This window comes from Caproicibacterium sp. NSD3 (assembly GCF_053613275.1).
On the sequence record NZ_CM132119.1, the window covers coordinates 916,963 to 974,633 of the forward strand.

The window sequence follows — 57,671 nt, forward strand, 5'->3', positions numbered from 1 at the left end:
GTATGCCGCTAAAACAGCAAAAGCGGCGGGGTTTTGTACCGTGGGCGTATACGACGAAGTAAGCCGTGATGACCAGCAGAAACTAGAGAGCATTTGCGATTATTACATCAGAAATTTTAGAGATTTTGATTCATTTGCAGCAAAATCTTTAAAATAATAAATAGCGGCAAACCGGGGGCACCACCTTTTGTCGCTCAATAAAATTAACGCTGAAAAGGAGAGTTATTATGAGAACAGCATTAACAATCGCCGGAAGCGATTCCAGCGGAGGCGCCGGTATTCAAGCGGATATCAAAACCATGACGCTAAATGGCGTATTTGCCATGAGCGCGATTACGGCTTTGACAGCCCAGAACACAACCGGCGTGCAGGGAATTTTTGAAGTGAGTCCTGAGTTTTTGAAAAAACAGATAGATAGCATCTTTACGGATATACGGCCTGATGCCGTAAAAATTGGTATGGTAGCTTCTTCTGCTCTGATTGAAGTGATTGTGGAGCGGCTGCAGTTTTATAAAGCTCAGAAAATTGTAGTTGATCCTGTTATGGTATCTACGAGCGGCTCAAAGCTGATTTCGGATGATGCAGTGGCTAGTTTAAAAGCAAAACTTCTGCCAATTGCAACTGTATTAACTCCGAACATACCAGAAGCAGAGACCCTGTCGGGACAAAAGATTTCCTCTCCCCAGGAGATGATAACGGCTGCAAAAATGATCAGTGAAACTTATTCATGCGCTGTGTTGTGTAAAGGCGGACATCGCTTAAATGATGCCAATGATCTTTTGTACCGAAACGGTGAATATCAGTGGTTTAAAGGGAAACGGATCAACAATCCAAACACCCACGGAACAGGTTGTACGCTCTCAAGTGCGATTGCTGCGAATCTCGCAAAAGGATATGATTTGAATGAATCGGTCAGCAAAGCGAAAGCTTATCTTTCCGGTGCACTTAGTGCGATGCTGAATCTTGGAAAGGGAAGCGGTCCAATGGATCATGCCTTCGATCTACAGTCTGCTTACCGGGAGGAGAAAGCCTGATGAAGAAGACTTCGACTTTCCAAAATGGTTTAATTTGGTTTGGTGCTGGGGTTTCCATCGCAGAAATTCTGACCGGTACCTATTTTGCACCGCTGGGCTTTTTAAAAGGACTGCTTGCGATTCTTATCGGCCATGTGATCGGCTGCAGTATGCTGTTTTTTGCGGGACTGATTGGCGGGCGAAGCAAACGAAGCGCAATGGGAACAGTTGGGCTTAGCTTTGGAAAAATCGGCGGATTGTTTTTTGCAGCTTTAAATATTCTGCAGTTGGTTGGTTGGACAGCGATTATGATCTACGATGGCGCCTTGGCGGCAAACGGAGTGGTTGATTCTGGAGCATGGGTATGGTGCGTCGTGATCGGCGGGCTGATTCTTGTGTGGATCGCTGTTGGAGTTGAAAATCTTGGTTGGATCAACAAAATTGCGATGGCAGCACTTTTTATTTTAACGATCGTTTTGTGCTTCGTAATTTTTCAGAATCAGTTTCCGTCGGCAGAATCAACGGAAACGATTACATTTGGGGCGGCCGTTGAGCTTGCTGTAGCAATGCCTATTTCATGGCTTCCACTGATTTCAGATTATACGCGCGAAGCCGAGAAACCGTTTTCGGCAACTTTGGTGAGTACGCTTACTTATGCCTTTGTGAGTTTCTGGATGTATGTCATTGGAATGGGAGCAGCAATTTTTACCGGCAAATCAGATATTGCTTCTATCATGGTGAAAGCGGGCCTTGGGATAGCTGCACTGCTTATCTTAATTTTATCTACCGTGACGACTACTTTTCTTGACGCGTGGAGCGCAGGAATATCTGCGGAAACATTGTCAAAGAAAATTAACGGAAAGTATGCCGCTATGATTGTTGCAGTGATCGGAACTATTTGTGCAATTTTATTTCCAATGGATAATATTACCGATTTTCTTTATCTGATTGGGTCCGTATTTGTCCCAATGATTGCCGTACAGATTGCAGATTACTTTATACTGAAACGGGATTGTGGAGAAAGCAGACTGGACGCGGTCAATGGGATCATATGGCTTGTTGGATTCATTTTTTATCGATTCCTTATGATGGTTGATATTCCGGTTGGGTGTACTTTGCCGGATATGCTAGTGACAATGCTTCTTTGTATCATTGTGCGTAAAATTTCCAATAAAAAAGTTGGTTAAAAATCAAAGCTGTTTATTCTGATCTGTGTTGCTGCTTTTATCAGCAATCGTTTTTGCAAAAATTCCCATTTATCCTTTTTCGTAAAAAATAGAGCTTTTGGTTATACTAATTACGATAAAGAGGTGAACCCTTATGGGAAAAGGAAAAAATAAAACAGATGATTTAAAGAGCAATGCAGAAAGTACAGAAAACCCAAATCGGTCGACTCACGTTAAAAATCAGAATGAAGAACACAATACCAAGAAAGTAGCTCTTGGACCTAATACGAAGCGTTAAGTGTTAAAAGGAAGGCAGAGTAAATAAAACTCTGCCTTCCTTTAATAATATTTTAGAAACAAATTGCATATATTCTTTATGATGTTGGGAGGGGACTTTTATGAAATCAAAAACGCTATATATTCGTTGGAAGCCTTTAGTTATTAGTTTGTTGATTAGTATTGGAACAGGGGCTGTTTCAGGCTTTTTGACCCAGAGCAATACTTTTATTTTTCAAAATATTAAAAAGCCTCCGCTCGCGCCTCCAGGCGCACTTTTTCCGGTTGTATGGACGGTGCTGTATATTTTGATGGGCATTTCATCTTACCTGATATATACTTCTGACTGTGAAGACAAGAGCCGGGCTCTCTGGATTTATGGAATACAGTTGGCAATAAACTTCTTCTGGACAATTATCTTTTTTAATCTGCGGAATTATCTGTTTGCGTTTATTTGGCTCCTTTTGCTTTGGGTATCGGTATTGTTTATGATGACAGAATTTCGTAAAATCAATAAACTTGCGGCACAGCTGCAGATTCCATATTTTATTTGGATTACTTTTGCAGCTTATTTAAGCGCCGGAATCTGGCTTTTGAATCGTTGAACGGTTAAAATCTTGGTTGGGCCATTGCTAAAAAGCAGAAAACAATAACAGGAATAAAAATCCGTGCTGACTTTTTGTCGCACGGATTTTATTTTTGATAACAGATAAAAATTCAGTTGTTTTTTGGCATAAATTGTGATAATATTACAAAATAAAAAGCAAAACGAAAAATAAACTAGGAGAATGCAACAATGATTATTAGCTTAATTCTTGCATGGATTGCTGTGATACTCACGATTATGACGGTTTTAAGGTATATTGCACGCATTAGCGGAAATAAAAAGTTGAATGTTTTTTTTCATAAAGTCCATATCCCATTTGGGACTTTGCTGATTATTGTAGGAGGGATCCATGGAATTCTCGCAGGGAATCCTGCCTCGGCTACATTAACAAATTTTCAGACGGCTTCGGTTTTGTTTACATTTAACTGGGGGACAGCGTGTTTTGTTCTTGCGCTTATTCTGTGGTTCACTTATTTGCTGCGCAAAAAGATAAAACGCAAATGGATAATAGCTCATAGAATAGCGACAGTTGTAATGGTTGTGTTTCTTGTATTACATATATATGATGTTGGAATTCAGCTTCCCAAACGCTTATTTGGGGGTAACCAACATGCAGCGGCAGTCACACAGTCGAGCAGGGTGAGCGATAACAGTGAACAAACTAGCGGACAAGCTAAAATAACATCGAGTGATACGAGTGCCAATATTGTTACATTTTCAGGGGCTCAGTTAAAAGATGGCATTTATCAAGGAACTGCCGATGGATATAAGGGGACGATCACTGTTTCTGTTACCGTGGAAAATGGTCAGGTCACAGCGATTGATGTAGTTAGCAAAAGTGATACAGATCGATATTTTGACGAAGCAAAAAGCTTGCTTGACAAAATCATAGGACAGCAGTCATTGCAAGTGGATGCTGTTTCTGGTGCGACTTTTTCATCAGCCGGCCTGATCAATGCAGTGTATCGTGCATTGCAGAATGCAGTGGTATCAGGAACATTGCAAGTAAATAATATCAAATTATCCGAAATCCATTAACAGGTTTGAAAAGGCTCAAAAAATAGAAATAAACGTAAAAAATCTCCGAAGACCACAAAAAGATGTGAGCTTCGGAGATTTTGATTGAAAAGGTAGGTCATAAAAGATACAAGATAAAAACGCCAGCGAAATAGTTTCAGTAAAAGAAAAAGCCCGGACGCGAATTGCGTCCAGACTTAGTCTGGTGGAGGCGAGGGGAGTCGGACCCCTGTCCGAAAATCGTTCCCCATAGCTTTCTACGAGCGTATCCATTCTTTTAAAATTCCCTCAGCCTTGCGCCGGACGGCAGGCTCAAAGCTTTGGTAGCCTTTACTTCATGACCGGATAAAAGACATTACCCGATTCACGTTCACCGCTAAATGATGCCCAATTCTGAACCGCGGTATTTTCAGAGAGGACAGCAGCTTATATTAATTAAGCTGCAACAGCCATGGCATAGCCATAGTTGTTGTTATTAGAAGATTTCTCAACTAAATTTAAAAGTGCTGATTTTAAAGCGGTCCCGCCTCGCTGCTCGCTTACTGTGGTTCACAATCCCCGTCGAAACCTTTACGCCCCCATGAAGAGTCTTGATGGATTATCAAGACTAAAAATATCATACCATAGATTTCTCATTTTTACATGAAAAATTCATGAACGAATATCAGTTTTTATTGCGCGTTCCATATCGCGCTTGGCAGCCTTTTTGGCAAGATCTTCCCGTTTATCATAAAGCTTTTTGCCGCGGCAGAGTCCAACCTGCACTTTGACACGGCTTCCTTTAAAATAAAGAGAAAGAGGAATTAAGGTGTATCCTTTCTGCTTCATCAGACCAAAAAGCCTTAAAATTTCTTTTTTGTGCATTAAAAGCTTGCGAACCCGCATGGGATCACGGTTAAAAATATTGCCGTGTTCATAAGGACTGATGTGCATCCCGTTGAGAAGCAGTTCTCCATCCGAAATAGAACACCATGCGTCTTTTAAATTGCATTGCGCGTTTCGTAAAGACTTTACTTCGGTGCCAAGCAGCTCAATGCCAGTTTCCATGCTTTCTTCTACGAAATAATCATGATAGGCCTTTTTGTTTCGGGCGATTGTTTTAAAATTTTCTTCCTTTTTCAACGAAAAGACCTCCTAGTTATAGATTAAAGTTCGCTTCGCCCTTCCAATGCGCGGGAAAGCGTAACTTCATCTGCGTATTCAAGATCGCCGCCTACCGGAATTCCATAGGCAAGTCTGGTTACCTTGATTCCCATAGGCTTTAAGAGCCGCGAAATATACATCGCGGTTGCTTCCCCTTCCACGGTGGGGTTGGTGGCCATGATCACTTCTTTTACCTTCGGATCTTTTACACGAGCCAAAAGTTCTTTAATACAGAGCTGCTCGGGACCGACTCCGGAGAGAGGGGAGATTGCTCCGTGCAGAACATGATACATTGCCCGAAATTCATGGGTGCGTTCCAGCGCAAGGACATCCCGCGGGTCCTCCACAACACAGATAATAGAGTGATCCCGCCCTTCTTCCCGACAAACAGGACAAAGTTCTTGATCGGTCAGGTTGCAGCAGATTTTGCAGTAATGAATTTTCTCGTGGGCTTCTAAAATGGCATTCGCAAAAGCTTTTGCTTCGTCTTCTTTCATGCCTAATACATGATATGCAAGCCGTTGAGCACTTTTGTGTCCAATTCCCGGCAGGCGTTCAAATTGTTCGATTAGTCGGGAAAGCGGCGCGACATTATAGGAAGGCATTTAAAACATCCCCGGAACATTCAGTCCGCCCGAAAGTGCTTCCATGCGCTCGTTCTTATCCTTTATGGCAGCACGCAATGCTTCATTTACAGCGGCAGTAACAAGGTCGGATAACATTTCAGCATCTTCTGGGTCGATCACTTCAGGCTTGATTTCCAAACCAGTAATTTCCAATTTCCCGGTAGCCGTTGCCTTAACAGCATCTCCGCCGGCAGTAGCAGAATATTCTTTTGCTTCGAGCTCTGTAGTTAATTCATCCATCTGTTCCTGCAGCTTTTGTGCCTGACGCGCGATTTGCTGCAGATTGCCTGCACCTTTTCCATAACCTTCCGGTAATCTTGCTTTCATAGGTAAAAACCTCCGTTTATGTAATTCGATTTTTATTCGATTTTTTATTTTTCGGTGACTTGAATTCCTGCATTTTGCGCCTTTTGGGCTAGAGCAATCAAGGGGTCTTCGGATTTGGTTTTTTCAGCATCTCCACTGAGCCGATAAGGACCCAACCGGTAAACTTTTCCGGTGATATTCTGAATAGCCTCCCTCATATGATCCCGCTGACTGGATTCCCGAAGTAGCTTAAAAGCCATCTCGTTCTTGGCGTCGATCAAAACGTAGCCTCCGCTCAAATAAGCGGTAGAACCATTAAAAGCTGCAGCGATTGTGCGGGAATACGTTTTAAGAGCTTCCAGTACCTCCGGCCATTCTGAAAACGGTTCTATGTTTTTGAGAAGCTTTTCAGGATCTTTTGCCGGCGTGGTAACCGGTGCGGGACTTTTGTGTTCTTGAGGCTCTTCGGCGACAGAGGAAGAAGTAGTTGAAATTTCAGAAATAGAGGGAGCAGAAGCAGAAATAGATTCTTTTTCTGCTTTACTGGGCGCTTCCTGCAAGATTGGCAAAGTAAAATCAGCGGCTGGTTGTGTATTTTCCGCCGCTGCTCTGCGCGGCTTTCCTTTTTCCAGATGATCAAGCCGCCGTAGAATGGATGATTTGCTGTCATCCAGTTCCGGAGAAGTCAGCCGAATCATGGCCATTTCCATCTCAATGCGGCGATCTCCGCCGCGGTACATTTTATCAAGAGTTTCCTGAAGAACGTCTAACCCGTGCAGCAGCGTGGGGAGGGGCATTTTTAGTGCCTGCTCTTGCATCGCATTCCATTCATCTTCTGTTAAAGCAAGAATCGAGCGCGCATTTTTCATCGTTTTAATTAGCATCATGCCGCGCAGATGAGAGGAGAATTCTTCACAGAGTCGGGCCATATCCTTGCCGCCGCGGTAAAGTTCGTCAATCGTTTGCAGAGCACTGCTGCTGTCTCCATTTTGAACTGCATCCGCAAGCGCAAAGAGATGCTCTCTTCCGGCAAGTCCGGCTGTTTCATTGACAACTTGTACGGTGATTTCACGGCTTCTTCCAAGGCACTGATCAAGAAGGGAGAGTGCATCGCGCAGTGCTCCATCTGCAAGTCTTGCTAAAAGCATACCGGCTTCCGGATCGAGAGAACCGCCTTCTTGCTCGGTTACATATTGAAGCCGTTTGGCAATATCTTCTGCCGGAATACGGCGGAAATCAAACCGCTGACAGCGGGAAAGAATCGTTGCGGGAAGTTTATGCACTTCTGTTGTTGCTAAAATAAAGATCACATGGGCGGGAGGTTCTTCCAGCGTCTTTAATAGAGCGTTAAAAGCACCTACAGAGAGCATGTGAACTTCATCGATGATATAAACACGATATTTAGCGGCAGCGGGGGTGAAATTTGCTTCTTCCCGCAAGGCCCTGATGTTGTCGACACCGTTATTGCTGGCAGCATCGATTTCCACAATATCCATCACGGTTCCGTCTGAGATTCCGCGGCAGATTTCACATTCGCCGCAGGGATCTCCATCTTTTAGGTGAAGGCAGTTGACCGCCTTTGCTAAGATTTTCGCACAGGTGGTTTTTCCGGTACCGCGGGAGCCGGTAAAAAGATAGGCGTGGGAAATTCTGCCGGTTTTAAGCTCGTTTTTAAGTGTTTCCGTTACTTGAGGCTGGCCGACTACATCAGAAAAAACGCGCGGTCTCCACTTACGGTACAGCACCTGATACACAGAATATTCCTCCTCTTTTTAAGGCCCTAAAATCAAAAAGCAAGGCAGCCGCAGAATTTCTGCGGTCCATGAACTCGGATATACAGACGGACAGACTTTCCTGCATCGCACGCGGCAACTCCGCTTAATGCTGCTCGGTTCCCCGTCTGACATGGTTCGCGGCGCTGCGTCGTACAGGGCCCGCCCGTCTGCATATCCCAGCGCACGGTTTTTTGCCTTGCTGCCAGATTGATATGATATATGATTTGGAAATTTATTATACCTTATTTTTAAAAAAATTACAAGCCTTATTTAGAGGGAAGATGGATCTTAGAAAGGAGGCGGAAAATCCCGTCACAGATCCCCATGGCGGGCAAAGAAAGCAGAGCCCAAAATCCGGAGTAAAGGGGGCAGATTTGTCCAAGAAGGTTAAGGGGAAGACTGGAATAATCCCAAACGGAGCGGCCCATGCCAATATTTACAATGAGTCCGGTGAAAAATTCTACCGTAGTAATAGTGGCGCTGCCTGCACAGCAGCGGATCAGAATCGGCTTTTTTCCAAGATCTTGGTTACATACCCGGTTGATGAGGCACATGCAGACGCCTCCTGCAATTCCCATTGAAAAATCGCTGTGACCGCGATAAAGGACTTCTAGAGCGGGATAAAGTGTGCTTCCCGTACAAAAGAGCAAAATATTTTCTTTCATCATGAACCGCCTCCTTTTTCTTTTTTTAGGGTGGCTCACGAATTTTAAAATATGTATTGCTCTCAGTAGCTGGCATAAAGTAACAAAATGGCAGAAAAATTTGTATTTTACAAAAGAAAAAGCAAAGCATATAAAAGAGGTTTTTTTGCCTTCGTTTATACGCTTTACTTTTTCAAATTTTATCTTAAATTATGCTTTGAATTTTTCTTGGGATTTTTCTTCGTTTTCTTCAGAATTTTCCTGAGGGAGAAGTTCATGGCGTTTATAGCGGACCCAGACAATTGTTTCGTAAACGATCATGCAGAGCCAACCGATTCCGGTACCGATGGCAACCGCATTGATTCCGAGTGTGTAAATCATCAAATAAGTAATTAAAACGCGGATTCCGATCTGGATTAATGAACCCAACAATGTTACATTGAGATGTCCCAATCCACGGAACAAGCCCTGCATGGTCTGGGTAAAAGCGGTTGCAAGATAAAAAACAGCCATTGACCGCAAATAACCAGATCCCATTTGAATAATATTGATCTCTCCGCCATTTAGAAAAAGTCCCATTAAAACTTCTGGAAAACAGTAGACAATAGCGGCGATAAACAAGGTATAGAAAATACCAATTATTAATCCGCTATGGAATCCTTTTGGAACTCGATCATATTTTTTTGCCCCACGATTTTGTGCGACAATCGTTGTAACAGAAGCTGCCAGTGCATCACCGGGAGAGATCGCAAAACTGTCCAAATTGAAAGCGGCGTTAAAAGCTGCCATGGAATCAACACCAAGAGAGTTGACAGCCGACTGCACTAAAACGCGGCCAAGATAAACGACAGTTTGCTGTACCGCAGAGGTGGTGCCGTAACTGGTAGTCGTTTTTAGCAGAGAAAAATCTATTTTGAGGGTCTCCTTTGAGAGCCGGAGCAGTGGTACTTTGATATGAACATAGAGTGTCAGCACGATGGAAGAGATTGCCTGAGAGAATATGGTGGCCCATGCAGCTCCTTCCAGGCCAAATCCAAGATAGCCGACAAACCAGACATCTAAAACGATATTTAAGAGGGAGGTCATAATTAACACGAACAACGGAGTGCGAGAGTCCCCTACGGAACGGAGTGCCGCAGCAAAAATGTTATAAATACAGGAAAACAGCATGCCTGCAGAGACAATTCGCAGATAGCGGGTGCTTTCCTCTAAAATATCGGCAGGGGTATTGGTCCATATGAGAAAAAGCGGCGCTGCAAAAACAGAAATAATAGAAACTACTAAAGTAAAAGCAACTCCGGCAATCAGCGAAGTGGAAAGCTCCCGACGAAGCCGCGGATAATCTTTTGCACCAAACTGCTCCGCCATCAGAATAGAAGCACCCATCGAAAGACCGACAATGATAAATAGAAGAATATTCATGATAGGGCCTGCTGCGCCGATTGCAGCCAATGATTCTTTGCCGTTGTATTTTCCAACCACAACCGAATCTACGGTATGGTAAAGCTGCTGAAAAATATTTCCGAACAGCAGCGGAACCGCATAGACAAGCATGTGTTTTGGAATACTTCCAGTGGTCATATCGCGCGTCATATTATTTCTTCTCTCCGAAATTAATCTATGATAAAATATATTATGACTGATCAATAGATTTTTGTCAATCAAAAATAATATAATTTGAATTAATATAATCAAATTTTTATTGACAATGCTTCTAAAAAGGAGATAAAATAAAGTTTAAAAAGAGGAAGGATGTGCTTTCTGTATGCTGGACTTAATCGAAGAAAGAGCATTAAAAGCAAAGCTGACAGCAAAGGACAAAAAAGTTTTGGACTATCTGCTTCAAAATAAAGAAACTTATTGCTGCTTTGAGACTTCCGGAGAAATTGCGCAGAAGCTTGGAGTCAGCCCAAGCTGCGTGGTACGGCTTTCGGCTAAGCTTGGATTTGAGAATTTTTCTCAGCTAAAACGCGTGATGCAGCAGGAATTATGTAAAAAGCGTGCGGGGGTGAAGATCCCCTATGAAAAAATTGGACAGTATGAAAATTTGACGGATGAGCAAAGAATTGCTGCAATTCGTCAGAATGTCATTGCAAATATACAAAGAGATCAACAGATCGAAACCAGCCGGTTGATAGAAGGAGCGAATCTCCTTTTAAATGCAAAGCGAATTTTTGTAGTGGGACATCGTTGTGTCGCTGGATTTGCACAGTCGTTTGGGGTGATGCTTTCCTGTATTCGGCCCCGAGTTCAGGTCGTTAATGGAACTTTGCCAATGGTGGATATCCTGTCGGATTTAGATGAGAAGGACGTGCTTGTTGCAATCGCCTTTGAGAGATATTCCAGCTCTACTATCTTTGCGGTGAAAATGGCAAAGGAAGCACATGCAAAAGTGATCGCAATGACAGACAGCTATGTTTCTCCGATTGCACAGGGAGCGGCGGTCACATTGGTGAGCAGCGGCGAAAATTTTTCTTTTTATAATTCTTATGCCAGCCTTGAAATGAATCTCGAGATATTAGTAGGACTTCTTAGTGCACACAACAAAAAGCAGAATGAAGAACGCCTGAAAAAAATGGAGCGGTATCTTGAAAAAAACGGGGAATATTAAAATAAGAAATGGTCTGTTGACCCGGCAATTTTAAGCGGGTCAACAGACCATTTTAGCTTTTGATTCCAACTTCTTCAAATCGAACTTTTAGTTTTTCGAGTGCTTTTTTCTCAATGCGGCTGACATAGCTTCTTGAAATTCCCAGCCTTTTGGCAACTTCCCGTTGTGTCAGCGGTTTGTGGTTTTGGAGGCCGTACCGCAGACAGACGATCGTTTGCTCCCGCGGAGTCAAAGCTTTCTTTATGTAAGCATGAAGCTGTTCAGACTGTATCTTTCCGTCTAAGTCTTCTGCGATACTGCGGTCGGAAGCCATTACGTCGCACAGAGTCAGTTGACCGCCGTCTTTGTCACTGTCAATGGGTTCGTTCATGGAGATATCCTGCGCAGTTTTGCGAAGAGAGCGGAAATACATTAAAATTTCATTTTCCACACATCTTGCAGCGTAACTTGAAAGTTTAATCCCTTTTTCCGGTTTAAAAGTGTTGATCGCTTTAATGAGGCCGATTGTGCCAATGGAAATCAGATCATCTTGATCCGCAGAACTGCTGTAGTACTTTTTGATAATATGTGCGACCAAACGAAGATTGTGCTCGATCAGTTCTTGTCGGGCACTGGAGTCTCCCTGCGCCATCCTTTTAAGGCAGTTTTGCTCTTCTGCGTAAGACAGTGCTCTTGGAAATGTTCCGCTGCCCGTAACATGGAGAACCAGAAAAAGGATTCCAGACAAAATGCCGCCGAAGAGTGCAGTCAGCATAAAATGACCTCCTTGCTGTTTCGTTTACTCCCAATCTATGCAATCGAGCAAAAAAGTGTTCCAGCTTTTCAAAACAAACGTAATTTTAGGCCGGATGAGGTAAAAGTCTTTACAAGCCGGGACACATATTGTAAAATATAAAAAGTATGACCTTTTGAAATACAAAAAATAGGAGTGTTAAAAATGCAGCCAAAATATAAACGCGTTCTTTTAAAGCTAAGCGGGGAATCCCTCGCTGGAGATGCGGGACACGGAATTGATTTTGATACGGTCCTTAAAATTTGCCGTCCGATCAAGACTTGTTCTTTGATGGGCGTGCAGATTGCCATTGTTGTGGGCGGCGGCAATTTCTGGCGCGGCCGCTCCAGCGGAAAGATGGATCGTACCAGAGCCGACCATATGGGAATGTTGGCGACTGCAATCAATGCATTGGGGGTTGCAGATGCTTTGGAGCAGTTAGGGGTAGCGGTGCGTGTACAGACAGCAATCGCTATGCAGGAGATTGCAGAGCCTTATATCCGTAACCGCGCAGTCCGCCATCTTGAGAAAAACCGTATTGTCGTTTTGGGCTGCGGTACCGGAAATCCATTCTTCTCTACGGATACTGCTGCTGCTCTGCGTGCTGCCGAAATTGATGCTGATATTATTTTAAAGGCAACTATGGTGGACGGAATCTATGACAGTGATCCTAAAAAGAATCCGGATGCCAAAAAGTTTGAAACATTAACTTATATGGATGTGCTCAATAAAAATTTACAGGTTATGGACAGCACCGCTGCTTCTCTTTGCAGGGATAATCATATTCCAATTTGCGTATTTGATATTGCAGACCCAAATAATATTGAAAAGGCAATCTGTGGCCAGCCAATCGGTACAATCGTAAAGGAGGATGAAGTCCTATGAAACAGGTATTGAATCAATCAGAAGCTAAAATGCAGAAAACGCTGAGCGTACTTCGGGAAGAGTATATAGAGATACGCGCGGGACGTGCAAATCCAAATGTGCTCAATAAAGTGATGGTCGATTATTATGGAACTCCTACTGCAATCAGCCAGCTCGCGGCTGTTTCAGTAACAGAGGCGCGTGTTTTAACCATTCAGCCGTGGGATCAGTCGGTCTGCCGCGCGGTGGAAAAAGCAATTCTTTCTTCCGATATCGGAATCAATCCGCAGTCTGACGGAAAGATAATCCGCTTGGTCTTTCCGCAGATGACAGAAGATCGCCGCAAAGAGTTGGCAAAAGAAATCTCAAAGCAAGCGGAAGAATCTAAAATTGCTGTTCGCTCGATTCGACGCGATGCGATGGAAAAATTAAAGAGCATGAAGAAGTCGGCAGAGATTACAGAGGATGATTTAAAAGAAGCTGAGAAAAAAATGCAGGATCTCACGGATAAATACTGTAAAGAGATAGATACTCTTCTTGAGAAGAAGAAAAAGGAAATCATGGAGATCTAGATTTTAAAAATCAAGTGAGGACTGCACATGGAAAAACAGTATGTAAGCGCCGCGCCGGCACCAGAGTGCCTGCCGGCGCATCTTGGCATTATCATGGATGGAAATGGCCGATGGGCCAAAAAGAAAGGGCTGCCGCGCTCTGCGGGGCATACCGCCGGAGCTGCCGTCTTTAAAAAGATCACTCGGTATGCAAGTTCCATTGGAATTCGTTATCTAACAGTGTATGCTTTTTCAACTGAGAATTGGGCTCGCCCGCAGGACGAAGTGGGAGCCTTGATGCTTCTTTTTAAAAAATATCTGCAAGATTCCCTACGGGATTTTCGCAATGATGATATCAAGGTGCGCTTTATCGGAGATACCAGTAAATTTTCCCCGGATTTGAAAAAACTGATTGAAGAGACCCGGGAAGTTTGTAAAGATCGTACTGGCATGGTGCTCAACATTGCTATGAATTACGGTGGACGGGCAGAAATTGTCAACGCAGTTCATAAAATTGCAGAGAACGTGCAAAAAGGAATGCTTTCTCCGGAAGAAATTGATGAAAAATTGATCTCTTCCTATATGGATACCGCAGGGCAGCCGGATCCTGATTTGATTATTCGGCCAAGCGGGGAGCATCGAATTTCAAATTTTTTGCTGTGGCAGTCAGCTTATACTGAGTATGTCACAATGGATATTCTCTGGCCGGATTTTGTACCGGAGAATTTAAACTGGGCTCTACAGGAGTATGAACACCGCAATCGGCGGTTTGGAGGAGTGTAAACAATGTTTTCTTCTTTAAAAGACCGTTCATTCTCTGCGGGAATCATTGTCCTTTTTTTGGGTGCTGTTGTCATTTTTAATTCTATTTTTCCGCTGGCACTCAATATTGCGATCGCTTTGATTTCGGCAGCGTCAATGTATGAGATTGCTTTGGCATTAGGTGTTTCAAAAAAGCCGATGCTCCTTTGGCCAACCCTGATTTTTGCCTGTGTTTTGCCGTTCCTCACCGCGGGCCTTCAGGAGGCAATCGCTTATTTTCTTTATACGGTTGTCATTTTCAGCACGATGATCTTTTATTATGATCTGATTTCATTCCGAGAAGTTGGTGTCCTTTATAGTGTAGCGCTTTTGATTCCGACTGCTTTGGAAACGCTGATTCAACTGCGGCATATTGGTGGAAAGCATGGAATGTTTTATGTGATTGTTGCAATTTTTGCCGCATGGCTTGCCGATGTGGGGGCCTATTTTGCAGGAAACTGGTTTGGGAAACGTAAGCTTTGTCCGAATATCAGCCCGAAAAAAACCGTGGAGGGTGTGATTGGCGGATTTGTTTTTGAAATTGGAATGTTGCTTTTGTCTGGGTGGTTTTTCCAGGATGTTTTCTGGGCTGGTCAGGTAAGAGTTTGTTATTTTACGCTTTTTGTGATCGGAGTCGGCGGTTCGGCCCTTTCTGTTCTCGGCGATTTGAGCTTCTCCCTCATTAAAAGAAGCTGCCATATTAAAGATTTCAGTGAGATTCTTCCTGGTCATGGTGGAATTCTAGATCGCTTTGACAGCGTCATCTTTGTTGCACCATTTGTTTCTATCCTGCTCAGATTTTTGCCGCTTGTCTATACCTAAAAGAAAATTAGAAAGAATAACCTGGTGAATAGAATGAAAAAAATTGCTGTTTTGGGTTCTACAGGATCGATTGGAACTCAGACTTTGGAAGTTGTCCGCAGTCTGGGAATGTCGGTCTGCGCCCTTGCTGCACATTCGAATATTGATCTGCTCGAAAAGCAGGCAAGAGAGTTTAAACCGCAACTTGTTGCGGCTTTTGATTTACATGCCGCAAAAGACCTTCGGATTCGGCTGAAAGATACCGGGATTAAAGTTGTTCAGGGAATGGAAGGCTTGTGTGAAGCGGCAACGATTCCGCAGGCGGATCTGATTCTCAACGCAGTTGTTGGAATGGTTGGATTAAAGCCGACGCTGCAGGCAATCGCTGCAAATAAAGATGTGGCGCTTGCCAATAAAGAAACTCTTGTGGCCGGCGGTCAGCTTGTGATGGATGCAGCACGTCAGCGCCGAATTCAATTGATTCCGGTCGACAGTGAACACAGTGCGATCTTTCAGTGCCTTCAGGGGGCGGATTCAAAGGAACTCAGTAAGATTCTTTTAACCGCTTCCGGCGGCCCGTTTTTTGGAAAGAAAACAGAAGAACTAAAAAATGTGACACCGCAGATGGCTTTAAAGCACCCAAATTGGAAAATGGGTGCAAAAGTGACAATCGATTCTGCTACTATGATGAATAAGGGCTTAGAGATGATGGAAGCCGGCTGGCTTTTTCATGTTCCGGCATCTATGATCGAAGTGGTCATTCATCGGGAGAGCATCGTTCATTCTATGGTTGAATTTCAGGATCATGCAATTTTGGCGCAGCTGGGTGTTACTGATATGCGCCTGCCAATTCAATATGCGCTTACATATCCCAAGCGAGTGGAAGGCCCTGTAGAGGAGCTTTCTCTTACAGATGTGGGAAAACTGACTTTCTATCCGCCGGACGAGAAGACTTTTACCTGTCTGCATGCTTGTAAAGTTGCTATGGAGCGAGGTGGATTGGCTCCGGCTGCGGCAAATGGCGCCAATGAGGCAGCGGTATCTCTTTTCCTGCAGGGGAAAATCGGATTTTTGCAGATTGGAGAATTAGTGACTGCCGCTTTGGAAGAGCAGAAAGATGTACCGTCGTCTACACTGGACGAAATCCTTGCAGCAGATCAGGCGGCAAGACAGTTTGTGCTTGAAAAAGCCGGACAACATTTTTAATTTTACAAGGGGGACATTCAATGACCGTACTCGTCATTATCATTGCAGTGCTGCTGTTTGGATTGGTGATCCTGATTCATGAAGGAGGCCATTTTGTAACGGCAAAGCTTTGCGGAATCCAAGTAAATGAATTTGCAATCGGTATGGGTCCGAAGCTTTTTCATTTTACAAAAGGAGAAACAGAGTATTCCCTGCGCTTGTTCCCAATTGGGGGATTCTGCGCAATGGAGGGAGAGGACGAGGAAAGCGATAACAAGAATGCTTTTGAAAAAAAGCCAATTTGGAAACGGGCTCTAGTAATTGCCATGGGGGCAATTATGAACATGGTTTTGGGATTTGTATTTGTCATGATTTTGCTGATTCCACAGCAGAGATTTAATTCTACGACGATCAGCGTCTTTCAGGAGAATTCTGCTACACAGGCGGCAGGACTCCAAGTTGGAGACCGGATTACAGGGATCGACGGGTATTGGGTGAATACAGATAAAGATTTGAGCTTTGCTCTGGCTCTGGCAAATCCCAATGATGTTGATCTGACGGTTCAGAGAGATGGCAAAACGATAAAATTTTCAGATGTCAAATTCCATACAATGCAGGCACAGGATGGCTCGCAGATGTTGGCACTGGATTTTTATGTGATGCCGGTAGAGAAAAATTTTGGAACCGTTATGACGAAAACCTTTGATGATACGGTTTCAACAGTCCGAATGGTTTGGGCAAGCCTCGCAGGAATTGTACAGGGCAGATTTGGCTTAAAAGATATTGCAGGGCCGGTAGGGACATTCAGCATGATCGGAAAAGTAGCAAGCCAAAGCGTACAGAACGGTGGATTTCAGCTTGCAATGGAAAATATGCTCTATCTGATTATGGTGATTACAGTCAACTTGGCTGTCGTGAATTTGCTGCCAATTCCAGCTTTGGATGGGGGAAAGCTGCTGCTTTTGCTGATTGAAAAAATTCGTAGAAAGCCCTTAAATAGAAAGATAGAAGAACGGATTAATACCGTTGGCTTTGCCCTTTTGATGGCGCTCATGATGCTGGTTACCGTCAATGATGTGGTGAGAATTTTTAATGGAACGGGAATCGGAGGTTAGTCTTTTTCTGTTACAGAATGATTCGGAAGGAGGAATAACAGATGAGGAAAACACGGAAAGTATTGGTCGGAACGGTGCCGGTAGGCGGCGGTGCACCTGTTTCTGTACAGTCGATGCTGAATTGCCCGGCCCATGATGTGAAAGGCTCTGTTCGTCAGGCGAAGGAGCTTTCTGATGCCGGGTGCGAAATTATTCGTGCAGCAATTCCGGATGAAGAAGCAGTCAGGCTGATTCCTGCGATTAAAGAAGCGGTGCCGGTTCCGCTGGTTGCCGATATTCACTTCGATTATCGTTTGGCGTTGCTTTCGGCAGAAGCCGGAGTGGACGCGATTCGAATTAATCCCGGAAATATCGGCGGAGACGAGAATGTCAAAGCGGTAGCTGACTGCTGCAAAAAGAGGCATATCCCGATTCGGATCGGTGTTAACGGTGGTTCTTTGGAACCGCATATTTTAGAAAAATATGGGAAGCCCTCTCCGGAAGCGCTGGTCGAAAGTGCGCTTTATCATGCTTCTCTTTTGGAAAAATTTCAGTTTGAGGATATTGTCCTTTCGATGAAGTCTTCCGACGTGGATACGATGATCAGGGCGTATGAACTCTGTGCGCAGAAATGCGATTATCCGCTTCATTTGGGTGTAACGGAAGCCGGCAGTGAGCGAATGGGGATTATTAAATCTGCGATTGGAATCGGTTCGCTTTTGCAGCGTGGAATCGGGGATACGATTCGGGTATCGCTGACGGCAGATCCAGTGCGCGAAGTCTATGCGGGAAAAGATATTTTGAAAGCATTGGGCCTTGGAAAACCGGGTCCGCGAATTGTTTCGTGTCCCACTTGCGGAAGAACACAGATTGATCTGATTGCAATCGAAGAGCAGGTGGAAAAGCGTCTGCAGAACTGTACAAAACCAATTACCGTTGCGGTGATGGGGTGTGTAGTAAATGGACCGGGAGAAGCAAGGGAAGCGGACGTCGGCATTGCCGGTGGAAATGGCGTGGGTCTTTTGTTCCGGCACGGCAAAATTTTGCGCCGTGTGCCGGAAGAGAAGCTGGTCGATGCACTGATGGAGGAAATTGAGGCACTTTAAGAGAAGGATGAGACCGATTTGAATACTTTTCAAGGCTTTTTTGAAAATTATATTGATTGTGAAGATCTTCCCCCTGCACTTTGCAAAGGGGAACTTCTTGGGTTGCAGATTGATACGAAAAACCGGATTATTTCTGCAGAATTGTCGATGAATGAAACGATCTCTCGAGAAGAATTTTATCATGCGGAAAAAAAGATTTCGGCGTGCAAAGAACTGAATCTATCCGGCGCCAGATTGAAGCCGCATTATCAAAACGCAAGTTTTTCGGTGGAGTACTACCCAAATCTCGTTATGGAACTGAAACGCCGCGAAGCAAGCATCAACGGTAGTCTGAGAGATTCGGTACCAACGCTTTCTGATGGCGTTTTGAAAATCGAATTAAAACACGGCGGCGAAAATTTGCTCAAGACCCGTCATGCGGATCGAATTCTGAGTGAACTAATTCGCGAGGAGTTCCATGAGAATATTCGGGTCGAATTTTGTGGCACTCTGCATGTGGATGGAGAGAGTGCCGCCTATTTAGAAAAACAAAACAAGGTACAGGAAACTGCCCACAGAGAAAATCTTGTGCGTCAGGCGGAAGACTATGAAATCTCGATGAATCATCAGGCAGTGGAACTTTCTACGCAGATTCGAGAAGGCGAAACGCTGATGCCGACGGTCGTTTTGGAGACTGCCCGGGAATTTTTCGGACGGATGCCAAAAGGAAAGCCGATCCCAATTTCAAAAGTATCGCCGGATATCGGCTCCTGCATCATTTGGGGTGAAGTATTTTCACTGGAAATACGTACGACCCGTGACAACAGCCGCAAAATTTATTCCATCAATGTAACGGATTATACCGGTTCCATTACCTTGAAAGTGATTGAGGCAGTGCAGAATTGCCGTACCTTGGATACAATTAAAAAGGGAATGACTTTTCTCATTAAGGGCGATGTGGAATATGACAAATACGATCACGAAATTGTAATGCGGCCAAGAGGCCTTGCAGCGGTCAAGCAGCTTAAGGTTGAAGATAAAGCACCAGTCAAGCGTGTGGAACTACATTTACATACCTGTATGTCCAGCATGGATGGCGTTAATTCGGCGGAAGATTTGGTGCGCAGAGCGGCCGAATGGGGACACCCGGCGATTGCTATTACCGATCACGGTGTTGTGCAGTCATTCCCAGATGCAATGAATGCTGCTGCCGATATGAAAAAAGCCGGACATCCCATTAAGGTGATTTATGGGATGGAGGCTTATTTTGTCAACGACTTGGTTCCGGCGGTAACTGGTCACAGCGACCGTCCCCTTTCCGGAGAATTTATCAGCTTCGATTTGGAAACGACCGGACTTTCTGCAAATGAAGAGCGGATTACCGAAATTGGCGCTGTTCGGGTGAAAAATGGAGAGGTTCTCGAAAACTTTGATACCTTTGTTGATCCGGAACGTCCAATTCCGGCAAAGATTACGGAGCTTACCGGGATTACGGACGAGATGGTAAAAGGGGCCCCGAAAGAGGCAGAAGCTCTTAAAATGTTCTATGAGTTCTGCGGAACAGATGCGGTCCTTGTTGCGCATAATGCAGACTTTGATACGTCTTTTTTGAGAAAAGCAGCGGCGCGGAGCCAAATGACCTTTGACTATCCTTATATTGATACGGTCCCGATGTGTCGCAGCCTTTTAAAGGACATTAAAAATGTAAAGTTGGACACGGTTGCAAAATATTTAAAATTGGATCCGTTTAACCATCACCGTGCCTGCGATGATGCAGCTGTACTTGGAGAAATCCTGATTCGCCTTTTCCGGAGACTGAAAGAGGATACTAAGTGCAGAACAGTGGATGAGATCAATATGGCTTTAGCCGGCGGCGATCCGAAAAAAATCCCTTCCTATCATCAGATTATTCTGGTCAAAAACCATGTCGGCCTTAAAAACCTTTACAAGTTGGTTTCTATGGGGCATTTGCGGTATTTTTACCGCAATCCCAGAGTTCCAAAAAGTGAACTGATGAAGCATCGGGAAGGACTTTTGATTGGCAGTGCCTGTGAAGCAGGAGAGCTTTACCGTGCCATCGAAAACGGGCAGCCATGGAATAAGCTTTTGGAGATCGCTTCTTTTTATGATTATCTGGAAATCCAGCCATTGGGGAATAACGCTTTTCTGGTGCGAGAGGGCAGTGTTCCGAATATTGAAACCTTGCAGGATTACAATAAAACGATTATAAAGATCGGGAAAAAACTTCATAAACCGGTCATTGCCACCTGTGACGTCCACTTTATGGACCCGAAAGACGGCGCTTATCGAAAGATTTTAATGGCTGCAAAGGGCTTTGATGATACAGATAATCAGGCGCCGCTTTATTACCGTACCACAGCAGAAATGCTCAAGGAATTTGAATATCTCGGAAAAGAGACAGCCTACGAGATCGTCGTGACGAATCCCAACAAGATTGCTGATTTGTGCGAGCCGATTCGTGCAATTCCAGATGGCATTTTTCCTCCTTTCATTGATGGTGCGGAGGAGCAGCTGAATTCGATCTGCTGGAAGCGCGCAAAACAGGTTTATGGCGACCCACTGCCGGAGATCGTTCGGGCAAGACTCGATCGAGAACTTGGTTCCATTAATAAACATGGATTTTCGGTGCTGTATATGACCGCTCAGAAGCTGGTTGCCGACAGCGAAGCCCATGGTTATCTGGTCGGTTCCCGTGGCAGTGTCGGTTCTTCCTTTGTTGCGAGCATGTCCGGAATTTCCGAAGTAAATCCGCTGGCACCGCACTATATCTGCCCTGCCTGCAAATACAGCAAGTTTATTACGGACGGCAGTGTCATTTCCGGCTTTGATCTTCCGCCGATGGACTGCCCTGTCTGTGGGATGCCGTTAAATCGCGATGGGCATACGATTCCTTTTGAAACGTTTTTGGGATTTGACGGCGATAAGACCCCTGATATCGACCTGAATTTTTCCGGCGAATATCAGTCGGGCGCTCACCGCTATACAGAGACTCTTTTTGGTAAAGACCATGTGTTTAAAGCTGGTACGATCGCAACTGTTGCGGATAAAACCGCAATCGGCTATGTGAAAAAATATGAAGAAGAAAAAAATCTGATTTTAAATCGCACAGAGGAGCTGCGCCTTGCAAACGGCTGTACCGGCGTAAAGAGAACGACCGGGCAGCACCCCGGCGGCATGGTTGTTGTGCCCAAAGGATACGAAATCTATGATTTTTGTCCGATTCAGCATCCGGCCAATGATCAGAAGAATGATAATATCACAACACACTTCGATTTCCATAAAATTCATGATACCATTTGTAAATTGGACGAGCTGGGGCACGATGTGCCGACGATTTATAGGTATTTGGAAGAATATACCGGAATCTCCGTGATGTCTGTCACCATGAGCGATCAGCAGGTGATGAGTCTGTTCCATTCCCCAGAAGCATTGGGGGTAACGGAAGAGGATATTGATTCTAAGACTGGAACTTTTTCGATGCCGGAACTCGGAACTCCATTTGTGCGCGGAATGCTGATGGATTCTCAGCCGAAAACTTTTTCTGACCTTCTGCAGGTTTCAGGCCTTTCGCATGGTACCGACGTTTGGTTGGGCAATGCACAGGATCTGATTAAAAACGGAACCTGTAATATCAGTGAGGTCATCGGAACGCGTGACAGCATCATGACCTATCTGTTACATAAAGGATTGGAGCCGAAGATGGCTTTTAAGATCATGGAAATTACCAGAAAGGGCAAAGCAACAAAACTTTTGACAGAAGACCATATTAAGGCGATGAAGGAACACAATGTGCCGCAGTGGTACATTGATTCCTGCTTTAAGATTAAATATATGTTCCCGAAAGCGCATGCAGCTGCTTATATGATTGCGGCGCTGCGGCTCGGTTGGTATAAGGTCCATCGTCCGGTGGAATATTATGCGGCTTATTTTACGGTTCGCGGAGAAGACTTTGATGGTGCGACCGTAATGAAAGGAAAACATGTCGTAGAACAAAAAATGCAGGAAATCCGAATGAAGGGGAAAGAGGCCAGCGCAAAAGAAGAGGCACTTTTCGATACATTCCAGATCGTTAATGAAATGCTTGCCCGCGGAATCGAAGTTCTGCCGGTAGATCTTTATTATTCCGATGCGCGTAAATATTTAGTCGAAAACGGAAAAATTCGTTTGCCGTTTGCTTCTATCGGAGGGGTAGGCGAGGCAGCAGCTGCTTCCCTTGCTCTTGCAAGAAGAGAGGGACCTTATATTTCGATGGATGATGTGCAGGCACGTTCTAAAGTCAGCAAGACTGTGATCGAAAAACTGCAGGAAGCAGGCGCAATGGGGAATCTGCCTCAGAGCAGCCAAATGACCTTTTTCTGAGTGTAATGAGCCCTTACTTTGCAGGAGAAAAAGATTGACACTATCGATTTCATGTGATATCATGGTAGCACACTAAAGTGACAGGAGAACTCTATGAAACAGAATCATAAAATTACACCGGAAGGAACCCATGACCTTTTGTTTGAAGAATGTCTTGCTCGGCGTGAAGCGGAGCGGAGACTGACGGAAGCTTTTCGGGTACGCGGCTATCATGAGGTGATGACGCCCGGCTTTGAGTACTATGATGTTTTTACGCAGTCAGAGGCCGGAATTGGGCAGGAAGTCATGTATAAGATGACGGATCGCCATGGCAGACTGATTGTTATGCGCCCGGATTCCACAATGCCGATTGCACGTCTTGCGGCAACACGGCTTTTAAATCAGCCGCGTCCACTGCGCCTTTATTATGATCAGCCGGTTTACCGCAGTAATCCCATTTTGATCGGCAGGGAAGATGAAAATGCGCAGGCTGGGGTGGAGCTCTTAGGGGCCGATGGACTTCGGGCCGATTTGGAAGTTTTGACAACGGCGGTGGAATCTCTTCTTTCTTGTGTGCCCGATTTTCGTCTGGAATTAGGGCATGCAGGCTTTTTTCATGCGCTGGCAGAGCAGCTCTCTCTTTCGGAAGATCGTCTGGAAGACATCCGCAGCGCGATCGAGAGCAAAAATTATGCGGCGCTCGATCAAATTTTGGATGCGCTGCCCGCGTCTGCTGCGGTAGATGCAATGCGGCGGCTTCCGCGTCTGTTTGGCGGGGAAGAAGTCTTTGAAGAAGCGGAAAAGCTTTGTGCAACGCCAAAGGCAAAAGAGACGCTTTCCTATCTAAAGAAGCTTTATCATGCAGTACAGGATTTGGGTTTGGGAGACCGCCTGATGGTGGATCTTGGCTTAGTGCAGCGAAATAATTATTATACGGGTGTCGTTTTTACCGCATATACGGAAGAATACGGCGATGCAGTCCTTTTTGGCGGACGGTATGATCATTTACTTGAACATTATGGGTGCAAGATGCCGGCAGTCGGATTCGGAGTGAATGTCGATGCAGTGACGAAAATTTTGCTGCAAAATGATGAATATCCGGCAGTACAGGAGCCGCAGGTTTTGGTCCATGGAGATCATGGGCAGGCGGTTTCGGCGTTGCGCCGGGCAGCAAAATTGACCGCACAGGGAATCTGCTGCGAAACAAGTCTCTGCGAAACACGGGAAGAAGCGCTCAATTATGCAAAATCCCGTAACATTCCCAAAGTGGAGTTTGTGGAGGGAAAAGAATGAAACCATTGCGGATTGCACTCACAAAGGGGCGCTTGGAAGAAAAAACCGTAGAGATGTTGGAAAAAATTGGTCTTGATTGTTCTGCGGTACACAATAAAGGGCGTAGATTGATTCTGCCGGTGGGCAATGGCGAGATTGAAGTTGTTCTGGCAAAGGCAAACGATGTCATTACATACGTGGAACATGGAGTCTGTGATCTTGGAGTTGTCGGAAAAGATACGATTCTGGAAAAAGGCGGAAGCTATTACGAACTTTTAAATCTCGGTTTTGGAAAATGCCGGTTTGCTCTGGCTGGTCCGAAAGGGACAGATTTCTTTTCTGGATACAGAGCAAAGACAATTGCCTCGAAGTATCCGAATGTGGCACGTTCCTATTTTGAAAATAAAGCCATGGATGTGAGAATCATCAAGATTGAGGGCAGTGTAGAACTGGCGCCTCTTTTGGGGCTTTCCGATGCGATTGTGGATATCGTGGAAACTGGTTCGACTCTAAAAGAAAACGGCCTTGAGGTGATTGATACCGTTTGCACGATTTCTGCAAGGCTGATTGCAAATACGGCGAGTTTAAAGCTGCGCAAATCTGAGATTGAGGCGCTTGTGGAGAAAATGGAGCGGGTAAAGGAGGAACAGGCATGATAGAGGTCGTTAAAGAAGGCGGAAAAATTAGCCGCAGGTTTATTGAACAATTAAAAGCGCGGAATGCTTCTAACGGAAAAAAAGTGGATGCTGCCGTAGCGGAGATTCTGCAGACAGTAAAGACGCAGGGAGACAAAGCGGTTTTAGATTATACCATGCGTTTTGACGGCGCTGTTCCGAATCCGATTGAAGTGACGCATGAGCAAATGGAGAAGCTCAAAAAGAGCTGTGATCCCGACTTTTTGAAGGCGCTTCATGATGCGGCAGAAAATATCAAAGATTTTCATCAGAGACAGAAACAGCAAAGTTGGATAGAGCCTAAGAAAAACGGCGTTTTAATGGGACAGCGGATTCGAGGGTTAAAAAGAGTAGGAATCTATGTACCCGGCGGCACAGCAGCATATCCGAGCAGCGTTTTGATGAATGCGATTCCCGCTCATATCGCTGGTGTGGAAGAAATTATCATGATGACGCCTCCCGGAAAAGGCGGAAAGCCGAATCCGGCAATTATGGCCGCGGCCCTGGAAGCAGGGGTGAGTCGTGTATTCTTGGTAGGTGGAGCACAGGCGATTGCAGCGCTGGCTTACGGAACAGAAACAATCCCGAAAGTAGATAAGATCGTCGGTCCCGGCAACATTTATGTTGCAACTGCAAAGCGTCAGCTTTATGGTGTTGTCGATATCGATATGATTGCAGGTCCCAGCGAGATTCTGATTGTTGCGGATGAATCTGCAAATCCACGTTTTCTGGCGGCTGATTTGATGAGTCAGGCGGAGCATGACCCGATGGCTTCTGCCATTTTGCTGACGACCAGTGAAAAGATTGCAGACGAGACCGTTAAAGAATTGTATGAGCAGATCAAGACTCTTTCTCGAAGAGAAATCATTGAACAGTCTCTGGATCATTTTGGTGCCGTGATCATCTGCAAAGATCTCGGAGAAGCAGTCGATTTTGCGAACGAGCTTGCACCGGAACATTTGGAACTTTGTGCGAAAAACCCGATGGAATATCTGGGGTCTCTCGATAACGTGGGAAGCGTATTTCTCGGGAATTATTCTCCGGAGCCGCTGGGTGATTATTTCGCAGGACCAAATCATGTGCTCCCGACCAGCGGAACAGCCCGCTTCTTTTCCCCTCTTTCTGTGGATAGTTTTATTAAAAAATCAAGCTTTATTTATTATACAAAAGATGCTTTAGAGCCTGTCTGTGATGAGATTATTACGCTTGCTAAAACCGAGGGACTTACAGCACACGCAAACTCTATTGAAGTGAGGAAACCGCAATGAGCTATCAGCTGAACCAAAAATTGAGTGCGCTTTCACCGTATATTCCGGTGGAAGAAAATCGGGAAATTATTCATCTGGATGCAAATGAATCTTTTTTGAATCTTCCGGAGACAGTCTTAAAAGAGACAAAAAAAGCGTTGGGAGAAATCTCGTTTAACCGTTACCCAGATCCGTTTGCCTCAGAACTTTGTAAGGCGTTCGGTGCGTTTTATGGAGTCGATCCGAATCATATAACGGCCGGAAACGGCTCTGATGAACTGATTTCCGTTTTGCTGTCAGCCTTTTTGATGAAGGGCGAAACAATGGTCACAACAGATCCGGATTTTTCGATGTATACTTTTTATCCACATTTGACGGAATCAAATTGTGTCCTTCTTAAAAAGCCAGGGGAGGGGACAATGCGGGTAGAAAACTTAATTCGTACAATTAAGGAAAATAATGCTCGTCTGCTTCTTTTCAGTAATCCCTGCAATCCCACAGGACTGGGACTTAGTAAAGAAGACGTACACCGTCTGATTACATCAGTGGATGCGCTGGTAGTTCTTGACGAAGCCTATATGGATTTTTGGGGCCGTGAGCAGTCGTTTTTAGGAAAAGAAGATCAATATGATAATTTGATTATTTTGCGCACTTGTTCTAAAATGGGATTTGCAGCGGCACGATTGGGATTTGCTGTGGCAAATCAGAAAATAACGGGCTTGATTCGAGCGGTCAAGTCGCCGTATAATGTAAATGTGATGACGCAGCGGGCAGGAACTATTTTTTTGAGTCACCCCGATCTGGTAAGGGAAAACATTCAGAAAGTGGTCGATTCTCGCAAATGCCTGGAAAAAGAACTGCAGGCGCTCAAAAAGAAATATCCGGAGAAATTTTCGATGGAAGAGAGCGTAACAAACTTTTTGTATCTCCGCTTGGAAAATGCAAAGGAAATTTATGAAGCTTTATTGCAAAAGGGGATTTCTGTGCGGTATTTTCCGCAGGCGCTGCGGGTTACAGCCGGAAGTCCTACTGAGAATGAAAAGTTTTTAGAGACTTTTGAAGCACTGCTCAAAGACTGATAGGAGGCTAACCATGCGTACAGCGATTCAGAATCGAAAGACGAAAGAGACAGATATTTCAGTTCGGCTCAATCTGGACGGCGGTCCTGTCGAAATTTCCACCGGAATCGGATTCTTTGACCATATGCTGGAGGCTTTTGCTGTTCACGGTGGTTTTGGACTTTCCATTGGGGCAGAGGGCGATTTGTTTGTAGACTGCCATCATACGGTAGAGGATACCGGAATTGTCCTTGGCAAAGCATTTGCACAGGCTTTGGGCGATAAGAGCGGAATCAAGCGGTATGGAAGTTTCTGGATTCCGATGGACGAATCGCTTTGCAGTGTTCATGTTGATGTGAGCGGACGCCCGTTTTTGGTGTTCCGAGGAACGCTTTCTCAGGAACGTGTCGGAGATTTTGATACCTGCATGACGAGTGAATTTCTGCGCGCATTTGCAACAAATGCTGGAATCACACTGCATGCGGAAATTCTCTATGGAGAAAATGCGCATCATGAAATTGAAGGGATCTTTAAAGCATTGGGACATGCTTTGCATGAAGCGGTTGCCCCTTATGACGGAACCCTATCGACAAAAGGAAAGTTAGATTCTTGAAAAATGGATTTTATTTAGGGAAAGATAAAATTTAATAAGGAACAGTTTTTAGAACAGTAAGGAAAAGGAGTGCAAAACGAGATGGTCATTTTACCTGCAATCGATCTGAAGGACGGACAATGTGTACGGCTTTTTCGCGGAGATTATTCGACAGCGCACAGAGTAGCGGTGAGCGCTGTGCAGACGGCAGAACAATTTCAGAAATCCGGTGCAAAATGGTTGCATATGGTGGACTTAAATGGAGCGAAAGCTGCTGTGCCGGTTAATTCAAAGCTGATTTTTCAGGTGGTTCGTTCTACAGATTTAAAAGTGGAATTAGGTGGCGGAATTCGCACGATGCAGGCGGTGGAACATTATCTGCAAAGTGGTATTTCCCGGGTAATTTTGGGATCGGCCGCATTGGCAGATCCGGATTTTACGGCCGAAGCGGTTCGAAAATATGGGGATCAAATTGCAATCGGAATTGATGCCAGAAACGGTATGGTTGCGGCAGAAGGATGGACACATACTTCTCATATGGATTATATTGAACTTGCAAAACGAGTGGAAGCGGTTGGAACACAGTATATCATTATGACGGATATTGACCGCGACGGGATGCTCACAGGACCCAATCTTGAAATGTTGGAAAAACTGCAAAAGGCAGTTTCCTGTAATATTATTGCAAGCGGTGGGGTTAGCCGCGCGAAAGACATTGAGGATTTAAAAGCACTCCATCTTTATGGGGTTATTTGTGGAAAAGCGCTTTATAATGGGGATCTAAAACTGGAAGAAGCTCTTAGAATCGCGGAGGAAGAGTAAATGGCACAGAATCTGGAACGCTTTTTTCAAAAAGGAAGTTTGGTCCCAGCGATTGTCCAAGAGGCAAAAACCGGAGAGGTTTTGATGCTGGCCTATATGAATCTGGAATCTCTGCAGAAGACTTTAGAGACTGGATATACATGGTTTTGGTCTCGCTCCAGACAGGAACTCTGGAATAAAGGCGCTACTTCCGGCCATTTGCAGAAGGTGGTTTCCATTACAGGAGACTGTGACAGTGATACGCTTTTAGTGGTTGTGAATCAGACGGGCGCCGCCTGTCATACTGGGCATCACAGTTGCTTTTTTGATGAGATTTGGAGGGATCAAACAATATGAGTGAGGAAAAGAATATTTTAGCGGAACTTTATGATACCGTATTGGAGCGAAAAACAGAAAAAGAGGAAGGCTCTTATACCTGCTACCTTTTTGAGCAGGGACTTGATAAAATTTTGAAAAAGGTCGGGGAAGAGTGCAGCGAGACAATCATTGCTGCAAAAAATGGAGATAATCATGAAACGATTATGGAAATTTCCGATCTTTTATATCATTTGACTGTCATGATGGTGGAATCTGGAATTCACATTTCAGACGTGGAAGCGGAACTTAAAAAGCGCAGTGAAAAAACAGGAAATCTTAAAAAGTTTCATCAGGTTGACCATAATACTTGATTTTGGCTTTTTTTCTATAAATGAAGAAAATAAACATCGGATATTTTTATCCGGTGCTTATTTTTTTATAAAAAAGAAAAACAATAAGAAAAATAAGTTTTTAGAAGACAAATAGAGAAACGTTTGTTATAATAATAACAGATTGAAAGATAGCATAATGAGAAAGGAGTCCGGTTATGAGAGGTATTTATTCTTCTGTGACGGATATCCGTCGAAAGGTTTTTACCGAAGTTGCACGTTTGGCATACGAAGGCGGAGATTATTCGAGAATTGACGATCTTCCTTATAAAATTGTTCCAGGAGAAGTCGCCAATTATCGTGAAAGTATTTTTTTGGAGAGAGCAATTGTAGGGGAGCGGTTAAGGCTTTCAATTGGTTTGCCTTTACGCCCGATTACAGAGCATACGCGCCTTTCACAGGGAATCATTGAGAGCGCAATCGCGGAAAAATATTACGATCCGCCGCTTGTAAATGTGATTAAATTTGCCTGTAATAAATGTCCGGAAAAAACTGTTCAAGTGACAGAACTTTGCCAGGGCTGTCTTGCACATCCCTGCAAAGAAGTTTGTCCGAAACAGGCGATTCGAATCCGTAACGGAAGAGCGGTAATCGATCAGGACAAATGTATCAAGTGTGGGCGCTGTGTTGGTGTTTGTGCCTATCATGCAATCGTACAGATGGAGCGCCCCTGCGCAGCAGCTTGTGGAATGAATGCGATTCATTCCGACGCTTATGGGCATGCGACCATCGATTATGATAAATGTGTTTCCTGTGGAATGTGCATTGTAAACTGTCCGTTTGGGGCTATTTCGGATAAAGGACAGATCTTTCAGCTGATTCATGCAATGAAAGAGGGATATGAGGTCTATGCGGCGATCGCTCCGGCCTTTGTGGGACAGTTTGGCCCCAAAATGACGCCGGAAAAGCTGCGTCCTGCCATGCAGAAGCTCGGGTTTAAAGATATTGCCGAAGTTGCAGTAGGAGCGGATCTTTGTACCTTAGAAGAAGCCAAGGACTTTTTGGCTAAAGTTCCGGAGAAGCAGCCGTTTCTAGCGACTTCCTGCTGCCCGAGCTGGAGCGTCATGGCAAAAAAGAGATTCCCGGAGTTTGAATCTTATATTTCGATGGCGTTAACCCCTATGGTGTTGACCGCTCGGCTTTTAAAAAAACAGCATCCTGGTTGTAAGGTGGTCTTTATCGGGCCATGTTCTGCGAAAAAACTGGAAGCGAGCCGCCGGACCATTCGCAGTGATGTGGATTTTGTGCTGACATTTGAAGAAACTATGGGAATGTTTGAAGCAAAGCAGGTCGATCTTACAAAAATTGCGGGAGAGAGTCCTTTGGATGAAGGAACTGCTGCTGGACGTGGCTTTGCTGTTTCCGGGGGTGTCGCACAGGCAGTTGTGGACTGTATCCATAAAAAATATCCGGATCGCGAGGTTAAGGTTCAGTCGGCACAGGGATTAAGAGACTGCTATAAGATGCTGCTTCTTGCAAAAGCCGGGAAGTACAACGGTTATCTTTTGGAAGGGATGGCGTGCCCTGGAGGCTGCGTCGCAGGCGCAGGAACGCTTCAGCCGCTCACAAAGGCAACTTCTATGGTCCTTGATTATAAAGCCAAGGCAGACAAAAAGACTGCAGAAGACAGCCCTTACCGTAAGCAGGCGGATCGTTTAGACTGATATAAATTAAAAAGCTGATATGATCGGAAAAGTCCGAATTCATATCAGCTTTTTTTGATGCAAAAGAAAAAATTATTTTGCTGCAATTAGCTCGATTTCTACTAGGGCACCTTTTGGAAGTGCAGCGACTTCTACACAAGAGCGGGCAGGCTTTTTAGTGAAGACTGCACCGTAAAGTTGGTTTACGGTTTCAAAGTCTTTGAGATCTGTCAAAAATACCGTCGTTTTTACAACATCGTCTGTTGTCATGTCGGAAGCTTTTAAAACAGCCTCAAGGTTTTGAAGTACCTGCTTTGTTTGTGCAGTAATTCCTTCTGCCAGAGTTCCGCTTTCCGGAATCAGACCGATCTGGCCGGAAGTATAAAGAGTGTTTCCGGCAAGTACTGCATGAGAATAGGGGCCGACGGCACCGGGGGCGTGATCTGCTTGAATTGTTTTGATGGACATATGAGAACCTCCTTCATCGTTTTCCTTTCTGTCATAGTTGTCCAGAAAAGAATGTTGTTCGTCTCCGCACCGCCAGCCGATCAGGGTTTCTAAATTCACTTCGTGGACACTGCGGAAAATATTTTTATCAATCTGTGGATTGTCTTTTTTTAGTTCCCGAATCAAGGCTTTTACTTTTGCGCGCTTTCCGGCACTGCCCGGATTCATGTGTTCACGTTCGGTCAGCCGACAGGCGCACTGCAGAAATTCAAGATTATTATAATGCTTCCAACGAATAATATCTTCTTCATGGACAAGATACAGCGGCCGAATCAGTTCCATTCCGGGGAAATTCTGACTATGCAGTTTTGGCATCATTGTCCGCATTTCCGCCCCGTAAAGCAGACTCATCAAAATAGTTTCAATTACATCATCAAAATGGTGTCCCAAGGCGATTTTGTTGCAATGCAGCGCCTGTGCGTTTTTATAGAGATAGCCGCGGCGCATCCTGGCACAAAGATAGCAGGGAGACTGTTTTTCATCTGCGACGATATTGAAAATATCGGTTTCGAAAATATGAACTGGAATTTGCAGCAGATCACAATTCTTTTGCAGCAGCGCACGGTTTTCAGGACGATACCCGGGGTCCATTGATAAAAACTCCAATGAAAATGGAAAATCACTGTACTTTTGTAGGTGCTGCATACATTTGGCGAGAAGGATGCTGTCTTTTCCACCGGAAATACAGACTGCAATTCGATCATTTGGCTCAATTAAATGATAGTCTTTAATTCCACCGATAAAGCGGTTCCAAATTGATTTTCGATAAGTTGTAATGAGGCTTCTTTCTGCCTTGCTGTTTAAATCCATATTGCCTTCCTTTGACTTTTTAACGTTCCGGGACTATACTAAAACGAAAATTATTCTTAAATATAAGGGGAAATCAAACATGCTGCATATCGGATGCCATCTATCTTCTTCCAAGGGATTTTTGCATATGGGAGAAGAAGCGCTTTCTATCAACGCGGATACATTTCAGTTTTTTAGCCGCAATCCGCGGGGCAGCAGTGCAAAGGCGATTGATCACGAAGATGTTTTGGCACTGAGAAACTTAATGGAGCAGCACCACTTTCCCGTTATTCTTGCGCATGCACCCTATACATTGAATCCATGTTCCAAGGAGGAACGGATACGCAGGTTTGCACAGAAAATTATGAAAGATGATTTACAGCGAATGGAATTTTTGCCGGGAAATCTTTATAATTTTCATCCAGGCAGCCATGTGGGGCAGGGGAGCGGGATAGGAATTCAACAGATTACGGAACTGCTCAACTGCCTGATTACGCCCCAACAAACGACCACGATTCTTTTGGAGACGATGGCTGGAAAAGGGAGTGAAGTTGGCTCTCATTTTGAGGAACTCCAAAAGATTATCGAAGGGGTAGAACACAAAGAAAAGATGGGCGTTTGTTTAGATACCTGTCATGTTTATGATGCGGGTTATGATATTGTAAACAATTTAGACGGTGTTCTAAAAGAATTTGATCAGACGGTCGGTTTAAATCATCTTTGTGCGGTCCATCTGAATGACAGCAAAAATCCTTTTGGAAGCCATAAAGACCGGCATGAAAAAATAGGAGAAGGCAGTATCGGGTTCGAAGCAATGGTACGAATCATCAATCACCCGGCACTTCGCCATCTTCCGTTTTTTCTAGAGACGCCAAATGAACTTCCCGGTTATCGAAAAGAGATCGCGCGTTTGCGGGAGGCTTATACGGGCGACTGACTGCGGTTGGTTCTAAAATCCCATCGACTTACTGGAATGTCATTTAGTATAGCACAATTATAAAATTTTGTCAGGGACAATGGAATGTCTTGTTATAAATTATTTTGACAGAAATTCATCTTTCAACATGGAGTAATAGAGTCGATCAATATATTTTCCATCTTGATAAAAGAAGTCCCGCAAGGTTCCTTCGTAAGTAAATCCGCATTTTTCAATCACTTTGCGGGACGGAAGATTGATGGATTTATGGCATATTTGGACTTTATGTAAATTTATTTTATCGAAACCATATTGAATCACGGCTTTTGTTGCCTCTGTTGCAAAACCCTTTCTTTGAAAAAGGCTTCCAATACAGTATTCGATTTCAGCAAAGTGATTATTATGATCCACTAAAAAGTAGGCAATTTGGCCGATACATTCGTCGGTCTTTTTTAAAGTAATCGCCCATCTGTAAAAATCGTTTTTTCCATAAGAATGGATGTATTTATCGAGGAGTTCTTTTACTTCTTGTTTTGTGCAATAAACTGGTTCAGAATATAACGATTGAATTTTAGGGTCGCTGATCCAATATTTGAGCATGGCATCGTCATCGGTATACCGAAATCTTCTTAAAATCAATCTTTCTGTCTCGATTTTCATAGTACCAACATTTGTTAACATTACTTTAATCCTTTCCGCTATCAAAATTTTTAATTTTATGATCTTTTGGCTTTTAATCAACGTCAATTTTTAACACTGATTGAAAAGATGGCCCAAAATTGAAACAAAAGCGTTCTATCTGTAAAAAGAATATAACGGATGCAAAAGGTTGTCAATTTTCGCAGAAAATATTATAGCTTTACAAATATTTCATAAGCGTTTATACTAAATTGGAAAATTTATTTGGGAGAAGGGTTCAGTGTGGTGACGATCAATGAGGGACGGCTCAAAAATGTTTTACATAATATGGAGCAGGAAGGCTTGTCTCAGATTCTGGTGACTTCTACCTCTTCGGTTTATTATTTGACCGGTTTATGGGTAGAACCGTTTGAGCGGATGTTGGCGCTCTATATCGACAAAGATGGAAAATGTGTGCTGTTTGGGAATGACCTTTTTGGATTTACACCAGGAGGAAATGCACAGCTTTTTACACATAATGATATTGATGATCCTGTAAGGGATGTTGTTAAGATCGTGAAGGGCGGAACACTGGGAATTGATAAGGAATGGCCAAGCCGTTTTTTGATCAGTCTTTTAAAACAGCGCCCTGATATCAAGCCGGTTGTAGGCAGTGCGCCGGTAGATTTTGCGAGAATGCGCAAAGACCAGAAAGAGATTGAAGCTCTCCGCAGGTCCTCTCAGATTAATGATGCTGTGATGGAAGCTTCTCTTGCGGCAATTAGAGAGGGCGCTTGTGAGCAGGAACTTGAAAGTATTGTGGAAAAGAATTTTGCAGAGCGAGGAGCAGACCGTTCTCCGGAGGGACAGCTGGTCTGTTTTGGTGCAAATTGTGCGGATCCGCATCACGCTTCCAATGAGACTGTGATCAAGAGCGGAGATTCCGTTATTTTCGATATTTTTATTCCAATTAAGCGTTATTGGTGCGATATGACCCGTACTGTTTTCTTTAAAGAAGCAGATGAGGAACACCGCAAGGTTTATGAGATCGTCCGGAAGGCAAACGAAAAGGCCGAATCAGTGATTCGACCTGGAGTACCAATGTGCGAATTCGATCTGACGGCACGAAAAGTGGTTGAAGATGCTGGATACGGTCCGTATTTTAATCATCGTTTAGGCCATGGATTGGGGATTGACTGCCATGAGCCGCCGGATAATTCCAGCGTCTGCAAAGTGATTGCAGAGCCAGGTATGGTCTTTAGCGTAGAACCGGGGATCTATTTAAAAGATCGTCTCGGCGTGCGGATTGAAGATTTAGTGTTGGTCACCGAAACCGGCTGTGAAGTTTTGAACCATTATACAAAAGAGCTCCAGATTATTAAGTAGAGCCATTAAAAATAAACCGGATTGCAAGTCCAGCGATCAGGCATGCGGTTAGGTCTCCCATTAGGGCGGCTGGGATGGTATGCTTTGTTTTTTTGATACCTACTGCACCAAAATAGACAGATACGCAGTAAAAAGCAGTTTCGGTGCTGCAGGCTAATACGGAGGCAACTCTGCCGGAAAAAGAATCCGGTCCCTGTTGCTTTAGGATTTGTGTGAAGATTGCGGTAGAGCCGCTGCCGGAAATTGGTTTCATAAGAATCAGCGGTGTAACAGATTCAGGAATGCCTAAGAACTGTGTCACCGGCTTTAATGCGCCGGAGAGCAGATCAAGTGCCCCGGAAGCTTTGAACATTGTTACGGCCGCCATCAGGCCAACCAGAGTTGGCAGAATTGTAAAAGAAGTTTTCAGCCCTTCCTTAGCGCCTTCTGTAAAAGTATCAAAAATCGGAACTTTCCGAAAAATTCCAAAAAGCAGCAGCAGCAGAATGGTGATGGGGAGTGCCCATGAACCAAGTTTATCCACGAACTTTCCGCCTTTCAAAGAGCTTTGCAGATAAAACGGCAACTAACAAAGCGCAGATCGAGGTAATCCATACCGCAGGAAGCAAATCAAATGGATTTTGAGCACCGTATTTTGCGCGAATCGTTGCCATATAGGTTGGAATCAGCTGAAGGGAAGCAGTGTTTAGCACCACGAAAAGAACCATCGAGCGGTTTGCTTCGTCTCCGCATTGTGGATCACATTTTTTAAGTTCTTTCATTGCTGAGATACCGAGAGGTGTTGCAGCGTTTCCGAGCCCCAGAAAATTTGCGGTTAAATTCATACAAATCGCACCGGCGGCGCGGGAACCTGGTTTGAGATCGGGGAAAAGGTGTTTTAGAATAGGATGCAGAATTTTTGCAAGAAGCTGTGTTAAGCCGCCTTTTTCAGCGATATGCATCATACCGGTCCAAAAGCACATCATCCCCATGGTGGCAAAGCAAAGCTCTACAGCGCTTTGTGCGCCGGAGAGAACAGCGTTCGCCAGTTCTTCTGTTCTGCCGGTTAAACAGGCGCATAAAATACTGACAAATAAAAGTCCGGTCCAGATCCAATTTAGCATCATTTTCATCCCCTTAGATAAAAAATATGAATATAAATATGAATAAATTTTGAATTTTCCATTCCCAAAACGATTAAACATTGACTTATTATGGAAAATGTATTACAATAGTGACGAATTATGGGAGCATATTATTATCAGGAAGGATGAGCAAAATGAAATCTACCGGTATCATGCGCAAAGTGGATGAATTAGGCCGTATTGTATTGCCGAAAGAACTGCGGAATGCACTGGATATCAAAGAAAAGGATCCATTGGAGATTTTTGTCGGAGACAGAGGCGAAATCATTCTCCGCAAATATCAGCCAGCGTGCATTTTCTGCAACAGTATGGAAAACATTCGCACATTTAAAGGACACAATGTATGTCGAGATTGCATGCAGAAAATGTCTAAGTATATGAATGAGGATGATTAACTCCAATCGCTTTTTTTAAAACAAAATTGATTAAAGCAACATAAAAAAGCAGCTTACAGGAATAGCCTGTAGGCTGCTTTTTTTATTTTGAATGCTTTTAAAATGCTTTCAGGAAAATTAATTCGTTTCTTTCATAGAGTCGAGAATGGAATCTACGAGAGCGTCAAGTTCAATCTCTTTATCTTCATGCAGAGAAGAAGCCATTGTGACACGTTCGTTGAGCACGGTCATATCTTTCATTTCTTCATTGAGAAATTTTTGCATCAAATCGCCGGACTTGCAAGCCCAAGAACCATTTTCAATGATGGCAACCGTGCGCTTTTGGACATTCAGCGCTTTCATATCCATCAGATAATTGTGCATGGCAGGATAAATCCCGAGATTGTAAGTGACAGAAGCTAAGACAATATGGCTGTACTTAAAGGATTCAGAAATCAGCTGAGAAACATTTGTGGACGAGACATCATACATGGCAATGTTTGTCATGCCTTTGTCACATAATTTTGCAGCAAGTGCTTCGGCAACAGATTCGGTGTTTCCATACATGGAAGCATAAACGATCAAAGCACCTTTGACCTCTGGCTCATATCGGCTCCAAATATCATATTTTTTAATAAAGTACATCAAATCTTTGCGCCACACTGGACCGTGCAGTGGACAAATATACTTAATCTGATCGAGAATTCCACCGGCCTTTTTTAAAAGCAGCTGAATATGCGGGCCGTATTTTCCGACAATATTTGTTAAATAACGGCGAGCGTCATCCAGCCAGTCACGGTCAAAGTCAACTTCATCCGCGAAAAGTTTTCCGTCCAGTGCGCCAAAGGTTCCAAAAGCATCTGCGGAGAATAATGCACCATTTGTCGTATCAAATGTGACCATAACTTCCGGCCAGTGAACCATAGGGGCAAATACAAAGGTAACAGTATGCTTGCCGAAACTGAAAGTATCTCCCTCTTTTACTTCTACGATTTGATGTGAATCAATTTCAAATCCAAACTGGCGCATAAGCATAAATGCTTTTTCGTTGCTGATCAGTGTTATATTTGGCCAACGCAGCAAGATTTCATTAATGGAAGCTGCGTGATCCGGCTCCAGATGGTTAATCACAAGATAGTCAAGCGGCCGTCCGGCAAGTACATGCTGTGTATTTTCCAATAATTGACGGCAGTAAGACCAGTCGACCGTATCAAACATCACGGTTTTTTCATCCAGCAAAAGGTATGAATTATAGGTAACTCCTCTTGGAATTGGATATGCGTTTTCAAAAAGAGCAAGGCGGTGATCGTTTGCTCCTACCCAGTATAAATCTTCCGTTACATTTCTAACGCAATACATGAAATTTCCTCCCTTCGATTTTATGCTTCAATAAACTGATCTTTTGGCTCGGCGCACTCGGGGCAGACCCAATCCACAGGCAAATCCTTAAATTGGGTACCGGCTGCGATTTCACTGTCTTGATCGCCCAATTCCGGTACGTACTCGTAGCCGCAGCCGTTACATATGTAGCGGGGACCGATTGGTTCCGGCTTTGGCATTTGCGGGCGTTTCATTTTTACCATGGGCGGAGCTGGCTTCTTTTCCTCGGTGCCGAGTGCTTCGGTAAGGAGGGGCAGAATTTCATTGACATCGCCGACAATTCCGTAATCACAATTCTTAAAGATCGGGGCGTTGCCGTTTTTATTAATTGCTACAATAATGGAAGCGTCTTTAATTCCTTTGAGGTGCTGAGTTGCACCGGAGATTCCACATGCGATATATAGATTTCCGGTAAATTTTTGGCCGGACATTCCAACGTAGCGATTGATTGGAATGTATTTGAGTGTTTCGGCGACCGGACGGGAAGAGCCAACGGCTGCGCCAACTGCTTTGGCCAGATTTTCGATCAGCTTCATGTTTTTCTTATCGCCAATGCCTTTTCCTGCGGAAACAACACGCTCAGCTTTTGCGATAGGAGTATCGATTGGGATACCGACCGTAAAGTCGAACCCATCTTTTTTTAAAGCTTCTACAAGCGAATTTACTTGATCTTTTGCATTCCCGTCGCGGAAGAGCATCTTCTTACGGATTCCGGTGATAGGGGTAGGCTTTTTTATACGATGATCCGTCTCGCCGGACTGCTTCGGAGGTTTGCCTAAAATATGGGATGCAATGACGACGCGCTGAATTTCATTGGTGCCCTCGTAAATGGTAGTGATTTTAGCATCCCGATACATACGCTCAACTTCCATCCCTTTGAGGTATCCGGTGCCGCCGAAAATTTGGAGCGCATCATTTGTAACTTCGAGTGCAATATCGGAAGCATATTGTTTTGCCATGGCGGATTCCATCCCGTATGGTTCGTGACTTTCTTTCAGTTCTGCTGCAGAGTAAACGAGAAAGCGTGCACAGCGCAGTTTTGTTGCCATATCGGCAATCTTAAAAGAAATTCCTTGCTGAAAAGCGATAGGCTTTCCAAATTGCACACGTTCTTTTGCGTAATCCACTGCTTGATCAAAAGCTCCCTGCGCAATGCCAAGTGCCTGTGAGGCAATGCCAATGCGGCCGCCGTCAAGTGTGGACATCGCAATTTTAAAGCCTTGACCTTCTTTTCCAAGCAGATTTTCTTTCGGCACTTTTACGTCGTTGAAAATCAGCTCAGCGGTAGAGGAAGAGCGAATGCCCATTTTGTCGTAATGGTCGCCGAATTCAAATCCTTTCCAACCTTTTTCTACAATGAAAGCAGAAATACCGCGGGTGCCGATATCGGGGGTGGTGATTGCGAATATGACATAGGTATCTGCGATTGGAGCGTTGGTAATAAAGATTTTGCCGCCGTTCAATAGATAATAGTCACCTTTATCTACAGCAGTGGTTTCTGTTCCTCCGGCATCGGAACCTGCATTCGGTTCCGTTAAACCAAAAGCACCAAGCTTTTCGCCTTTACATAGCGGAATTAAATATTTTTTCTTTTGTGCTTCATTTCCGAAAGCAGAGATCGGCCATGTGCCCAATGAGGTGTGAGCGGATAGGATAACGCCGGTGCCGCCGTCAATACGGGCGAGTTCTTCCACCGCAATGGCATAGCTGACAACGTCCAGCCCCATGCCGCCCCATTCTTTTGGATAAGGAATTCCCATCAATCCCATTTTTCCAAGCTCGGTTACTGCTTCCGTTGGAAACTCATTTTCTTTGTCTAACAAAAAGGTTAAAGGCTTCACTTTTTCTTCTGCAAACGCCCGAACTTTTGCTCGGAGTTCCTCATGCTGCTGTGTGGTTTTGAATAACATACTGTTTCCTCCTTTTGCAAATTCCAAATTTTGTCCTTGGGATTCCGTGATCCGAAGTAAGGGAGAGGATGCTTAGTCACCGAATAAAACAGTCTGGAGTGTATGGGACTTTAGTTCTTGATCCAGTGTTTTCTGAATTTTTAAGAGCTGAATGTGTGCATGACATATCTGATCGTCATGGGATTCCTGCCATGAGCAATGCTGGCCGGGCTTGGTGCAGGCAGTTAAAAATGCAGATTGCTCCATTGCATTGATCAGCTGATATAGAGTAATACTGTTGAGATCAGAAGTTAAAGCACATCCGCCTCCGGTTCCACGCGCAATTTCAACAAATCCTGCCTTTTGAAGCTTCTTCAGAATTTTATAGGCAAAATTCTGTGGGATCTGTTCATTTGTAGACAACTCCGTAGTGGTTAGTCGGTCACTTTTTGCTAATGCCCGCAAAATTCGCAGAGCGTAGTCTGTTTCTTTTGTAATCAGCAAAAGTTCCACCTCCTCTTCATATTTGCATTTTATCAAACTGGACATTTTTTGTCAAGATTTAATTTTAGAAAAAATTCTATTTTTTGAAATTGTTTTTTTAAAAAATTATTCATTAGAGACAAAGATTGCGACAAAAAATGAAATTAAACTACCAAAAATTGACGTGCCATATAAAGGAAAACAGCAGATTCCTTTTCATATTTACATATTGAGGTTTTGTGGTACAATAATAGCATCAATCAGGACTTTTTATCAAAAATAGGAATGTGGAGGTCACCGGATTGGATCGTTTTAAATTACACAGTAAATATCAGCCCACTGGTGATCAGCCGCAGGCGATTCAAAAACTGGTACAGGGGCTAAAAGAGGGAGACCGTGAGCAGGTACTGCTCGGCGTAACCGGCTCGGGAAAGACTTTTACGATGGCAAATGTGATTGAAAAAGTGAATCGTCCCACACTGGTTTTGGCACATAATAAAACGCTGGCAGCCCAGCTTTGTTCTGAATTTCGAGAATTTTTCCCCGAGAATTCAGTGGAATATTTTGTCTCCTATTATGATTATTATCAGCCGGAGGCATATATTGCGCAGACGGATACTTATATTGAAAAAGATTCGGCAATCAATGATGAAATTGATAAACTGCGCCATTCGGCGACCAGTGCGCTTTCAGAGCGCAGAGATGTCATTATTGTTGCGAGTGTCAGCTGCATTTATTCTCTTGGTGACCCAATCGATTACCGGACCATGGTGATTTCACTCCGCCCGGGAATGGAAAAGAGCCGGGACGAGCTTTTAAAGAAGTTGGTGGAAATTCAATTTGAGCGAAACGACGTTGCTCTTTCCAGAAATAAATTTCGGGTTCGGGGAGACGTTGTAGAAATTTGGCCTTCCTATTCCGATGATACGGTGGTTCGGGTGGAATTCTTTGGCGATGAAATTGATAGGATTACAGAGATCAACCCAGTTACCGGAGAATTAAAAGATGAAGTAAAGCACGTTGCCATCTATCCGGCTTCTCATTATATTGTGCCCCAGGGAAAGCTGAAAAAGGCACTTTCCTCCATTTATGATGAGATGGAAGAGCGAGTTAAATTTTTTGAGGAACATGGGAAGCTCATTGAGGCACAGAGAATCAGAGAGCGCACGACTTATGATATGGAGATGCTTTCTGAAATCGGCTTCTGTAAGGGGATTGAAAACTATTCCCGAGTGATGGCCGGTCGTGCGCCGGGAAGCGCGCCATGTACGCTGCTCGATTATTTTCCAGAAGACTTTTTGCTTTTTGTGGACGAGTCTCATGTGACACTGCCGCAGGTACGCAGCATGTATGCGGGTGATCAGGCACGGAAAAAATCTTTGGTGGATTTCGGATTTCGTCTGCCCAGCGCTTATGATAACCGTCCGCTGACTTTTGATGAATTTTATCATCATGTCAATCAGGCGGTCTTTGTCAGTGCAACGCCGGGAGATTGGGAACTTTCGAAAGCATCTCAGGTGGTGGAGCAGGTAATTCGTCCGACCGGGCTGCTTGATCCGGAAATCTTTGTAAAGCCGACCGATGGGCAGATTGACGATTTGATCAGCGAGATCAACCTGCGCGCGGAGAAAAAGGAAAGAGTTCTGGTGACGACTCTGACCAAAAAGATGGCGGAGGATCTGACCTCTTATCTGCAGGGGATGGGAATCCGGGTGCGGTATATGCACCATGATATCGATACGGTGGAACGGATGGAAATCATCCGGGATCTGCGTTTGGGAGAGTTCGATGTTTTGGTAGGAATCAACCTTCTGCGTGAGGGATTGGATATTCCCGAAGTCAGCCTTGTAGCAATCTTAGATGCAGATAAAGAAGGCTTTCTGCGTTCCGAGCGAAGCTTGATTCAGACAAGCGGCCGTGCGGCGCGCAATGTTTCCGGAAAGGTGATCATGTATGCGGATACAGTGACACGCAGCATGGAGGCGGCAATTCGGGAGACGAACCGTCGCCGGAAGTTACAGGTTGCTTATAATCAGGAACATGGAATCACCCCAAAAACCATACAGAAAAAAGTTTCGGCAATTCTGGAAATTTCTACCCATAAAGAAGATAAGAAGAAAAAGAAAAAGTATTTGTCTCCGATCGAGCGCCATCAAATGATTGAGCAGCTCTCTCGTGAGATGAAGGCGGCTGCAAAATTATTGGAGTTCGAACATGCTGCGTTTCTGAGAGATAAAATCAAAGAACTGCAAGAGGGAAAATGAATTTTCCAAAACAGAAAGGAAACGGATTCATGGAGCCAAAAAATATCATTATCAGGGGAGCAAGAGAACACAACCTTAAAAATATCAGTCTGGAAATTCCCAGAGATAAATTGATCGTTTTTACGGGACTTTCCGGAAGCGGCAAAAGCAGCCTGGCCTTTGACACCATTTATGCAGAAGGTCAGAGAAGATACGTAGAGTCGCTTTCTTCCTATGCAAGACAGTTTTTGGGGCAGATGGATAAACCGGATGTGGATTCCATCGAAGGGCTTTCGCCGGCAATTTCGATCGATCAGAAGACAACTTCCAAGAATCCGCGGTCAACAGTCGGAACCGTGACGGAAATCTATGACTATCTGCGCCTTCTGTATGCGAGAGTCGGAGTTCCGCATTGCCCGATCTGCGGCAGGGAGATCCGCCAGCAGACCATCGATCAGGTCGTAGACCGCGTACTTGCGATGCCGGAAAAGACAAAAATTCAGATTTTGGCACCGATTATAAAAGCACGAAAGGGCGAACACACCAAGGAATTAGAAGCTGCACGCCGCAGTGGATTTGTTCGGGCGCGGATAGACGGAATTCTCTATGATCTTTCGGAAGAAATCAATTTGGAAAAGAATAAAAAGCATACGATCGAGATTGTAGTGGATCGGCTTGTCGTTACGCCATCGATTCGTTCCCGCTTGGCGGATTCTTTAGAGACAGCATCAAGCCTTTCTCAGGGCTTGATCGTTGTCAGCCCGGTCGATGGGGAAGACCATGCTTTTTCTCTAAATTATGCTTGCCCGGAGCATGGAGTGGGTGTCGATGAGCTCACCCCTCGCATGTTCTCCTTTAATAATCCGTTTGGGGCCTGCCCAAAATGTACCGGGCTGGGCGTCTTTATGAAAATTGATCCCGAAAGAATTATTCCGGATAAAAATCTTTCCATTGCACAGGGAGGCTTAAAAGCCAGCGGTTGGGCAATGGAGGGCAGTACGATTGCTTCCATGTATATGGAAGCGCTTTCCAAACACTATCATTTTTCGCTGAAAACGCCGATCAAAAACTTGCCGGAGGAGATTATTCATATTCTGCTCTATGGTACAGATGGGGAAAAGATTCAGATCGTTCGAAAAAATGAATATGGGTCCGGGAAGTATTTAACGACCTTTGAGGGAATTATCAACAATCTGGAACGCCGTTTTCGTGAGACCAGCAGCAACTGGGTAAAGGAAGAAATCGAGTCCTATATGAGCGCAATTCCGTGCGATGCCTGTCATGGACAGCGCTTGTCCCCGATGAGTCTGGCGGTTACGGTAGGCGGGCTGAATATTTCACAGCTTTGCGATCTTTCCATCAACAAGGCATTGGACTTCTTTTATGGGCTGCATCTGGAAGGCCGAGATGCCATGATTGCAAAGCCGATTTTAAAAGAGATTTTTTCAAGACTTGGATTTTTAAAGAGTGTTGGCCTCGAATACCTGACGCTCAGCCGCGGTTCCGGGACACTTTCCGGAGGAGAAAGCCAGAGAATCCGGCTTGCGACGCAGATTGGTTCCTCTTTGATGGGAGTTCTTTATATTCTGGATGAGCCCAGTATCGGACTGCACCAGCGCGATAATGATAAACTTCTTGCTACATTAAAGCATCTGCGGGATCAGGGAAATACCGTGATTGTTGTAGAACATGATGAAGATACCATGCGTGCCGCTGATCATCTGGTGGATATTGGTCCCGGTGCCGGAATTCATGGCGGAGAAGTGGTTTTTAACGGCAAGCCGGAAGATATTCTAAATTGTGAAGCTTCCATTACCGGCCAGTATCTGAGTGGGAAGAAGAAAGTGGAGGTCCCGAAAGAACGCAGAAAAGGGAATGGGAATTTCTTAAAAATCGAGGGAGCAGAGCAGAACAACCTAAAGAATGTTGATGTGAGCTTTCCATTGGGCACGTTTATTTGTGTGACCGGTGTTTCCGGTTCGGGGAAATCTTCTCTTATAAACGAAATTTTATACAAATATTTGGCGCGCGAGTTAAACGGGGCCAAATCAAGACCGGGACAATTCAAAAAAATCACTGGGCTTTCCGCACTGGATAAAGTGATTGCGATCGATCAGTCGCCTATCGGCAGGACTCCACGTTCCAATCCAGCCACCTATACAGGCGTCTTTACGGATATCCGCAATCTGTTTGCGAGCACACAAGAGGCAAAACTGCGTGGATTTTCTTCCAGCCGTTTCTCTTTTAATGTGAAGGGCGGTCGTTGCGAGGCATGTGAAGGCGACGGCATTATTAAAATTGAAATGCATTTTCTGCCGGATATCTATGTCCCATGTGATGCCTGTCACGGAAAGCGGTACAATCGCGAAACGTTGGAAATTCAGTATAAAGGGAAAAATATTTATGATGTACTGGAAATGACGGTCGAAGAAGGCGTACAGTTTTTCGGGGCAATTCCGCGAATTGCCAGAAGACTGCAGACTTTGCAGGAGGTTGGACTCGGATATATCAAGATTGGACAACCGGCAACGACACTTTCAGGAGGTGAAGCACAGCGCGTCAAACTGGCAGCGGAGCTTTCTAAAAGAAGCACCGGCAGAACAATTTATATTTTGGACGAACCGACTACCGGTCTGCATATTGCTGATGTGCATCAGCTGATCGAAGTCCTTCAGAGATTGGTGGACGGAGGGAATACCGTAGTTGTCATTGAACACAATCTGGATTTGATCAAAACAGCAGATTATGTGATCGATCTTGGCCCGGAAGGCGGCGACGGCGGCGGAACGGTCATTGCAAAAGGAACGCCGGAGCAGATTGCAGCGGTGAAACAGTCTTATACAGGACAGTATCTTCGCAAGCTTTTGGAGCACACCTAAAATTTTGCAAAAAAATTCCCCGAAACCCAAGAAAATAGGGCTTCGGGGAATTCAGAGATTTTGAAAACTCAAAGAGTTGTGGAATCCGTCAGGTATTTTAAGAACAAAATCTGGTCTTCGGGATTCGTCAGTTTGATTTCTGCGGTAATGGTTGCATTTTTGGCGCTTTCCAAAAGCTGTTTTACACCATACAGCTGACACAGCTTACTTTTAAGGTTCAGCTTATTTCCGTCATCTGTTTCAAGAATCACATCGCCTTTGGCACGATCCAACAAATGCATAAAATCTCCGATGTCGATATCATAAAGTTTCATCGAAAATCCCTCCTATCATAAAGTGAATATCTACTATTGGTTTCTACAAAATTTATCATACCATAGGAATGTGAAACTATCAACAACAAATTTTATAAAATTTGTCTAAAATCTTGCAGACTGGATTGTGAAACATTTTTGTAGATCCGCAAAAGATTACAAAAATCGGACAAAATTAACACATTGTTCAACAAATCGTTGGGTGATTTATTGTACAATAAGTTAATCTTTATTAGTAAAGAGTAAGGATGGGTGCCGTTGTTTGGTTATATCAGACCGTTTAAGCCTGAACTTTTAGTCCGGGAATGGGAAAGCTATCGCGGGATATACTGTGGGTTATGCAAAAATCTTGGCCGTTATTATGGCTGGCTTTCCCGGTTAACGCTAAGTTATGACTGTACTTTTTATACGATGGTTTTGATGTCTTTGAGAAAAGAAAAGCCTTGTTATGGGGCTGGGCATTGTGTGGTCAATCCACTGAAAAAATGCAGTTTTTGTCAAAATGCCGAAGAGTCGTTTCACCAAGCGGCAGCTCTAAGCGTTTTGATGACTTGCTTTAAGTTGGAGGATGACCTGCGGGATCGTGGAAAAGGAAAAATTCGTGCGCGATTGCTTTTGCCGCTGTCCCGCAGAGCGCAGAAACGTGCGAAAGCCGATTTTCCTTGGATGGACAAGATCGTTACAGAGACAATGACGGCACAGAATCAGGTGGAGACGGAAGGGCAAAAGATGGATGCCTGTGCGTCTCCAACAGCGCAGATGCTTGGGAAAATTTTGCAGCATGAAGGGGGAGAAAGTTCTTCTCCGCTTTCAAGAACACTGTATGAATTTGGATATTTTCTGGGACGCTGGGTTTATATTATGGACGCAGCGGACGATTTGGAAAAAGATTTGGAATCAGGTAGCTTTAACTGTCTCATCAGAGAATCCGGGCTGACTCAGAAAGCCGGGAAAGAGGAATTTGATTCCATACGTCAAAAGGCGAATGCATCTTTAAATTTGACACTTTCACGTTTGCTTGCTGCATTTTCGCTGATGGATTGGACTTCTTTTCAGTCAATTTTGCAGAATATTATAGAAAAAGGATTACCTGCAACGCAAAAAGAACTGTTATTTCGTAAGGAGGAAAAAGAATGACGGACCCCTATCAGGTGCTTGGCGTTTCTCCTTCGGCAACGGACGAAGAAATTAAAACCGCCTATCACAATCTGGCTAAAAAATATCATCCTGATAATTATGCCGGAAGCCCAATTGCAGACCTTGCCAGCGAAAAAATGAAAGAGATCAATGAAGCATACGATGCAGTTCAGGCGCAGCGTAAAAATCGTGGCTCTGGGCAGCAGACAGGCGGTTATGGTGGTACTTATGGCTATGGCGGCACTTATGGTTACGGTGGTGCACAGAATTCCAGCTTTGGAGACGTGCGCAGCTATATTATGAGTGGACGAATTTCCGATGCAGAGCAAATTTTGGATGGTGTCCCAGGAGAAAACCGTAACGCAGAATGGTATTTTTTAAAGGGAACTGTCCTTTATAAACGAGGGTGGCTGGACGAAGCTACCAATCATTTTAACCGTGCTGTTCAGATGGATCCACAGAATATGGAGTATCGTACAGCGATGAATCAAATTATGAATCAACGCAGCGGAATGTACGGTGGATATAATCCCAATATGACAACGGGCGGCGGATTTACCGGTTGCGGTGCATGCGGCGATCTGATGGCAGCGGATATGTGCTGTGAGTGTATGGGCGGAAATCTTTGTCCCTGCATTGGTTTCCGATAATTTTGAAGGGGGATCTTCCTTTGAATCGTTCGGTACAGATCGCATTTTCCGGTATGCTGACCGCGTTGGGAGTCGCGTTTTTGTGTGCTGCCGGATTGATCCCAATTGCGACTTATGCGTTGCCTGCACTTTCCGGTGCGCTTTTAATGCCGATTGTTGTGGAACTGGGGGCCAAATGGGCGTGGCCTGTTTTTTTAGCAACGGGAATTCTGGGGCTTTTATTAGGACCGGATAAAGAAGCTGTTTTTCTTTATATTCTCTTTTTTGGATACTACCCAATCATAAAGGCGATATTTGAGCGCCATGGGCCAAAATGGGAGCAATGGATTTTAAAATTTGGTGTTTTTAATGCTTCTATGATCGTTGCCTATTTTATCAGTATTTATTTTTTGGGAATTCCGGAAGAAAGTTTTGAAATTATTCCTGGCATGCCGCTTTGGCTGCTTCTTGCAGGCAATGTCGTTTTTGTTATTTATGATTATGCACTTTCCGGATTGGTTGGCGCGTATGTTGTGCGATTTCATTCTATGATTTCCAAATGGCTCCGTGCAAAATAGACCGATGCTTTATAAAAAAAGTCCCGTGTGGGACTTTTTTCTATGTATCGAAGAAAATTTTGCAATTTTTTAAGTGGACCCTGCAAATTTTGAAAAAAACGATTGCTATTTTTCCAAAAAAAAAGTAAACTTGGAACAAGGAGTTGATTTGATGAACACACATCTGTCGATCCGAATTCAGGATCAGATGCCGCATTTTTCAAAAGGTCAAAGATTAATTGCTAAATATATAGAAGAACATTATGATAAAGTAGCATTTATGACAGCTTCCAAGCTTGGTTCGACGGTAGGAGTCAGCGAATCCACAGTGGTACGTTTTGCGACGGAACTGGGGTATGATGGATACCCTGAATTGCAGCGCGCAATGCAGGAGATGATCCGATCGAAGCTGACCAGCGTACAGCGAATTGAAGTGACAAAGGAAAGAATCGGGAAAAATGATATTCTCGATGTAATGCTGGCTCAGGATATGGATGTGATACGCCGTACAATGGAGGCAACCTCTCATAAGGATTTTTATGAAGCGGTTGATGCGATCATTGGAGCAAAAAAAATTTATATCTTAGGAGCGCGCAGCAGTGTCGCCTTGGCAACTTTCCTTTCTTATTATTTGGGAATGCTGTTTGATAGTGTCCAGTGTATTCAGGCAACCAGTGAGGCGGAGATTTTTGAGCAGATGATCTATATGACAAAAGATGATGTGATGATTGGACTTTCATTTCCGCGTTACAGTAAAAAAGCATCTAAGGCAATGCGTTTTGCACACGACCGCGGTGCAAAAGTGATTGCAATCACAGATTCGCTTTTGTCACCGATTGCGGAATTTGCAGATTATAGATTGCTTGCTCGAAGCGATATTTCGGCAATCGTGGATTCTCTGGTTGCACCGCTGAGCCTGATTAATTCATTGCTTGTTGCATTGGCTCTCAAAATGGAAGGCCGTGTGACAAAAGTTTTTCAAAATTTAGAAAATATTTGGGACGAATATGGAGTTTACGAAAAAGTTGACGAAGCAGAAAATGATAAAGACAATAAAAAAGAGTGATTTGATTGTAGTGGGCGGGGGTGCTTCCGGTCTGATGGCTGCTGGCACCGCCGCCCATCTTGGGCTTAAAGTCTGTCTAATCGAGAAAACAAATCGGTTGGGATGGAAGCTTTCCATTACAGGAAAAGGACGCTGTAATGTGACAAATGACTGCACTTCTCAGGAAGTCATTGCAAATGTTCCCACGAACGGGCGGTTCCTTTTTGGAGCTCTGTCCCACTTTTCACCTTCTGATGTGATGAAATTTTTCGAATCGTTGGGAGTGCCGCTGAAGACAGAGCGCGGAAACCGCGTGTTTCCGCAGTCAGATCGAGCGAAGGACATTGTTGATGCATTGGTTCATTGGAACCGGGATTGTGGGGTCGAAGTAATACAGGGAGAAGTTAAAAAGCTCCTTCTGGAAGATGAGTCCGTCAAAGGAGTTATACTTTCGGACGAAGAAACGATTTTAGCTTCACAGGTTATCCTTTGTTGCGGTGGAAAAAGCTATCCCGTTACCGGTTCTACTGGAGACGGCTATCTTTTGGCACAGCAGGCTGGCCATACCGTTATCCCACCGCGCCCTTCTTTGGTGCCGCTTTGCTGTAAGGAGCAAGACTGCCGGGAGATGATGGGGCTTTCTCTGCGTAATATTGGCTTTCAGCTTTATGATACGAAGAAAAAGAAAACGGTTTGTGAGGATTTCGGAGAACTGTTATTTACCCATTTTGGGCTTTCTGGGCCGGTGGTGCTTAGTGGCAGCGCGCATTTAAAAGAGATGGAATCCGGCCGTTACCGGGCAGATATTGATTTGAAGCCGGCATTATCTTTTGAAAAACTCGATGCGCGCTTACAACGTGATTTTACGAAATATCATGCGCGTGATTTCGTAAATGGACTTTCAGACTTGCTGCCGCGGCTGATGATTCCGGTAGTCGTGCGCCGCTCCGGAATTTTGGAATCAACTAAGTGCGCAGAGATTACAAGAGAGCAGAGATTGTCTCTTGTGCGGCTTTTAAAGCAGCTTTCGTTTACGGTTACTGGATTTCGGCCGATTGAAGAAGCAATCGTTACTTCCGGCGGCGTAAAGGTAAAGGAAGTTGACCCTAAAACAATGGAATCGAAGAAAATTCATGGATTGTACTTTGCAGGAGAACTTTTAGACGTAGATGGCTATACAGGCGGTTTTAATTTGCAGATTGCTTTTTGTACCGGACGCCTTGCAGCACAGAGCGTTGCGCAGAATGTGCAAAATCAAAAATCCTTTTGAAAAATTTGTTTCATTGTAGTAAAATTTAAAAAGTCGGGAATTCTAATTGACAGATTGGAAGGAATTTCCGTAGATTTTAGGAAAGAGGATCGCTCTATGAAAATCAACATTGCCATTGACGGCCCTGCTGGTGCTGGGAAAAGTTCGATTGCAAAAGAAATTTCCAGACAGTTTGGATTTGTTTATGTGGATACCGGCGCTATGTACCGTGCAATTGGGCTTTATATGCTTAGAAAGGGAATCAATCCTAAAGAAGCAGAAAAAGTTTTACCGCTACTTTCAGAAATCAAGCTTTCTCTTCGCTTTTCAAAAGAGGGACAAAGAGTGCTTTTAAACGGAGAAGATGTTTCGGAGGAGATCCGTGAGCCACAAGTTAGTATGGCGGCCTCCGATGTTTCTGCAATCCCGGGAGTACGTGACTTTTTGCTGAATTTGCAGCAGGAGATGGCAAAACAAAACGATGTGATTATGGATGGAAGAGATATCGGCACTGTTGTTCTCCCTAATGCACAACTGAAAATTTATTTGACTGCTTCAGCAGAGGAACGAGCACAGCGGCGTCACGCGCAGCTTCAGGAAAAGGGGATCGAGGATTCTTTTGAAACGGTTCTCGAGGACATTAAGCGCCGGGATTATCAGGATTCTCATCGTAAGGTGGCACCTTTGAAGCCTGCTTCAGATGCACAGTATTTTGATACAACAGGAAATACGTTGGAGGAATCGGTACAGATGCTTTCCAACATTATTAAAAAACATTTTAACCTGTAAGAAAGGAGCATATGGGTTTGGAAAAGCGGACTCCGATCTACATTTTTGTACAAAAGATCGCACGGTGGTTTATTCGTCCCTTTTGCCCGTTTCATGCACAGGGAATGGAGAAAGTTCCAAAAGCTGGAGCGGCTATTATTTGCTGTAATCATCTGGGACTTACAGATGTGTTTCGGCTGGGATTTTCTTTAAAACGGCAGATTTATTATATGTCCAAAGCGGAACTTTTTCGTTTTAAACCGTTTGCGATGATTCTGCGGGGACTTGGTGCTTACCCGGTTCAGCGCGGAAGAGGCGATCTGAAGGCCATCAATGAATCTGCAAGGCTGATCCGGGAAGGACATCTTCTCGGGATTTTTCCGGAAGGTCATCGCAGTAAAGATGGGTTACCCGGCCAACCAAAAGCCGGAGCGGTGATGTTGGCTCATAAATATCAGGTTCCGATTGTGCCCTGCTGTATTGTGATGCATGGTGGTGGCCCCATTAAATTGTTTCACAGAGCAGAAGTTGTCTTTGGGGCTCCGATTAAACCGCAGGAGCTTCAGATCACAAAAGGAAGCGGCAGTGAATATCGTGCCGCTAATCATTTGGTATGGGAAAAAATCCTCAAAATGCGGGAAGAAACTTTGAAAAGATTCTCATAAAAGTTTACATAATTCTTTAGAATGCTTCGTTTTGGGAGGAACGTTTTTGCTGTATACGGTTGCAAAAAAAATTTTAAAAGGAATCAGCCGCCTTTTTTATAGGATTTGCTGGAAAGGGGAAGAGCATATCCCAAAGAAGGGGGCTTTTATCGTTTGCTGCAATCATCGGAGTTTGATAGATCCCTTGTTGGTAGCGGCTCCTTTTCAGCGGCAAATTCGTTTTATGGCAAAAGAAGAACTTTTTACACAGCATGGTAAATTGGCAGCATGGATTCTGCAGAGCCTTGGTGCTTTTCCAGTTCGAAGAGAAACGGCAGATCGTAAAAGCCTGCAAACAGCAGAACAAGTTCTTTTAGACGGTGGAATTGTAGGAATCTTTCCGCAGGGATATGTGATTCGCGACAATCGTCCGTTTTCGCCTAAATCCGGCGCTGTCTTGCTGTCTTCGTGTACGAATGTGCCGATTCTTCCAATGAGTATTTTTTGCCGAGGGCCTCTCAAACTTTTTAGTCGAATTACAGTCAGAATTGGGAAACCACTTTCAGAAAAGTTTTTTCGGGGCGCGGAATATGACCATAAAAAATTAAGGGCAGGCAGTATTACTTTGGCGCAGGCTATTAATGGGTTATTGGGGGAAGAAAATTGAGAGTAACGGTTGCAAAAACGGCAGGATTTTGTTTTGGGGTTAACCGTGCGGTCAACTTAGTAAAACAGCTTTTGCAGGAAAAAAATCAGGTTTGCACATTGGGCCCGATTATTCATAATCCTCAGACGCTTTCCCAACTGCGGAAAATGGGAGTTATCGAGGTGGAAAAGCCGGAAGAAGCGCCAGAAGGGAGCACACTGGTGATTCGGTCTCACGGTGTTTCCAAAGCAGTAAAAGAACAGATCATGCACTTGCCGGTTCATTGTGTAGATGCCACATGCCCTTTTGTTTCTAAAATTCAGGAAATTGCAGGAGAAGAAAGTCGAAAAGGACGAATTCTTTTTCTATTCGGAGATGCCAACCATCCGGAGGTGCAGGGGATTGTTGGACACTGCAGCGGGCAGTGTAATGTCTTTTTGAATGCGCAGGAATTGACGGATTTTATTGATCGTCGAGAAATTTTGTGCGATTCTACTATTTCTGTTGTAGCTCAGACCACCTTTCAGTTGTCAGAATGGGAAAAATGCTTAAAAATCCTGAAAAGGGTATATACAAACGCTCGAATTTTTGATACAATATGTAATGCAACTGCTGCCCGTCAAAAAGAGGCTGCTCAGCTGGCACAAAAGAGTGATGCTATGCTGGTTCTTGGGGGAAGCAGAGTTCTAATACAGCGAAGCTTTTTGAAGTATGCAGGCAATTTGCGCCGACTTATTTTGCGCAGAGTACGGAAGAGCTTCCGCTTAGTGCCTTGAGAGGGGTACATGATTTAGGTATTACTGCTGGTGCTTCCACGCCGGCAAGTATCATAAAGGAGGTACTAGTTACCATGTCAGAAATCAATGAGGATGTGCAGAACCAGAACACCGATTCCGCCGAGGACAGCTTTGAGGAGATGCTTGAAGAGTCTCTGAAGAGTTTAAATACAGATGAGAAGGTACACGGAGTTGTTGTCGGAATTACCCCTACAGAAGTTTATGTAGATGTTGGTCGTAAGCAGGCTGGCTTTATCTCAGCTTCGGAATTGTCTGCTGACCCGAATGCAAAACCGGAAGATTTAGTCAAAATAGGCGACGAGATGGATCTTCTGATCATGCGTACAAATGATCAGGAAGGCACAATTATGCTTTCCAAGAAACGCCTCGATGCTGCAAAAGGTTGGGAGACAGTTGCTGCTGCTGAAGAGAATGAAGAAATTCTTACCGGAACAGTCACAAACGTGATCAAGGGCGGCGTGATCGCTGTTACTAACGGCGTTCGGGTATTTATCCCGGCTTCTCAGGCGACTCCTTCCCGCAATGATCCTTTGGAGGATTTGCTGAAGAAGGAAGTCCATTTCCGCATTATCGAAGTAAACCGCGGCCGTCGCCGTGCAGTCGGTTCCATTCGTTCCGTTTGGAAAGATGAGCGCAAAGCACAGGCTGAAAAGTTCTGGGAGACTGCTGAAGAAGGCAAGGAATATACCGGTACAGTGAAATCCCTGACAAGCTACGGCGCATTTGTGGATTTGGGCGGCGTTGATGGAATGATTCACATTTCTGAGCTCTCTTGGACTCGCATTAAGCACCCGAGTGAGATTGTAAATATCGGTGATACCGTTAAGGTGTACATCAAGGGACTCGACCGTGAAAAGGGCAAGATTTCTCTTGGATACAAACGGCCAGAGGACAACCCGTGGGAGATCCTGAAGAAGGATTATCCGGTTGGCACTGTTGTAAAGGCTACGATTGTTGGAATGACCTCTTTTGGTGCTTTTGCGCGGATTATTCCCGGCATTGACGGCTTGATCCATATTTCCCAGATCGCCGATCATCGGATTGAAAAGCCACAGGATGTTCTGCAGATGGGCGAAGAGGTCAATGCAGAAATTACGGATATCGATTTTGATCGTCATCGTGTAAGCCTTTCCATGCGTAAACTCTTGGAAGAGAACCAAGAGAAAGAACAGAGCGAAGAATAAGATTTTTTAAGAATTTTTAAAAGGGCGTGAAGAGGCCGGAAATGGTCCTTTGCGCCCTTTTTTAAAAATTTCCTTTTTCTTTCACACAAATTCCTCTTTTTGCTAATATAGAAGATAGAAGCAAAAGGGGGAATCATCTGTGCGAAGGTGGAGATATAGGAACTGCCGTATTCCGTGGAGAGGATTACTAGCTATAGTGGCTGTTGTAGGAATCATCATTGCGTTGGAGTTTAAACTAAAGCCTTTGATGCGCGATTTGGCCTCCCTGGAAGCAAAACGCTATGCTGCTCAGATGGTTAGTGTCGCTGTTCAGAAAGAACTTGAGAGCAGTGGTGTTTCCTATAGTGATTTTGCGGTAATTCAGCGGGATACTAATGGAAAAGTGCTTTCCATTAGCAGTAACGTCGTAAAGATGAACGAACTAAAGTCTCATTTGGTTGAAACGGTCCAAGATACACTCACTAGTCAGGGCAACGAAGACCTAACGGTTCCTCTAGGAACATTACTCGGTGGAGTATTATTCCACGGGCGTGGGCCGGGGATTCCTTTGCGGGTTACGCTGAGCGGAAACGTTACGGCAGAATTTCATAATGTTTTTGAAGACGCGGGAGTAAACCAGACGCGTCAACAAATTGATCTGGAATTAAATGCGCAATTATATGCTTATCTGCCGGGAGTGGATTCTACCACTGACTTTTCTACAGATGTTCCTGTAGCGGAAACTGTCATTGTAGGCGAAGTGCCGGTATTTATGGCAAGTGGAAAATAAAATGACGGAGGTGCTTTCTGTGCAACGGGAGGAAGCAGAAAAAAGAATTCGAGAACTGAGAGAACAGATCAATTATCATAGTCGCAAGTATTATGTAGAAGATGCACCGGAAATTGACGATTATGAATATGATATGCTCTATCGTGAACTCGAAAATCTAGAACGGGAATTTCCAGAATTGCGTACGTTGGATTCCCCAACTCGCAGAGTCGGCGGGCCAGCTTTGAATACGTTTCAGAAAGTAACGCATGAAGTTGTGATGGAGAGCCTTCACGATTCTTTTTCTGAGGAAGAGATGCGCGATTTTGACCGCCGTGTAAGAGAAACTGTGCCGGAAGTGACCTATGTAGTAGAACCAAAATTTGATGGTCTTTCGGTTTCGCTTGAATATCGAGATGGAAAATTTTTTCGCGGTTCTACCCGCGGGGATGGAACAGTTGGAGAAGATGTTACTGAAAATTTAAGAACGATTCGAACCATTCCGAAAACACTCAAAGAGCCGGTTCCTTATCTGGAGGTTCGCGGAGAGGTTTATATGTCTCATCAAAGCTTCTGGCAGCTTTGCGCTCGTCAGGAATTGAATGGAGAGAAACCGTTTAAGAATCCGCGCAATGCAGCAGCGGGTTCTCTGCGGCAAAAAGATCCCAAAATCACCGCTTCCCGTGTCCTTGACATTTTTGTTTTTAATGTTCAGCAGGTTTCGGGCGAAACGCTTTCCCGTCACGACGAATCGCTGGAATATTTAAGAAGACTCGGGTTTGCCGTTTCACCGTTTTATCAGGTCTGCCAGAATATTGAAGAAGCAATCGCACATATTCGGGAGATCGGTGAACGGCGCGGAGAATTTGATTATTCGATCGATGGTGCTGTTGTCAAAGTAAATGATTTTGCACAGCGTGCATCGCTTGGCAGTACCGCAAAGTTTCCAAAGTGGGCAGAAGCGTTTAAATATCCGCCGGAAGAAAAAGAAACAACTCTTCTTTCGATTGAAGTAAACGTTGGGCGGACCGGCGTTTTAACACCTACTGGCGTGTTTGAACCGATTACCTTGGCGGGAACCACCGTCAGCCGTGCAACACTTCATAATCAGGATTTTATTTCTGAAAAAGAGATTCGGGTGGGAGATAAAGTCTGCCTGCGAAAGGCCGGAGAAATCATTCCGGAAATTGTCAGGGTGATTTCTCATGCGGAAAATTCCGAGCCGTATTTCCTACCGAAGGTTTGTCCTTCCTGCGGGAGTCCGGTAGTGCGGGAAGAGGGAGAATCTGCGTTACGCTGTACCAACGCGGATTGTCCTGCACAGCTTACGAGACATCTGATCCATTTTACCAGCAGAGACGCGATGGATATCGATGGAATGGGGCCGGCTGTAATTGATCAGCTGATCGGAAAAAAACTGGTACGTTCTCCGGCTGATCTTTATCACCTGACTGAACCGCAGCTTCTGAGCTTGGAACGAATGGGAAAAAAATCTGCGCAGAATCTTCTTTCTGCCATCGAGCGTTCCAAAGAGAACGACTTATCACGTCTTCTTTACGGATTGGGAATTCCACATGTTGGTCAGAAAGCTGCAAAACTTTTGGCCGGACGTTTTTTGGATATCAAAGAGATCTTTGAAGCATCCACAGAAACAATCGCTTCGATTGAAGGATTCGGAGAGATCATGGCGCAAAGTATTCGAGAGTTTTTTGACCTTCCTGCGACCGGAGAATTGATCGGACACCTTTCCGATGCGAACGTGAATATGACTTCTCATAGAGAGGTACAGGATACACGTTTTGCAGGAAAGACCTTTGTGTTGACCGGAACGCTTCCGACAATGACTCGTTCAGAAGCTTCCTCCGTCATTGAGAAATTTGGCGGAAAGGTCAGCGGAAGTGTCTCGAAAAAAACAAGCTATGTGCTTGCCGGAGAGGAAGCCGGCAGTAAGCTGGAAAAGGCACAGAAACTTGGAGTCCCGATTCTCTCGGAAGATGACTTCTTAAAATTGCTAAATGAAAATTAAATAGAAAAATTTTGCCGTCGGTTTTAAAAGCCGGCGGCTTTTTCTTTTGTCAGGTTCTATTTTTTTCGGCTCGTCCATATACCTGTGATAATGAAAGGTGGGACAAGAACATGGAAAATCCTGAAAAAAGCTTTCGGGAAGCAACAGCACCGATTGCTCCCAGAATCCGGGATTTGCTGCGCGCATTACCGCCCCAAATACAGACTTCCATTTCAGAGATTCGGCTGCGTGCAGGCAGACCAATTTGCCTTTGGGGAAAAGGAGTCACATGGTTTTTGAATCATGAAGGCGTCACGCTGCAGCAGGAGCAGGGGTTGTGTGCATCGATGGAAGACTTGCAGGAAAGCTTTCGGGAGATGTGCAGCTATTCTATTTATAGTCATCAGGAACAGATTCGTACCGGCTTTTTGACCCTGCTGGGTGGTCATCGAGTTGGAGTCTGTGGGACAGCCGTTTATCGGGAAGGAAAGCAGACGGGGATTCGGGATGTATCTTCTTTAAATATTAGAATTGCGAGGGCGGTTCCCGGATGTGCAGGTGCATTGCTCAAAAGGCCAGAAATTCTGGAAGGAGGCTTGCTCCTTGCAGGCCCCCCTGCTTCCGGTAAGACAACGATTTTGAGGGATATCGCCATGTATCTTTCCGGTGG

At 44.5% G+C, this 57,671-nt stretch carries 56 protein-coding genes, 2 other RNA genes and 1 pseudogene (2 of these 59 only partly in view); 42 read left to right on the plus strand and 17 right to left on the minus strand.

The window, feature by feature from the left end; all coding sequences use genetic code 11:
- The 6 genes from ACVS9P_RS04510 to ACVS9P_RS04535 form a co-directional block, all read left to right on the plus strand.
- Positions 1 to 157: the final stretch of an HAD family hydrolase gene (locus tag ACVS9P_RS04510; protein WP_452104441.1), read on the plus strand. 503 nt of this gene lie to the left of the window's left edge; 157 of the gene's 660 nt are visible here — the last part of the coding sequence; the start codon falls outside the window, past its left edge; the stop codon is at positions 155 to 157.
- A 70-nt stretch (positions 158 to 227) separates the two neighbouring features.
- Positions 228 to 1,034, plus strand: a complete 807-nt coding sequence (thiD, locus tag ACVS9P_RS04515) for a bifunctional hydroxymethylpyrimidine kinase/phosphomethylpyrimidine kinase (protein WP_452104442.1) — start codon at positions 228 to 230, stop codon at positions 1,032 to 1,034.
- Positions 1,034 to 2,200, plus strand: a complete 1,167-nt coding sequence (cytX, locus tag ACVS9P_RS04520) for a putative hydroxymethylpyrimidine transporter CytX (RefSeq protein WP_452104443.1) — start codon at positions 1,034 to 1,036, stop codon at positions 2,198 to 2,200. The genes thiD and cytX overlap by 1 nt, the downstream gene beginning before the upstream one ends.
- 133 nt (positions 2,201 to 2,333) lie before the next feature.
- Positions 2,334 to 2,477, plus strand: a complete 144-nt coding sequence (locus ACVS9P_RS04525) for a hypothetical protein (protein WP_452104444.1) — start codon at positions 2,334 to 2,336, stop codon at positions 2,475 to 2,477.
- Positions 2,478 to 2,577: 100 nt separating this feature from the next.
- The gene (locus ACVS9P_RS04530) at positions 2,578 to 3,060 is read left to right on the plus strand and encodes a TspO/MBR family protein (protein WP_452104445.1); all 483 of its coding nucleotides are present in this window, start codon (positions 2,578 to 2,580) and stop codon (positions 3,058 to 3,060) included.
- A gap of 191 nt (positions 3,061 to 3,251) precedes the next feature.
- Positions 3,252 to 4,100, plus strand: a complete 849-nt coding sequence (locus ACVS9P_RS04535; protein ID WP_452104446.1) for an FMN-binding protein — start codon at positions 3,252 to 3,254, stop codon at positions 4,098 to 4,100.
- A gap of 182 nt (positions 4,101 to 4,282) precedes the next feature.
- On the opposite strand, the gene ssrA is transcribed toward ACVS9P_RS04535, so the two are convergent.
- The 8 genes from ssrA to ACVS9P_RS04575 all read right to left on the minus strand — a co-directional run bounded on the left by ssrA (position 4,283) and on the right by ACVS9P_RS04575 (position 10,166).
- Positions 4,283 to 4,659: a transfer-messenger RNA gene (gene ssrA, locus ACVS9P_RS04540) on the minus strand.
- Positions 4,660 to 4,730: 71 nt separating this feature from the next.
- Positions 4,731 to 5,201, minus strand: coding sequence for an SsrA-binding protein SmpB (gene smpB, locus ACVS9P_RS04545; RefSeq protein ID WP_452104447.1), 471 nt, complete (start codon positions 5,199 to 5,201; stop codon positions 4,731 to 4,733).
- 23 nt (positions 5,202 to 5,224) lie between these two features.
- On the minus strand, positions 5,225 to 5,827 hold the full coding sequence (gene recR, locus ACVS9P_RS04550; RefSeq protein WP_452104448.1) for a recombination mediator RecR: 603 nt from the start codon (positions 5,825 to 5,827) through the stop codon (positions 5,225 to 5,227).
- Positions 5,828 to 6,175, minus strand: a complete 348-nt coding sequence (locus ACVS9P_RS04555; RefSeq protein ID WP_452104449.1) for a YbaB/EbfC family nucleoid-associated protein — start codon at positions 6,173 to 6,175, stop codon at positions 5,828 to 5,830.
- A 44-nt stretch (positions 6,176 to 6,219) separates the two neighbouring features.
- A complete protein-coding gene (gene dnaX, locus ACVS9P_RS04560) occupies positions 6,220 to 7,908 on the minus strand; it encodes a DNA polymerase III subunit gamma/tau (protein ID WP_452104450.1) in 1,689 nt (562 codons plus the stop codon).
- Positions 7,909 to 7,993: 85 nt separating this feature from the next.
- An RNA gene (gene ffs, locus ACVS9P_RS04565) (signal recognition particle sRNA small type) lies at positions 7,994 to 8,094 on the minus strand.
- A 101-nt stretch (positions 8,095 to 8,195) separates the two neighbouring features.
- Complete coding sequence (locus tag ACVS9P_RS04570) at positions 8,196 to 8,597, minus strand: putative ABC transporter permease (protein WP_452104451.1); 402 nt, start codon at positions 8,595 to 8,597, stop codon at positions 8,196 to 8,198.
- Positions 8,598 to 8,783: 186 nt separating this feature from the next.
- Positions 8,784 to 10,166, minus strand: a complete 1,383-nt coding sequence (locus ACVS9P_RS04575; RefSeq protein WP_452104452.1) for an MATE family efflux transporter — start codon at positions 10,164 to 10,166, stop codon at positions 8,784 to 8,786.
- Between the two features lie 172 nt (positions 10,167 to 10,338).
- On the opposite strand from ACVS9P_RS04575, the gene ACVS9P_RS04580 reads away from it, so the two are divergent.
- Entirely contained in the window at positions 10,339 to 11,184 is an 846-nt protein-coding gene (locus tag ACVS9P_RS04580; RefSeq protein WP_452104453.1) for a MurR/RpiR family transcriptional regulator, read from the plus strand.
- A 52-nt stretch (positions 11,185 to 11,236) separates the two neighbouring features.
- Here ACVS9P_RS04580 and sigK read toward each other — a convergent pair whose 3' ends face one another.
- Complete coding sequence (sigK, locus tag ACVS9P_RS04585; RefSeq protein WP_452104454.1) at positions 11,237 to 11,938, minus strand: RNA polymerase sporulation sigma factor SigK; 702 nt, start codon at positions 11,936 to 11,938, stop codon at positions 11,237 to 11,239.
- A 183-nt stretch (positions 11,939 to 12,121) separates the two neighbouring features.
- Between sigK and pyrH the strand changes: the two genes are divergently transcribed.
- The 17 genes from pyrH (at position 12,122) to ACVS9P_RS04670 (ending at position 30,711) form a co-directional block, all read left to right on the plus strand.
- Positions 12,122 to 12,841: a UMP kinase gene (pyrH, locus tag ACVS9P_RS04590; RefSeq protein WP_452104455.1), complete on the plus strand. Its 720-nt coding sequence runs from the start codon at positions 12,122 to 12,124 to the stop codon at positions 12,839 to 12,841.
- Positions 12,838 to 13,392: a ribosome recycling factor gene (gene frr / locus ACVS9P_RS04595; protein WP_452104456.1), complete on the plus strand. Its 555-nt coding sequence runs from the start codon at positions 12,838 to 12,840 to the stop codon at positions 13,390 to 13,392. The genes pyrH and frr overlap by 4 nt, the downstream gene beginning before the upstream one ends.
- A 27-nt stretch (positions 13,393 to 13,419) precedes the next feature.
- The gene (locus ACVS9P_RS04600) at positions 13,420 to 14,154 is read left to right on the plus strand and encodes an isoprenyl transferase (RefSeq protein ID WP_452104457.1); all 735 of its coding nucleotides are present in this window, start codon (positions 13,420 to 13,422) and stop codon (positions 14,152 to 14,154) included.
- A gap of 3 nt (positions 14,155 to 14,157) precedes the next feature.
- Positions 14,158 to 14,994 carry a phosphatidate cytidylyltransferase gene (locus ACVS9P_RS04605; RefSeq protein ID WP_452104458.1) on the plus strand — a complete coding sequence of 279 codons (837 nt, stop codon included), beginning with the start codon at positions 14,158 to 14,160 and terminating at the stop codon, positions 14,992 to 14,994.
- A gap of 33 nt (positions 14,995 to 15,027) precedes the next feature.
- On the plus strand, positions 15,028 to 16,179 hold the full coding sequence (locus ACVS9P_RS04610; protein WP_452104459.1) for a 1-deoxy-D-xylulose-5-phosphate reductoisomerase: 1,152 nt from the start codon (positions 15,028 to 15,030) through the stop codon (positions 16,177 to 16,179).
- Between the two features lie 20 nt (positions 16,180 to 16,199).
- On the plus strand, positions 16,200 to 17,273 hold the full coding sequence (locus ACVS9P_RS04615) for a M50 family metallopeptidase (RefSeq protein ID WP_452104460.1): 1,074 nt from the start codon (positions 16,200 to 16,202) through the stop codon (positions 17,271 to 17,273).
- 41 nt (positions 17,274 to 17,314) lie between these two features.
- A complete protein-coding gene (ispG, locus tag ACVS9P_RS04620) occupies positions 17,315 to 18,358 on the plus strand; it encodes a flavodoxin-dependent (E)-4-hydroxy-3-methylbut-2-enyl-diphosphate synthase (RefSeq protein WP_452104461.1) in 1,044 nt (347 codons plus the stop codon).
- An 18-nt stretch (positions 18,359 to 18,376) separates the two neighbouring features.
- Positions 18,377 to 22,717 (plus strand): PolC-type DNA polymerase III, encoded by a 4,341-nt coding sequence (locus tag ACVS9P_RS04625; protein WP_452104462.1) that lies wholly within the window; start codon positions 18,377 to 18,379, stop codon positions 22,715 to 22,717.
- Between the two features lie 93 nt (positions 22,718 to 22,810).
- Positions 22,811 to 23,989 carry an ATP phosphoribosyltransferase regulatory subunit gene (gene hisZ, locus ACVS9P_RS04630; protein ID WP_452104463.1) on the plus strand — a complete coding sequence of 393 codons (1,179 nt, stop codon included), beginning with the start codon at positions 22,811 to 22,813 and terminating at the stop codon, positions 23,987 to 23,989.
- Positions 23,986 to 24,624, plus strand: coding sequence for an ATP phosphoribosyltransferase (gene hisG, locus ACVS9P_RS04635; RefSeq protein WP_452104464.1), 639 nt, complete (start codon positions 23,986 to 23,988; stop codon positions 24,622 to 24,624). The genes hisZ and hisG overlap by 4 nt, the downstream gene beginning before the upstream one ends.
- The gene (gene hisD, locus ACVS9P_RS04640) at positions 24,621 to 25,910 is read left to right on the plus strand and encodes a histidinol dehydrogenase (RefSeq protein WP_452104465.1); all 1,290 of its coding nucleotides are present in this window, start codon (positions 24,621 to 24,623) and stop codon (positions 25,908 to 25,910) included. The genes hisG and hisD overlap by 4 nt, the downstream gene beginning before the upstream one ends.
- A complete protein-coding gene (locus tag ACVS9P_RS04645; RefSeq protein WP_452104466.1) occupies positions 25,907 to 26,968 on the plus strand; it encodes a pyridoxal phosphate-dependent aminotransferase in 1,062 nt (353 codons plus the stop codon). Before hisD ends, ACVS9P_RS04645 begins: the two co-directional genes overlap by 4 nt.
- Before the next feature lie 13 nt (positions 26,969 to 26,981).
- Positions 26,982 to 27,560, plus strand: a complete 579-nt coding sequence (gene hisB / locus ACVS9P_RS04650) for an imidazoleglycerol-phosphate dehydratase HisB (protein WP_452104467.1) — start codon at positions 26,982 to 26,984, stop codon at positions 27,558 to 27,560.
- Positions 27,561 to 27,641: 81 nt separating this feature from the next.
- Positions 27,642 to 28,361, plus strand: a complete 720-nt coding sequence (gene hisA, locus ACVS9P_RS04655) for a 1-(5-phosphoribosyl)-5-[(5-phosphoribosylamino)methylideneamino]imidazole-4-carboxamide isomerase (protein ID WP_452104468.1) — start codon at positions 27,642 to 27,644, stop codon at positions 28,359 to 28,361.
- A complete protein-coding gene (hisI, locus tag ACVS9P_RS04660) occupies positions 28,362 to 28,697 on the plus strand; it encodes a phosphoribosyl-AMP cyclohydrolase (RefSeq protein ID WP_452104469.1) in 336 nt (111 codons plus the stop codon).
- Positions 28,694 to 29,029, plus strand: a complete 336-nt coding sequence (gene hisE / locus ACVS9P_RS04665) for a phosphoribosyl-ATP diphosphatase (protein ID WP_452104470.1) — start codon at positions 28,694 to 28,696, stop codon at positions 29,027 to 29,029. Before hisI ends, hisE begins: the two co-directional genes overlap by 4 nt.
- A gap of 176 nt (positions 29,030 to 29,205) precedes the next feature.
- Positions 29,206 to 30,711, plus strand: a complete 1,506-nt coding sequence (locus ACVS9P_RS04670) for a 4Fe-4S dicluster domain-containing protein (protein ID WP_452104471.1) — start codon at positions 29,206 to 29,208, stop codon at positions 30,709 to 30,711.
- 72 nt (positions 30,712 to 30,783) lie between these two features.
- On the opposite strand, the gene ACVS9P_RS04675 is transcribed toward ACVS9P_RS04670, so the two are convergent.
- Positions 30,784 to 32,007 carry a Rid family detoxifying hydrolase gene (locus ACVS9P_RS04675; protein ID WP_452104472.1) on the minus strand — a complete coding sequence of 408 codons (1,224 nt, stop codon included), beginning with the start codon at positions 32,005 to 32,007 and terminating at the stop codon, positions 30,784 to 30,786.
- A 79-nt stretch (positions 32,008 to 32,086) separates the two neighbouring features.
- On the opposite strand from ACVS9P_RS04675, the gene ACVS9P_RS04680 reads away from it, so the two are divergent.
- Positions 32,087 to 32,923 carry a deoxyribonuclease IV gene (locus ACVS9P_RS04680; protein WP_452104473.1) on the plus strand — a complete coding sequence of 279 codons (837 nt, stop codon included), beginning with the start codon at positions 32,087 to 32,089 and terminating at the stop codon, positions 32,921 to 32,923.
- 99 nt (positions 32,924 to 33,022) lie between these two features.
- Here ACVS9P_RS04680 and ACVS9P_RS04685 read toward each other — a convergent pair whose 3' ends face one another.
- Positions 33,023 to 33,583: a GNAT family N-acetyltransferase gene (locus tag ACVS9P_RS04685; RefSeq protein WP_452104474.1), complete on the minus strand. Its 561-nt coding sequence runs from the start codon at positions 33,581 to 33,583 to the stop codon at positions 33,023 to 33,025.
- Positions 33,584 to 33,823: 240 nt separating this feature from the next.
- On the opposite strand from ACVS9P_RS04685, the gene ACVS9P_RS04690 reads away from it, so the two are divergent.
- Positions 33,824 to 34,906, plus strand: a complete 1,083-nt coding sequence (locus tag ACVS9P_RS04690) for a M24 family metallopeptidase (protein ID WP_452104475.1) — start codon at positions 33,824 to 33,826, stop codon at positions 34,904 to 34,906.
- Here ACVS9P_RS04690 and ACVS9P_RS04695 read toward each other — a convergent pair.
- Together ACVS9P_RS04695 and ACVS9P_RS04700 are read right to left on the minus strand one after the other, a co-directional pair.
- Positions 34,899 to 35,429 carry a spore maturation protein gene (locus tag ACVS9P_RS04695; protein WP_452104476.1) on the minus strand — a complete coding sequence of 177 codons (531 nt, stop codon included), beginning with the start codon at positions 35,427 to 35,429 and terminating at the stop codon, positions 34,899 to 34,901. The genes ACVS9P_RS04690 and ACVS9P_RS04695 overlap by 8 nt on opposite strands.
- Positions 35,422 to 36,012 carry a nucleoside recognition domain-containing protein gene (locus ACVS9P_RS04700; protein ID WP_452104477.1) on the minus strand — a complete coding sequence of 197 codons (591 nt, stop codon included), beginning with the start codon at positions 36,010 to 36,012 and terminating at the stop codon, positions 35,422 to 35,424. The genes ACVS9P_RS04695 and ACVS9P_RS04700 overlap by 8 nt, the downstream gene beginning before the upstream one ends.
- 152 nt (positions 36,013 to 36,164) lie before the next feature.
- On the opposite strand from ACVS9P_RS04700, the gene ACVS9P_RS04705 reads away from it, so the two are divergent.
- Complete coding sequence (locus ACVS9P_RS04705; RefSeq protein ID WP_180340977.1) at positions 36,165 to 36,425, plus strand: AbrB/MazE/SpoVT family DNA-binding domain-containing protein; 261 nt, start codon at positions 36,165 to 36,167, stop codon at positions 36,423 to 36,425.
- Positions 36,426 to 36,542: 117 nt separating this feature from the next.
- Here ACVS9P_RS04705 and ACVS9P_RS04710 read toward each other — a convergent pair whose 3' ends face one another.
- From ACVS9P_RS04710 to ACVS9P_RS04720, 3 genes are all read right to left on the minus strand, one after another.
- Positions 36,543 to 37,763, minus strand: a complete 1,221-nt coding sequence (locus ACVS9P_RS04710) for an FprA family A-type flavoprotein (RefSeq protein ID WP_452104478.1) — start codon at positions 37,761 to 37,763, stop codon at positions 36,543 to 36,545.
- A 20-nt stretch (positions 37,764 to 37,783) separates the two neighbouring features.
- Complete coding sequence (locus ACVS9P_RS04715) at positions 37,784 to 39,694, minus strand: acyl-CoA dehydrogenase family protein (protein ID WP_452104479.1); 1,911 nt, start codon at positions 39,692 to 39,694, stop codon at positions 37,784 to 37,786.
- Between the two features lie 72 nt (positions 39,695 to 39,766).
- Entirely contained in the window at positions 39,767 to 40,177 is a 411-nt protein-coding gene (locus ACVS9P_RS04720; protein WP_452104480.1) for an RrF2 family transcriptional regulator, read from the minus strand.
- A gap of 281 nt (positions 40,178 to 40,458) precedes the next feature.
- On the opposite strand from ACVS9P_RS04720, the gene uvrB reads away from it, so the two are divergent.
- Both uvrB and uvrA read left to right on the plus strand, forming a co-directional pair.
- A complete protein-coding gene (uvrB, locus tag ACVS9P_RS04725; RefSeq protein WP_452104481.1) occupies positions 40,459 to 42,420 on the plus strand; it encodes an excinuclease ABC subunit UvrB in 1,962 nt (653 codons plus the stop codon).
- A gap of 29 nt (positions 42,421 to 42,449) precedes the next feature.
- A complete protein-coding gene (gene uvrA, locus ACVS9P_RS04730; RefSeq protein ID WP_452104669.1) occupies positions 42,450 to 45,278 on the plus strand; it encodes an excinuclease ABC subunit UvrA in 2,829 nt (942 codons plus the stop codon).
- A gap of 68 nt (positions 45,279 to 45,346) precedes the next feature.
- Here the strand turns inward: uvrA and ACVS9P_RS04735 are convergent, their stop codons facing one another.
- The gene (locus ACVS9P_RS04735; RefSeq protein ID WP_452104482.1) at positions 45,347 to 45,592 is read right to left on the minus strand and encodes a hypothetical protein; all 246 of its coding nucleotides are present in this window, start codon (positions 45,590 to 45,592) and stop codon (positions 45,347 to 45,349) included.
- Between the two features lie 258 nt (positions 45,593 to 45,850).
- On the opposite strand from ACVS9P_RS04735, the gene ACVS9P_RS04740 reads away from it, so the two are divergent.
- From ACVS9P_RS04740 to ACVS9P_RS04800, 13 genes and pseudogenes are all read left to right on the plus strand, one after another.
- Positions 45,851 to 46,729 carry a DUF5685 family protein gene (locus ACVS9P_RS04740; protein ID WP_452104483.1) on the plus strand — a complete coding sequence of 293 codons (879 nt, stop codon included), beginning with the start codon at positions 45,851 to 45,853 and terminating at the stop codon, positions 46,727 to 46,729.
- On the plus strand, positions 46,726 to 47,379 hold the full coding sequence (locus ACVS9P_RS04745) for a J domain-containing protein (protein WP_452104484.1): 654 nt from the start codon (positions 46,726 to 46,728) through the stop codon (positions 47,377 to 47,379). The genes ACVS9P_RS04740 and ACVS9P_RS04745 overlap by 4 nt, the downstream gene beginning before the upstream one ends.
- Positions 47,380 to 47,399: 20 nt before the next feature.
- Positions 47,400 to 47,936, plus strand: a complete 537-nt coding sequence (locus ACVS9P_RS04750) for a hypothetical protein (protein WP_452104485.1) — start codon at positions 47,400 to 47,402, stop codon at positions 47,934 to 47,936.
- Between the two features lie 151 nt (positions 47,937 to 48,087).
- Complete coding sequence (locus ACVS9P_RS04755) at positions 48,088 to 48,981, plus strand: MurR/RpiR family transcriptional regulator (RefSeq protein WP_452104486.1); 894 nt, start codon at positions 48,088 to 48,090, stop codon at positions 48,979 to 48,981.
- Complete coding sequence (locus ACVS9P_RS04760; protein WP_452104487.1) at positions 48,956 to 50,230, plus strand: NAD(P)/FAD-dependent oxidoreductase; 1,275 nt, start codon at positions 48,956 to 48,958, stop codon at positions 50,228 to 50,230. Before ACVS9P_RS04755 ends, ACVS9P_RS04760 begins: the two co-directional genes overlap by 26 nt.
- Positions 50,231 to 50,326: 96 nt before the next feature.
- Positions 50,327 to 50,998 (plus strand): (d)CMP kinase, encoded by a 672-nt coding sequence (cmk, locus tag ACVS9P_RS04765; protein ID WP_452104488.1) that lies wholly within the window; start codon positions 50,327 to 50,329, stop codon positions 50,996 to 50,998.
- 17 nt (positions 50,999 to 51,015) lie between these two features.
- Complete coding sequence (locus ACVS9P_RS04770; protein ID WP_452104489.1) at positions 51,016 to 51,642, plus strand: lysophospholipid acyltransferase family protein; 627 nt, start codon at positions 51,016 to 51,018, stop codon at positions 51,640 to 51,642.
- Positions 51,643 to 51,688: 46 nt separating this feature from the next.
- Positions 51,689 to 52,288, plus strand: a complete 600-nt coding sequence (locus ACVS9P_RS04775) for a lysophospholipid acyltransferase family protein (RefSeq protein ID WP_452104490.1) — start codon at positions 51,689 to 51,691, stop codon at positions 52,286 to 52,288.
- Positions 52,285 to 53,060, plus strand: a pseudogene (gene ispH, locus ACVS9P_RS04780) (4-hydroxy-3-methylbut-2-enyl diphosphate reductase); the annotation flags it as partial. The gene ACVS9P_RS04775 and the pseudogene ispH, both read left to right, overlap by 4 nt.
- Before the next feature lie 57 nt (positions 53,061 to 53,117).
- The gene (rpsA, locus tag ACVS9P_RS04785) at positions 53,118 to 54,248 is read left to right on the plus strand and encodes a 30S ribosomal protein S1 (RefSeq protein WP_452104670.1); all 1,131 of its coding nucleotides are present in this window, start codon (positions 53,118 to 53,120) and stop codon (positions 54,246 to 54,248) included.
- 139 nt (positions 54,249 to 54,387) lie between these two features.
- Positions 54,388 to 55,017, plus strand: a complete 630-nt coding sequence (gene yunB, locus ACVS9P_RS04790; protein WP_452104491.1) for a sporulation protein YunB — start codon at positions 54,388 to 54,390, stop codon at positions 55,015 to 55,017.
- 19 nt (positions 55,018 to 55,036) lie between these two features.
- A complete protein-coding gene (ligA, locus tag ACVS9P_RS04795; protein ID WP_452104492.1) occupies positions 55,037 to 57,022 on the plus strand; it encodes an NAD-dependent DNA ligase LigA in 1,986 nt (661 codons plus the stop codon).
- Positions 57,023 to 57,132: 110 nt separating this feature from the next.
- Positions 57,133 to 57,671, plus strand: partial view of a stage III sporulation protein AA gene (locus ACVS9P_RS04800; protein WP_452104493.1) — the 5' portion only. 472 nt of this gene lie beyond the right edge of the window; 539 of the gene's 1,011 nt are visible here — the first part of the coding sequence; the start codon lies at positions 57,133 to 57,135; its stop codon lies beyond the right edge, outside the window.

Bases quoted from the DNA above. Each gene is read 5' to 3' on its own strand.
- hisE (WP_452104470.1), top strand. From the start codon at position 28,694: ATGAGTGAGGAAAAGAATATTTTAGCGGAACTTTATGATACCGTATTG.
- hisG (WP_452104464.1), top strand. From the start codon at position 23,986: ATGAAACCATTGCGGATTGCACTCACAAAGGGGCGCTTGGAAGAAAAA.
- ACVS9P_RS04715 (WP_452104479.1), bottom strand. From the start codon at position 39,694: ATGTTATTCAAAACCACACAGCAGCATGAGGAACTCCGAGCAAAAGTT.
- ACVS9P_RS04670 (WP_452104471.1), top strand. From the start codon at position 29,206: ATGAGAGGTATTTATTCTTCTGTGACGGATATCCGTCGAAAGGTTTTT.
- cmk (WP_452104488.1), top strand. From the start codon at position 50,327: ATGAAAATCAACATTGCCATTGACGGCCCTGCTGGTGCTGGGAAAAGT.
- ACVS9P_RS04530 (WP_452104445.1), top strand. From the start codon at position 2,578: ATGAAATCAAAAACGCTATATATTCGTTGGAAGCCTTTAGTTATTAGT.
- ACVS9P_RS04615 (WP_452104460.1), top strand. From the start codon at position 16,200: ATGACCGTACTCGTCATTATCATTGCAGTGCTGCTGTTTGGATTGGTG.
- ACVS9P_RS04580 (WP_452104453.1), top strand. From the start codon at position 10,339: ATGCTGGACTTAATCGAAGAAAGAGCATTAAAAGCAAAGCTGACAGCA.
- ACVS9P_RS04600 (WP_452104457.1), top strand. From the start codon at position 13,420: ATGGAAAAACAGTATGTAAGCGCCGCGCCGGCACCAGAGTGCCTGCCG.
- ACVS9P_RS04555 (WP_452104449.1), bottom strand. From the start codon at position 6,175: ATGAAAGCAAGATTACCGGAAGGTTATGGAAAAGGTGCAGGCAATCTG.
- ACVS9P_RS04570 (WP_452104451.1), bottom strand. From the start codon at position 8,597: ATGATGAAAGAAAATATTTTGCTCTTTTGTACGGGAAGCACACTTTAT.
- ACVS9P_RS04645 (WP_452104466.1), top strand. From the start codon at position 25,907: ATGAGCTATCAGCTGAACCAAAAATTGAGTGCGCTTTCACCGTATATT.
- uvrA (WP_452104669.1), top strand. From the start codon at position 42,450: ATGGAGCCAAAAAATATCATTATCAGGGGAGCAAGAGAACACAACCTT.
- ACVS9P_RS04605 (WP_452104458.1), top strand. From the start codon at position 14,158: ATGTTTTCTTCTTTAAAAGACCGTTCATTCTCTGCGGGAATCATTGTC.
- hisD (WP_452104465.1), top strand. From the start codon at position 24,621: ATGATAGAGGTCGTTAAAGAAGGCGGAAAAATTAGCCGCAGGTTTATT.
- pyrH (WP_452104455.1), top strand. From the start codon at position 12,122: ATGCAGCCAAAATATAAACGCGTTCTTTTAAAGCTAAGCGGGGAATCC.
- ACVS9P_RS04610 (WP_452104459.1), top strand. From the start codon at position 15,028: ATGAAAAAAATTGCTGTTTTGGGTTCTACAGGATCGATTGGAACTCAG.
- hisZ (WP_452104463.1), top strand. From the start codon at position 22,811: ATGAAACAGAATCATAAAATTACACCGGAAGGAACCCATGACCTTTTG.
- ACVS9P_RS04575 (WP_452104452.1), bottom strand. From the start codon at position 10,166: ATGACGCGCGATATGACCACTGGAAGTATTCCAAAACACATGCTTGTC.
- hisA (WP_452104468.1), top strand. From the start codon at position 27,642: ATGGTCATTTTACCTGCAATCGATCTGAAGGACGGACAATGTGTACGG.
- ACVS9P_RS04755 (WP_452104486.1), top strand. From the start codon at position 48,088: ATGAACACACATCTGTCGATCCGAATTCAGGATCAGATGCCGCATTTT.
- ACVS9P_RS04700 (WP_452104477.1), bottom strand. From the start codon at position 36,012: ATGATGCTAAATTGGATCTGGACCGGACTTTTATTTGTCAGTATTTTA.
- hisB (WP_452104467.1), top strand. From the start codon at position 26,982: ATGCGTACAGCGATTCAGAATCGAAAGACGAAAGAGACAGATATTTCA.
- ACVS9P_RS04685 (WP_452104474.1), bottom strand. From the start codon at position 33,583: ATGTTAACAAATGTTGGTACTATGAAAATCGAGACAGAAAGATTGATT.
- ACVS9P_RS04745 (WP_452104484.1), top strand. From the start codon at position 46,726: ATGACGGACCCCTATCAGGTGCTTGGCGTTTCTCCTTCGGCAACGGAC.
- thiD (WP_452104442.1), top strand. From the start codon at position 228: ATGAGAACAGCATTAACAATCGCCGGAAGCGATTCCAGCGGAGGCGCC.
- sigK (WP_452104454.1), bottom strand. From the start codon at position 11,938: ATGCTGACTGCACTCTTCGGCGGCATTTTGTCTGGAATCCTTTTTCTG.
- ACVS9P_RS04680 (WP_452104473.1), top strand. From the start codon at position 32,087: ATGCTGCATATCGGATGCCATCTATCTTCTTCCAAGGGATTTTTGCAT.
- ispG (WP_452104461.1), top strand. From the start codon at position 17,315: ATGAGGAAAACACGGAAAGTATTGGTCGGAACGGTGCCGGTAGGCGGC.
- ACVS9P_RS04675 (WP_452104472.1), bottom strand. From the start codon at position 32,007: ATGGATTTAAACAGCAAGGCAGAAAGAAGCCTCATTACAACTTATCGA.
- ACVS9P_RS04735 (WP_452104482.1), bottom strand. From the start codon at position 45,592: ATGAAACTTTATGATATCGACATCGGAGATTTTATGCATTTGTTGGAT.
- cytX (WP_452104443.1), top strand. From the start codon at position 1,034: ATGAAGAAGACTTCGACTTTCCAAAATGGTTTAATTTGGTTTGGTGCT.
- hisI (WP_452104469.1), top strand. From the start codon at position 28,362: ATGGCACAGAATCTGGAACGCTTTTTTCAAAAAGGAAGTTTGGTCCCA.
- ACVS9P_RS04535 (WP_452104446.1), top strand. From the start codon at position 3,252: ATGATTATTAGCTTAATTCTTGCATGGATTGCTGTGATACTCACGATT.
- frr (WP_452104456.1), top strand. From the start codon at position 12,838: ATGAAACAGGTATTGAATCAATCAGAAGCTAAAATGCAGAAAACGCTG.
- recR (WP_452104448.1), bottom strand. From the start codon at position 5,827: ATGCCTTCCTATAATGTCGCGCCGCTTTCCCGACTAATCGAACAATTT.
- rpsA (WP_452104670.1), top strand. From the start codon at position 53,118: ATGTCAGAAATCAATGAGGATGTGCAGAACCAGAACACCGATTCCGCC.
- ACVS9P_RS04705 (WP_180340977.1), top strand. From the start codon at position 36,165: ATGAAATCTACCGGTATCATGCGCAAAGTGGATGAATTAGGCCGTATT.
- ACVS9P_RS04710 (WP_452104478.1), bottom strand. From the start codon at position 37,763: ATGTATTGCGTTAGAAATGTAACGGAAGATTTATACTGGGTAGGAGCA.
- ACVS9P_RS04525 (WP_452104444.1), top strand. From the start codon at position 2,334: ATGGGAAAAGGAAAAAATAAAACAGATGATTTAAAGAGCAATGCAGAA.
- ACVS9P_RS04760 (WP_452104487.1), top strand. From the start codon at position 48,956: ATGATAAAGACAATAAAAAAGAGTGATTTGATTGTAGTGGGCGGGGGT.